This is a genomic window from Pseudoalteromonas tetraodonis, assembly GCF_002310835.1.
Classification (GTDB): Bacteria; Pseudomonadota; Gammaproteobacteria; order Enterobacterales; family Alteromonadaceae; genus Pseudoalteromonas; species Pseudoalteromonas tetraodonis.
In genome coordinates, this window is sequence record NZ_CP011041.1 from 1,408,015 (window position 1) to 1,465,685 (window position 57,671).

Sequence of the window (57,671 nt, forward strand, 5' to 3'; positions counted from 1 at the left end):
CGCAAGCCTGTGTTAGCTCTGGCAATACTGGGGCGCTATTTTTTATGGCGCATTACGTATTAAAAATGCTTCCAGGAGTGAAACGTCCCGCACTCATATCGGCTGTACCCACTGAACGAAAAAATCCTGTTTACTTACTCGATTTAGGTGCCAACGTACACTGTGATGCGCAAATGCTGTATCAGTTTGGCATTATGGGTTCGGTAGTGGCAGGACAAGCACTCGGGTGTGATAACCCAAAAGTCAGTTTATTAAATATTGGCGCCGAAGACATCAAAGGTCACGACGAAATTAAGCAAGCCGCGCAGTTAATGCAACAAAGCGAGCTGATTAATTATATTGGCTACAGCGAAGGTAGCGATATTTTTTCTGGCAAAGCCGATGTTATCGTCTGTGAAGGGTTTGTCGGTAACGTTGCACTTAAAACCTGCGAAGGTATTGCCAAACTTATCATGAAAAAGTTCACCCGTGCCCTCGAAAAACACGTTGTTTATAAGTGCATGGCGTTTATGTTGGCGCCAATCATAAAAAAACTCTATAAAAGAGTGAACCCCGACCAGTATAACGGCGCTTCTCTGGTAGGATTGCGCGGTATTGTTGTTAAAAGCCATGGAAATGCCTCAGCTAAAGCATTTCATGCCGCAATCGACGAAGCAGTGAAAGAAGTAGAACGTCAACTTCCGGATAAAATTGCTGCTATCTTCGAAAAAACACATTCTAAAGACACGGTGGCCAATCAGTAAATTGATGTGCCGTGTTATACATTATTTATTTTGTTTAATTAAAAGAGCAAACTATGGCACAAAAAATTGCACTTCTTTTTCCAGGTCAAGGCTCGCAAACTGTGGGTATGTTAAACGAGCTACTTGAAAGCTCAGACATAGTAAAAGCCACATTTGCAGAAGCATCAACCGCACTAGGATACGACCTAGCAGATCTCGTTCTTAACGGTCCAGAAGAAAAACTAAATCAAACTCACCGTACTCAACCTGCTTTATTAACAGCAAGCGTTGCTATTTACCGTCATTGGTTAGCAGCAAATCCAGATGCAGACGTTGTCATGGCAGGTCACAGCCTAGGCGAATACTCAGCACTAGTATGTAGCGATGTGATCAGCCTAAGTGAAGCCGTAAAACTGGTTGAAAACCGTGGTTTATACATGCAAGAAGCCGTCCCTGCGGGTGTGGGTTCTATGGCCGCTATTATTGGTTTAGGTGATGACGAAATTAAAGCGGCATGTGAAGCGTCTGCACAAGGTGAGGTTGTTTCACCGGTTAATTACAACTCGCCAGGCCAAGTGGTTATTGCCGGTCATAAAGATGCAGTAGATAGAGCATCAGTAGCTTGTAAAGAAGCCGGCGCAAAACGTGCGCTACCATTATCGGTCAGCGTACCGTCGCATTGTGAACTTATGAAACCTGCGGCTGAAAAATTAGCCGCCGATTTAGCGGCTTTAATATTTAATTCACCTAAGTGTGATGTAATTAATAATGTTGATGTAAAAGCTGAAGGTTCAGCCGATGCAATTAAAGACGCATTAGTACGTCAGTTATACAGCCCAGTTCGTTGGACTGAAACAGTGCAAGCATTAGTTGCACAAGGCGTAACGCAAAGTTATGAATTTGGCCCTGGTAAAGTATTAACAGGACTTGCAAAACGCATTGATAAAGCGATGGTGTGTGGCTCAGTTAACGACCTTGCATCAATCGATACAGCTAAATAAGAGTATATAATATGAGTAATTTATTTTCTTTAGATGGCAAAGTTGTCCTGATCACCGGCGCTAGCCGTGGTATTGGTAAAGCGATTGCAAACACCTTAGTGGCACAAGGCGCAAAGGTAGCGGGCACAGCGACAAGCGAGTCAGGTGCGGCTAAAATTAGCGAATACTTAGGTGATAACGGTAAGGGTTATGCGCTTAACGTCACCGATCCTGCGTCAATTGAGGCAACATTAGCGGCAATTAAAGCCGATTTAGGTGATATTGATGTTTTAGTGAATAATGCCGGTATTACGCGCGATAATTTATTAATGCGCATGAAAGAGAGTGAGTGGGACGATATTATCGACACCAACTTAAGCTCTATTTTCCGTTTATCTAAAGCGGTACTTCGCCCAATGATGAAGAAAAAGAACGGCCGTATTATCAATATTGGCTCAGTAGTGGGCACTATGGGTAACGCTGGCCAAGCGAACTACGCGGCCGCTAAAGCGGGTGTTATCGGTTTTTCTAAATCATTAGCGCGTGAAGTTGCTTCTCGTGGTATTACTGTTAACGTGGTTGCACCGGGATTCATCCAAACAGACATGACGGATGATTTGACAGATGAGCAAAAAGCAGCAACGCTTGCAAACGTACCTGCGGGTCGTTTAGGCCAGCCAGATGAGATTGCAGCAGCTGTGTGTTATTTAGCATCTGACGCCGCTGCGTACGTATCAGGTGAAACTTTGCATGTAAATGGTGCGATGTACATGGTTTAGCTTCGCAATGCGAAATAGTTAAACCACAAATTACCAATGAGTTTGCTAAAAAATATTGAATTTTTCGCAAACTTGCTTTAAACATACTTGAAATCGCTGTGAAAATAAGCGATAAAAGATAAAATAAACACTCAAGAGGTTTGACCAGCAAATTATTTATGGTCAAAAGATTGAATCAGAGAATTATCGGACGTAAACTACGCCGCAATCTGAAAATAACGCATTGGCGTTTTTAATAAAGGAAAGAAGAATGAGCGATATCCAAGAACGCGTAAAGAAAATTATCATCGAACAGCTAGGTGTTAAAGAAGAAGAAGTTAAAAACGAAGCTTCATTCGTTGATGACCTAGGTGCAGACTCTCTTGATACTGTTGAATTAGTAATGGCTCTTGAAGAAGAGTTCGACACTGAGATCCCAGATGAAGAAGCTGAAAAGATCACTACAGTACAATCTGCAATCGATTACGTTACAGCTCACGCTGAGTAATTAATCGCAAATTAAGGGCAGCATCCGCTGCCTTTAATCTTTATATCCAAACCACCTCAAAGTACATGATTCAATTCCAAACCCTCACCTATCATCAGCAATTAAGTTGTTATTGCTCAGCGTTGGTTATTGGTTTGAGACTCGCACTTTGAGGTAGCTTGGGTATGATCATCCCCAATACTAATAACATAACTAGCAACAGCGTTAACGCTGAAATAAACTGAGCTAAGTTAATTGGTATAATAATAATTCCTTATTGGAGGCAAACCGTGGCTAAACGTCGTGTCGTCGTAACTGGCTTAGGAATGTTGACGCCGCTAGGCAATGATGTGCAATCAACCTGGCAAGGCTTATTAGATGGTAAAAGTGGTATTCAAAATATTACCCACTTTGATACATCAAAATTTGGTACTCACTTCGCTGGTTTAATCAATGATTTTGATGCATCGGCTTATATGTCGCCAAAAGATGCTAAAAAAATGGATTTATTTATCCAGTATGGCATTGCAGCGGGTGTTCAAGCTTTTCAAGATTCAGGCCTCGAAGTAACAGAGCAAAACGCAACCCGTATTGGTGTAGCGGTAGGTTCAGGCATTGGTGGCTTAACCCTAATCGAAGAAAACCACATTAAATTACTAAACAGCGGTCCACGAAAGTTATCGCCGTTTTATGTACCGTCTACCATTATTAATATGATCTCGGGTCACTTATCAATAATGCACGGTTTGCGTGGTCCTAATATTTCAATTGTAACCGCATGTACCACAGGTCTGCATAATATTGGCCATGCAGCGCGAATGATTGCCTACGGCGATGCCGATGCAATGGTTGCTGGTGGCGCAGAAAAAGCGTGTACGCCAATTGGTATGGGTGGCTTTAATGCCGCACGTGCGCTTTCAACGCGTAACGACGATCCACAAGCAGCGTCGCGTCCGTGGGATAAAGACCGTGATGGCTTTGTGCTTTCTGATGGCGCTGGTGTGGTGGTTGTTGAAGAATACGAACACGCTAAAGCACGTGGTGCTAAAATTTATGCAGAACTTGTTGGCTTTGGCATGAGTGGCGATGCCTACCACATGACTTCACCACCAGAAGACGGCGCAGGTGCAGCGCTGGCTATGGAAAACGCATTAAACGATGCGCAAGTAAATGCAGAGCAAGTTGGCTACATTAACGCACATGGTACGTCTACTCACGCGGGTGACAAAGCCGAAACCTCAGCGGTTAAAACCATTTTTGGTGATTCAGCGAAAGATGTGATGGTAAGCTCATCTAAATCGATGATGGGTCATTTACTAGGTGCAGCGGGCTCTGTTGAGTCGATAGTGTCTATCTTATCGTTGACCGAGCAAAAAGTAACACCCACGATTAACCTAGACAACCCAGATGAAGGGTGTGATTTAGATTACGTTCCGCACACAGCGCGAGACGCCAAACTTGATTACGCTTTGTGTAACTCATTTGGTTTTGGTGGTACTAATGGCTCGTTACTGTTTAAAAAGGTATAATCTTTTTTAACAACGAACGACAATAAGAACCCAGTTGTTTAACTGGGTTTTTTTATGTGTAAAAAAATATGCAAACAATAATAACAGCAACTGAAACCAGTAGCGTAAGTACCCGCGATAGAGGCTTAAACTATGGCGATGGCTTTTTTACAACCGCAATTATTACTCATGGACAGGTTGAGCATTGGGTTTATCACAAAGCGCGTTTAATTGAATGCGCGCAGCGTTTAGGGTTTCCGGCGCTTGAGTTTAGCGCACTTGAGTCGCACATTACTCAGCAAATAGCATCACAGGTTCAAGCGGTTCTTAAAATAGTGGTAACACGAGGCGAGGGTGGGCGAGGCTATGCGCCGCCAAGCGAATGTAATTTAAACATTATTGTGAGTGTTTTACCTTATCCAGCGCATTATCACAGCTTACGCGAAACAGGAATTAGTTTAGCTATTAGCCCAATTAAACTGGCTTTACAGCCTCATTTAGCTGGGCTTAAAACCCTAAATAGGCTTGAGCAAGTACTGATCAAAAATGCCCTACAAACCGAGCAAAGTGATGATGCACTTGTACTTGACTACAACAACAATGTAATTGAAACCTCAGCGGCTAATATTTTTGCAATAAAAAATAATAAAGTAATTAGCCCCAGGCTTGATGAGTGCGGCATTAAAGGTGTTTTTCTGCAATCTTTATGTGATAAATTAGCAATTGAATTTAAAACTATCAGCGTTGATGAGCTTACCCAAGCAGACGCGGTATTTGTATGTAATAGTTTAATGAAAATTGTGCCGGTAAAAAGCATAGGCGAGCACTGTTTTGATATTGCTCACAGTAAGTCATTACTAACAGTAGCCAAGGAGGCTTAGTGTTAAAAGTTATAGTATCAGTATTATTGCTGGCTTTTTTTAGCTCAGTGATTGGCTATCAGCAATTACAGGCAACCATTCAAACGCCATTACAGATAGCCGATAACACCCAATTTGAAGTTAAAAAAGGCACCGGCTTTAATAAGTTGTGCCGTCAATGGCAGCAGCAACAGTGGGTAGAAGACTGTTGGCGTTTTCAAATATTAGCTAAGCTCGACCCAACCTTGACCGATTTAAAAGCAGGTTTGTACGAATTAAGCTCAGATAGCGTGCTTAATAACATCAAAAAAATTAACCAAGGTCAGCAAATTAGCTTTAGCTTTACCATTATTGAAGGCCAAGCACTTAGAGATGTTTTAAATACTCTGAGTACTTCTACACACTTACAAAACGATTTAAAACTTGAGCAACTTGGCGAGCAAATAATAGGTAAGCAAACCCATCTAGAAGGTTGGTTATTCCCCGATACCTATCATTACCATAGCAATGATACTGCCAGCAGTTTACTAAAACGTGCTGCGCAAAAAATGCAGCAAACGTTGGCTGATGCTTGGCAGCAACGGGCAAGTGATTTACCTTACGATACCGCCTATGAAGCACTGATCATGGCCTCTATTATCGAAAAAGAAACCGCGCTTGCCAGCGAGCGTCCGTTAATTGCATCGGCATTTATAAATAGATTAAATACCAATATGCGCTTACAAACTGATCCAACCGTAATATATGGGCTAGGCGAAGATTTTGACGGTGATATTAAACGTAAAGACTTGAGAAATTACACACCGTATAATACTTATCGTATTAACGGATTACCGCCCACGCCAATTGCTATGCCATCCAAAGAAGCGATTTTAGCCGCGGTAAACCCGCCTAAAAGCGAGTATGTTTACTTTGTAGCAAAAGGCGATGGCAGCCATCAGTTTTCAACCACATTAAAGCAACATAATGCGGCGGTTAACCGGTATATTTTAAATAAAAAGAATTAGTGTTTATGAAACCAAAATTTATAGTTATAGAAGGCCTAGAGGGCGCGGGTAAATCAACCGCTATTGCCCTGTGCCAAGACTTTTTAAACCATCATCATATTGATTTTATTAATGTCCGTGAACCCGGTGGCACACCACTGGCCGAATCGTTACGTACCTTAGTAAAAGCAGAGCATCAAGAAGAAATCGCCTTTGAAACTGAGCTACTTATTATGTACGCAGCTCGTTCACAGCTAATGCACAATGTAATAAACCCAGCATTGGAACAAGGGCAATGGGTATTGGCTGATCGTCACGATTTATCGTCACAGGCGTACCAAGGCGGTGGACGCGGAATTAGTGCAAACACGTTAGCGTCGTTATCCTCTATGGTGTTAAAAGGATTAAAACCCGATTTAACCATTTACCTTGATATTGACCCTGTTATTGGTCTTGAACGTGCAAAAGGGCGGGGTGAACTCGATAGAATTGAACAAGAAGCCATTGAGTTTTTTCAGCGCACCCGTATGCGTTACATTGAGCTTGCAAATGATGACGACAGCATTAAAACCGTTGATGCTAACCAAAGTATTGATAAAGTACACCGTGATATTACCAATGTACTGCGCACATTTTTTTCAGGATTAAAATAATATGGCATTGCCATGGCTTAACGATGTAGAGCAACGCTTAGCTCAAAGCTATAAAGCGCAGCGCTTTCATCACGCGCAGCTATTTTGCGGGCCTATTGGGGTAGGCAAGTTTGAGCTAAGCGATCAATTAGCTAACAGTTTGTTATGTCATAATACACAATCGCAGTTAAGTGCACCTAATAGCGTGTTAACGCCGTGTGGGCAGTGTAAAAGCTGCTCGTTAAACCTAGCTGGGACGCACCCAGATAAACGCGTTACTCAAGTAGAAGGGCAAAGCATAGGTGTAGACGACATACGCGGCATAAGCGATTTTATGCACCAGTCGGCGGCGCAAAATGGCAACAAAGTGGCGATTATTGAAAACTGCGAAAAAATGACAACGGCAGCAGCAAATGCATTATTAAAAACCTTAGAAGAGCCAAGTAACAGCCGGTTTTTAATTCTCACAACCAGCCAAGCGGCGCAATTACCAGCGACTATTTTAAGCCGCTGTGCTAAAACTGAGGTCAAAGTAACCAACAGCCAGCTAGCACAGCAGTGGCTAAGTTCTTTAGATGTGCCTAACTACCCATGGTTATCATTGTTTTACAGTCAACCCCTGCAAGTAAAGCAATGGCAACAGCAAAATCAGCTAGAAAGCATTGATACACTCTATAAATTTGCAACTGAGTTTAAACAAAGCCATAATTTCAATGCGTTAGTCGATATAATAAATAAACAGCCTGAGCTTGTTCGTATTTTTACCTTATTTTTAAGTGAGCAGCTAAAACAGCAGCTTTTAAACGGCATGAGTTTTGAAGCCTACCAAGTTGCACAGCAAGCCTTGAATGATTTTTTACAAAATAACATACAAATTCTTGGGCTAAACTTACCGCTTGCGGTATCACGACTAGCGTATACATTACGCAACCAATAAAAAGGATTAGATATGCAAGAGCTATTAGTTGATATAGATGACCTTGACGAACTATATCGCTGCTACATGCCTTTTTTAAAAAAAGGGGGGCTATTTGTACGCACCAATATGCGTTATGAGCCTGGGTATTCACTCGCTTTACGAGTAACCTTACCTGATGCCTTAGAAGACGATGTGGTCACCGGCAAAGTTACGTGGATCACTCCGCAAGGTGCACAAAGTTCAAACCCTCCGGGGATCGGCATCAGCTTTTTAGATGATAAAACAAACCTAAACGCGAAGATCGAAAAACTGCTGGGGACTATGTTAAACTCCGGCAATCCAACTTATACCATGTAGTAAAAACAGGCCTTATTTTGATTGTAGATTCTCATTGCCATTTAGACCGTCTTGATTTTGATAAACTCGATTTAAACCTAGACCAAGTACTTGATAACGCCCGTGCCAAAAAAGTAGAACACTTTTTATGTGTGAGTGTCACACTTGATCAGTTCCCTAATATGCTAGAGCAAATTAAGCATTACGACGACGTATCAGCGTCATGTGGTGTACATCCGCTTGATCAAAAAGACGCGCTCAACAAACAGCAATTAATTGATTTAGCCTCGCACCACAAAGTAGTGGCCATTGGCGAAACCGGGCTTGACTACTATTACGCAAAAGACACTCACGCAGTGCAGCAAGCAAGCTTTGTTGGCCATATTGAAGTAGCCAACGAATTACAAAAGCCACTTATTATTCATACCCGCGACGCACGTGCCGACACCATTAATTTAATGCGTGAACACAAAGCAGAAAACTGCGGTGGGGTATTACATTGCTTTACCGAAGATTGGGATATGGCTAAAAAAGCCATTGATATGGGTTTTTATATTTCTATTTCAGGTATTGTAACCTTCAAAAATGCGGTAGAACTTAAAGAAGTGGTAAAACAAATCCCACTTGATCGACTGCTTATTGAAACCGACTCGCCGTATTTAGCCCCAGTACCGTACCGTGGTAAAACTAATCAGCCAGCGTATGTGGAAGACGTTGCTTATTATATTAGTGAACTAAAAGGCATTAGCTTTAACGAATTGGCAAAGGCCACCACCGATAATTTTTATTCTTTATTTAAATTAGCAGCTAAAGGCTAACCACATGACGACTCTCTCGGTGCAACACCCGCTGTTACTTATGGGGCCTATGGTGCGCCGAGCAGAAAAAACCACAGTTTGTATTCATTTTGCTACCTCAAAGCAGGTAAACGGCCGTATAGAGCTAATGGGCTACGAATGCTATAGCGAACAAAACAGCGTTAGACTGGGTGAACATTTATTTTTACAGTTCATAGTTATTAAACCCATAAACAGTCAGTTCCCGCGCGACATATTACTACAATATCAGTTATTTTTTGATGACAGCCCCGTTGATTTATCAGCGTTTAGTTTTAATGATGGCGCGTTACCTGCGTTTGTGATCCCCAAAAGATTGACGCAAATATTGCATGGCTCGTGTCGCAATGCACATCATCCCGCAAAAGATAGCCTAGTTAGTTCAAGTCAGTGGCAAGCTACTCAACGCAGTAATAATCAGCAAGGTGCGCAGTTGCTATTGCTCTCGGGCGATCAGGTATATGCTGACGATGTAGCAGGGCCTATGTTATTAGCTATCCATCAACTCATTAAGCAATTAGGCATTTACAAAGAGCAACCGCTTGCGCTGGATTTACCCGACGATATTAGCCAACAGCTTTATGGCCGCCATCATTTACTCCCTACCACCTCATGGAAAAAGCGCTCTAAATTAGGCATAGGTTACTGGTTAAAAAAAGACGAGCCGCATTTTTCTAGCGTAAAAGCGTATAACCACCTTATTCATTTTGAAGAGTTTGTAGCACTGTATTTACTTAATTTTAGTAGTACCGCGTGGCAATATGTTGACTTATCAAAGCTAAATTACTCAGGCGATAACGAAAAAAGCCAAGCATTGTTTAGCACAGAAAAAGCCACACTCATTGATTACGCTAAAGGCTTAGCTGAGGTAGAGCGATTATGTGCCAATGTGTCTACCTTAATGATGTTTGACGATCACGATGTAACTGATGATTGGAACCTCACCGCCGGATGGGAGCAAGCCATTAATCAAAACCCCAGTAGCAAGCGTATTGTAAATAATGGCTTAGCAAGCTATTGGCTGTTTCAGGGAATGGGGAACGACGCACTACAAAAAACCGGTGCGCTACTTACTCCATTTACAACAAGTCTAGCTGGGGATAAGCAATGGCAATTCAAAGCATTTGATAAACATCTAAACGATTTTAACCATTGGCATTATGAGCTAACGACTATTCCTAAAGTGGTGGTGCTTGATACCCGAACACACCGCTGGCGTAACGAGCAGAACTTTAATGAACCCTCAGGCTTGTTAGATTGGGAGCGACTCACTGAGCTTGAAGAAAGCCTACTCAGCCATGACCAAGTCATTATTGTATCGCCCGCACCGGTGTTTGGGGTTAAATCAATAGAGGCGATTCAAGCGGTGTTTAACATGTGTGGGCAACCGCTTATGGTTGATGTAGAAAACTGGATGGCGCACGAAGGCTCAGCTAAAAAATTGCTCGACACATTTAGACGCACCGACACCCCAAATGAAACGCTGATTTTATCAGGCGACGTGCATTATTCGTTTTGTTTTTCAGTGCAAAAGCGTTTTGGCGATCACCCCAACAGAATTTGGCAGCTCACAGCTAGTGGCATTAAAAACGAGTTCCCGCGTAAGCTAATAAATGTGCTTGATAAGCTCGACTCCATTTTATATGGCCCTAAAAGTCCGCTTAACTTTTTTACCAAACGCTGGCACATGGAAGTCGACAAACACCAAACTAAAGGCAAAGGGCAAAAGTACCTAGTAAGTGATTCGGCTATTAGTTTGGTTTCCCTTAAAGGCGGTAATTTAGTCCGTTACCAGCTCATACACGGCGACGGCCACACCACCGAATTTGATTTAGAAGAGCAGTAAATTTGAACAGGCGATAGGTTTTAGGTGCTAGGTATCAGGTCGATATTATTGCCGACTTGTAGCAGCGACTTCATGTCGCGGCATTCTTTGATGTCGTGAGCGACGGGCGACGGGCGACGGGCGATGGGCGATGGGCGACGAGCGACGGGCGACGGGCTTCGAGTTGCGGGCTAAATAACTAAAAGAGCAGCGTCTCTTAACCCTCTTTGTGCATACTTTTCTTAAAGATCTTATTGAACTGAGAGAAGAGAATGAGGAGTAAATGAGAAGATAAAACAAGTGTTAGGGATTAGGCCCGCAGCCCGATAACTTTCGACTTTAACCTCTAAAAGCGCAGCGTCTCTTAGCTCTCTTTGTGCATACTTTTCTTAAAGATCTAATTGAACTAAGAGAAGGGAATGAGGAACAAATGAGAAGGCCAAAAAGATGTTAGGATACAGCTCGTGACTCGCTCCCCGCAGCCCGTTAACTTTCGACTTTAACCTCCAAAAGCGCAGCGTCTCTTAGCCCTCTTTGTGCATACTTTTCTTAAAGATCTAATTGAACTAAGAGAAGGGAATGAGGAACAAATGAGAAGGCCAAAAAGATGTTAGGATACAGCTCGTAACCCGCTCCCCGCAACCCGTTAACTTTCACTTCGCCGTTTTTTAATCCGTTTTGGTGCTGGCAACTTATTGGTTAATAAAGCTAAACATAACACCACGATAAACAACATCGAATTAGCCCCCGCCTGCAGCGAATAATCAACCGACGAATGCAGCATCATTGCCACAATAGCTGTAGCACAACCAAACGCCACACCCTGATAAAGGGCCGTTTTGCGCGTTCGCATAGTATTAATACATAACCATAAACAATAAACCACTAACAGCCCCAATAACGCCGTTGCAGGAATACCCAGCTCAACTGCAAATTGCACATAATCGTTGTGCGCATTGTCGTAATAACCAGAGTAGGGCTCAGACTGATACGCAGGAAACGCAGTATAAAAAGTACCGCCGCCCGAGCCTAATAACGGGTTATCTAAAATCAGCGGGATTGAGTCGCGTACAACTTCATCGCGAGTTTCCGATTGTAAACTGGTTTCGCTAATACGTTGTTTTACCTTTTCTACATCGAAAATGGCACCAATGATGATTAAATCGATAATGAAAAAGCTGACAATCAGCAATTTAAATGCTTTAGGCTTTTGCTTATAAACAAACAGCGCCAGTAAGCTCACTATAATTAAGGCGATAAAAAAAGCCGAATTACCCATGCGACTACGGGTTAAAATAAGTGCCACAATTATAATAATTAGCGATATACGCAAAATTATTTTAGAGCTTAATATAATCTCAGCCCAAGCACGTAAGGTTTGTTTTAAAGTAGGCTTGTAGCCGTTGTTAGTGCGTTTTAGTTCGCTAATTAAAACACCAATGCCTAAGCATAAACACAGCGCTAAATAGTTAGCTAAAAAGTTAGAATAGGTAAAAGTACCAATAGCTCTGTCGGTGTGTTTGTAGCCAAATAAAGGGCTAACAATATCGGGCGATAAGTTTAAGTAACTAGCATACAAAGCCTGAAAAACACCGGCGCAAATGACGGCGTAAATTAATTTTTTAATACGATTTACATTATTACAGTAATTAAATATTAACCAGCTCAACATTATTAAAAAACTGGTTTTTAATAACATTTGTTTTGTTTGAAAAGCATCAACACTTACGCCAAATAACTGGACCCCGCACACCAAAGCAACAATGCCTAAGGCAGTAAATAATGGCCAAGTATATCGAGGAGGGAAAAGTGCTTGGTGGTTATTTAAAACACTGTTTGCCAAGTGAGTAATAAAGGTAAAGCTAGTTAAAATACCAATAGCTAAAATTGCCCAAGGCCTGTAACTACCTAAAGGAAGGGGAAGCAAAAAAAGGATCAGACAAATAAGAAAAAATATAAAACGATTCAAAATAAACTCAAACAAAGTAAAAACGCAGCCAATTGGCTGCGTTTGAATATACTAATAGTAAAAACTAGTTACCGACTTCAGATATACCGTTATCACCGCCTGTACCACCAGAACCTGGAGGTGTTGGTAATGTTGGTAAGCTGCCTACTGGCGGAGCAGGCTGACCCGCACCAGGACCTGCAGCAGTTGCTTCAGAAGCGGTTGTTGCATCAACACCTGCGGTAATTGCTGCTAGGGTAATTGCATCAGTATCTAAACCAGCATCCGAAAGAGCAGCTAAAAAGTCAGAAATTAATGGATTGTCTGCACCAAAACGTGCCACAACAGCAGCAACCATTGCATCTATATCAGCAGCGCCACAAGCGCCATTAAGCAGTTTTTCGTCTAGCTTGATTTTTTCTTTATTTTTACAAATACGTTTAATCGCTTCTACTAAATCTTCGCGTAATTGCTCTGGCGTAGTATCTGCTGTTACGTTATTAAGAATATCAATAATGCTATTTATGCTCACTTCTTGAACCACAGCATTATTATCCGTTTGTGCATAGGTTGGCAAAGCAGTTAGAGCAGACGCACTAGCTACTAAGCCAGCTAAAATTAATTTTTTCATTTCTCGTCCCTTGGTTGAGTACTAATTGCAAAATTTTAGCGCATCGGTGCAAAAAGTAAACTCTTTATTTACGCCATTTTCATTAGATTTAATAATTTTTGATGGTGGCAGTATTAAATTACCTTGTACCCCATCACATCCTAGGTATTCAAGTATTTCTAAAGTCTCGGTTTTTTCAATTAAACAGGCTAAAACTTTAATACCAAAGCCATGACAAATATTATTAACTGTTTGAATATAAAATTGACTTTGCGGGTTAGTTACCAAATCTTGAATGTAACTACCATCAATTTTAACGTACTCAATATCAAGACCTTGTAAATACCTAAACGACGTTAAGCTAGTACCAAAGTGCTCAATACACACATTAATACCCAGCTCTTTAATTGCATCTATATGTAAAGACGCAACATGCACGTTATAAAGCAAACCAATTTCATGTAGTTCAAACACTAAGTTTGTTTTAATTACCGGTTTAGTGTGCGAGTAAAGGGTAAGCCATTGTATAAAGTCGGCTGAATACAATGATGCTTTACTAATATTCAACGCAAACACATCATTAGGGTAGTGCTCTTTTACATCTACAAAGCTACGTATAATTTTTTTATCGAGTTCTTCGGTTAAATTTAATTTTTCAGCCATCGCAAATAAGTGACCATTATTTACCTTTTCACCTTCATGAATAAAGTGTGCAAATACCTCAAAGTAACACTGAGAATCAGTTTTATTAGCTTGTTTAACAGGTTGCACCGAAAAACTCACTTCGCCAGCATTTATAATCGACTTAATTAAGGTACGCCATTGGTTAACACTAAATAATGACTCTTTATCGTTTTTATCAAACGTAGTGTCTTCACCTATAGTGCAACCAGTATCAAGTAGCGATAACACTTCACCTAAACTCGCTCCTTGCTCAACGCCAACAATCGCTAAATTAGCGTAACCGTTTATATGTAAGCTGTTTTCTTTTTGACTTAAATTATCAATGAGGTCTAAGCGGGCTTTATTTAAAAATAAAACGTCATATGGGGCCAGTAATACAAACGTACCCCCGTTAAGCCTAAATATGGTTGAATTTGGTAACTCATCGGCGACATGCTTAAGTATTTTAGCGGCATCAAGTACATGCTGATCACCATCTTGGTAGCTTACCACTTGGTTAATATTATTTAACGAGGGTAGGGTAAGCATCATCGCAGTAATTGGCGTATCGTCAGTAATATTATTTACAACAGAATTAAAGTGGTTTTCAAACGACTTACGGTTACCCAACCCCGTTAACGAATCTATGTATACTTCTTCAGTAAGCGCTTGTGTTTGTTTGGTCAGCGAATCAAACGTACTTTGTAAGTTTATAACCATGTTATTTATGGCTTGGGTTACAGTGCGAAGCTCCCGTGCTACTGGTATTTCTTTATTTAAGGTAAAGCGTTTTCGAGTAACTAAAGTGGCTTGATCTTCTACTGCTTTTAACGGCTTAAATACTGCGCGTAAAATTAAAAATGCAATAGCCAGTGATGCTGCTAATAGCAAAAATGAGCTATATAAGCTGCGGAGTGTGTGTTGCCATAAGGTAAGGTAAGATTGCCCAGTATGGCTGGTTACATCAAGTGTGCCTGCCATCATCCAACCATTGTTTATTTCAGAGTGCATAGTGGGCGCACTCAGTTCAACAGCACTAATAAACCAACCAGGAACAGATTCAACGCGTTTAGGGTTTTGTAACTCAAACACTATATTATTTTGCACATCAGTAAATTTAATTTGGCTGTAATAACCAGAGTCAAAAATAGCGGTTGCCATCGTTTCGGCAATTACTAGGCTATCGTCTTCTAAATAAGGAGATATAGAAAGCCCTAAACTGGTAGCGGTGTCTTGCGCATGGCTGGCCATTTGCGTTTGTAAATAATTACGGGTTGTATCCACATCGGTAATAACGCGTACACAAAATGAAATAACCGAAATTAATATGATCAAGCCATATACTTGAGTTTTTAAACTCAATCCATATTTAAATATTCGAGACATAACTACTAGTTCCTTTATTGTTACTGGCGGCGGAGGCAAGCTCACCTTGTTCAATTCGTTCAAGCATAGTGTTCCAAGCAGAAACGCCACGACTATTTTTAACCTTATTACCTAACCCTTTCGATTTGGCTAACCATAAACCTTGGCCATTAAAACTGTATATAGGTTTTAAATCGCCCCGATTGCTTGCAGGCACTAATTTTGTATTAAAGTTATCAAGCACCAACGGTATTTGGTTTGGTTGTTCAAAGTATATAAGCACCATGTGTGGTTGATTAACCGTACGCTGGCGTACATACATAAAGCGTATTTTATCTTCGGGGATACCTAAAGCGATTAAAGTAAAATATTTAGCAATAACATAATCTTCACAGTCACCCATGCCGACACCTAGGCTTTCTAGAGGGGTGGCCCAGTAATCTTTTTTTTGCCAAAGTTCGTCATCGGTTTTGTACTTTATATGCTTGTTAAAAAAATCATTAACTAAATGAATTTTTTGCCATTCGCTCTTATCGGCAGAGTCATCTATAAAACTCAGCCACGTTTTTATACGTTGGTGGCCTGCATCGCCGTAAAACTGTTTGGCACGGCTTATTATATCGCTATTTCGCAGATGCAAAAGCATGTCTTGTGCACAAGCAAAAAAAGACACTAATATAATGATGCAAATTCCAACGCGCACAAAGCCCATCCCTAAAATGTTAACAAAGCCATTATATTCCCATTGAAAGTAAATTGATAGATTACAAAAAAAGCAAAAATAACCCGTTAACATAAAATTAACCTAAAACAATCAAAAAGGCTGCTTTTTATATTGAGCGATTATTTGTGTTGTGTATAATACCCGCCCATCTGGTTAGTAGTATTTAAAACTCGCTACTCGCAGCGGTATTTTATAAATAGCTACGTTATAACCAAAAGTAACTATAAAAGGAATTGAAGTGAAAGTATTAAAAGCAGTCTTGCCTGTTGCAGGCTTGGGTACCCGTATGTTACCCGCTACCAAAGCAACACCAAAGGAAATGCTTCCACTAGTCGACAAACCTCTCATTCAATACGTTGTAAACGAAGCCGTAAAAGCCGGTATTAAAGAAATTGTACTGGTTACTCATGCTTCTAAAAACGCAATAGAAAATCATTTTGATACCAGTTTTGAGCTAGAAGCTACTTTAGAAGCGCGTGTAAAACGCAGCCTATTAGAAGAGGTGCGTTCAATAATCCCGCGTGATGTAAGCATTATATCGGTTCGTCAATCGGCGCCATTAGGTTTAGGCCATGCAATACTTGAAACACGTCCAATTATAGGCAACAACCCTTTTGCTATTTTATTGCCCGATGTAATTATCGATCAATATAAGTCAAATCTTAAGGTTGATAACCTAGCGCAAATGATCGCCCAATTTGAACGTACTCAACATAATCAAATTATGGTTGAACCTGTCCCTCATGAGGAAGTGCACAACTATGGTGTGGTTGATTTGGCAGGTAAAAATATTGCGCCTGGCGAAAATGCAACCATTACCAACATGGTTGAAAAGCCAAACAATGACGAAGCACCCAGTAATTTAGCCATAACAGGGCGCTATGTTGTATCACCCGCTATTTGGGATTTACTCGAGTTTACGCCTCCAGGGGCTGGCGGCGAAATACAATTAACGGATGCATTACTGCAGTTACGTCATCTTGAAACAATTGAAGCGTATCATTTAAAAGGTAAGTCACACGACTGCGGCTCAAAATTAGGTTACATGCTTGCAAACGTAGAATACGCAATGCAATCAAACCTAATGGGTGAAGAATTTACAAAGCGCGTTAAGCAATTAATGGCAAATGCATAAAGTTATGCAAAACCGGTTAGTAAAAAATTAAGGGAAATCATGGCTATTAAAGTATTAAGTATTTTTGGTACGCGACCTGAAGCAATAAAAATGGCGCCACTTGTTAAAGCACTAAATGCAGCAGAAGGTATTGACGCAAAAGTATGTGTTACTGCCCAGCATCGTGAAATGCTTGACCAAGTTTTAGAGTTGTTTGAAATTGTACCAGATTACGATTTAAATATTATGAAGCCGGGTCAAAGCTTATACGATGTAACAACAAATATTTTGTTAGGCTTAAAACCTATTCTTGAAGAGTTTAAACCAGATTTAGTCCTTGTTCATGGCGATACAAGTACGACTTTATCTGCAAGCTTAGCGGCGTTTTATCAGCAAATTCCAGTAGGGCACGTAGAAGCGGGTTTACGCACAGGTAACTTAAGTTCACCATGGCCGGAAGAGGGTAACCGTAAACTCACTGGCGCTATTACAAAGTTACACTTTGCACCAACGCAAACATCACAGCAAAACTTACTCAACGAAGCAGTAAATGCTGACGATATCGTAATTACTGGTAACACCGTTATTGATGCATTACTACAAGTGGTTGATAAGGTAAAAACTGATACCGCTTTAATTTCAACTCTAAAAGCTAAGTTTCCAGAGCTCGATGAAACTAAAAAACTTATTTTAGTAACAGGGCACCGCCGTGAGAGTTTTGGTGGCGGTTTTGAGCGAATTTGTGAGGCGTTAGTAGAAATTGCAACCGCGCATCCAGATACACAAATTTTATACCCAATGCATTTAAATCCTAATGTACGCGAACCGGTAAACCGCATATTAAAAAATGTTGATAATGTGCATTTAATCGAGCCGCAAGACTATCTCCCATTTGTGTACTTAATGAATCAAGCTCACATAATAGTAACCGACTCAGGTGGCGTACAAGAAGAAGCGCCAAGCCTTGGTAAGCCTGTACTTGTTATGCGTGACACCACAGAACGCCCAGAAGCGGTAGAAGCAGGTACAGTTAAACTAGTGGGTACAGATAAAGCTCGTATTGTGAGTGAAGTAAATAACTTACTAACAAATGCTCAAGAATATCAATCAATGAGCCGTGCACATAACCCTTATGGTGATGGTAAAGCGTGTGAGCGCATTGTGGCAAAAATTAAGCAACACTTTAAAGATTAAAATAAAGTTTAAAACTTTTTCAAGGATTTAGTAATGACAATTAAAACAGTTTCAGTTGTTGGTTTAGGCTATATAGGTTTACCAACTGCAGCGGTTATTGCATCGCGTGGTATGAAAGTAATTGGTTTAGACGTAAGCGAAAAAGCAGTTAATACCATTAATGCCGGTGAAATACACATAGTAGAGCCTGATCTCGACATAATAGTTCGTGGCGTAGTATCTACTGGTAATTTAAGAGCGACTACAACGCCAGAAAAAGCCGACGCGTTTATGGTAGCTGTACCTACACCATTTATTCACAGCGAAAGTGGTAACCACAGTGCCGACTTAAGCTATATTGAATCGGCTGCAAAAATGATTGCCCCAGTGCTTGAAAAAGGTAACTTAGTTATTTTAGAAAGCACCTCACCTGTAGGTGCAACGGAGCAGCTAGCTGCTTGGTTAAGTGAAGCGCGCCCTGACTTAACATTCCCACAAGATAAAGGTGATGCCGCCGACATTAACATTGCGCATTGCCCAGAACGTGTATTACCAGGTTATGTATTACAAGAGCTTGTATCAAACGACCGCGTTATAGGTGGTATGAGCAAAGCATGTAGCGAAAAAGCGGTTAAGTTATATGAAACTTTCGTGCGCGGCGAGTGTATTATTACTAATGCCCGTACCGCTGAAATGGCTAAGTTAACCGAAAACTCATTTCGCGATGTAAACATTGCCTTTGCCAATGAATTGTCGGTCATTTGTGACAAATTAAAAATTAATGTATGGGAGCTTATTAAGCTTGCTAACCGTCATCCGCGTGTAAATATTTTAAACCCAGGCCCAGGTGTTGGTGGCCATTGTATTGCGGTTGACCCTTGGTTTATTGTTGCAAGCTGCCCAGACGAAGCAAAAATAATTAAACAAGCGCGCTTAACTAACGACGCAAAACCATTTTACGTAATTGAAAAAGTAGCAAAAGCCGCTGATGAATTTAAACGTCCAGTAATTGCATGTTTAGGCCTTTCATTTAAAGCCGATATTGACGATCTTCGTGAAAGTCCGGCATTAAATATTGTTGAAGAATTAGCAGCAAAAAATATTGGTGAAATACTTGCGGTAGAGCCAAACATTTCAGAGCTACCAGCCAACCTTGCAGATAAAAATGTTAGCTTAGTATCGCTAGAAAGCGCACTAGAGCAAGCAAACGTCGTTGTAGTATTAGTTGATCATAAACAATTTAAAGCAGCAGATAAAACAGAGTTTGCTTCAAAGGTTGTTATTGATACTCGTGGGATCTTATAAGAGAAAATATTTATAGTTATAGGCTCATTTAGATCAATAAAGTCCTTATTTAGAGCACTGCGAGGTGCTCATTGAAGTTTCTAAAAGTTATCGGCGAATTTTTTAGCTCAATTAAATAATATTATAAAAATATTTGTAACAATTATTATGGTTGGCGTATTAAATCAATAGTTAAGCCGAACCTTATTATAAAAGGAATACTAATAATGTTCACAAGCAAAGCTTACACCTTAAGCCCGGTCATAGTGCAGAGTTTAATGTTAAGTGTAAGAGCTTTTTTACGAAAAAGGTTGAGGGAAAACAAAAGCTGCGAGCAATTTACTGATATTTTAATCAGTCATGATTATAGTGAAGTGCTCCTTAGAGGTTATTCACAGCATAAATTAGAACAAGTATTAACAGAAGCTAGTAAAAACACCCTGTATTACAAAAATTTTGGAACGAATATTAGTAGTTACCCTTTTATTGATAAAATAGAAGTAAATAGAAAGGAAGAACAATTTTTATCAAAAAATAGTAAAGGGATTTCTATAAAAGGCAGTACAAGTGGCACTACTGGTTCACCTTTGTCTGTACCTCAGAATATGAAATCTGTTATTGCAGAACAAGCATTTATAAATAGAATGATGCATTGGGCGGGTGCGAAAGCAAAAGATAAAAGAGCATGGATAAGAGGCGATATGATAGTACCTCTTACTCAAAAGAAAGGGCCGTTTTGGCGTTACTCTTATTTCGAAAATATGATTATGCTTTCATCGTTTCATATGGCAAATAAAAATTTACAGTCATACATAAATGCGATGGTTGATTTTGGTGTGCAAGTTATTCAGGCCTATCCTTCTTCTATAGTGACTCTAGCTAAATATTTAGAAGTGAATAATCAATATTACCCAGGAAACTTAAAGTCTATTATTACTTCATCTGAATCACTAACAAAAGAAGATAAGCTGCTTATTGAAACACGCTTTAAATGTACTGTCTTTGATTGGTATGGTTTATTTGAACGTGTAGCTGCTATTGCAAGCTGTGAGTATGGTAGATACCACATATTGACAGATTACTCCTATGTAGAGTTCCTTCCAGCAAATAAAACTGAAGATGAGCGGGAAAGAGCTGAAATAGTGGGCACTAACTTTAACAATTCTCTCTATCCATTAATACGATATAAAACAGGCGATCACGTTGTATTCTCAAATGAAACTTCTTGCCCTTGTGGACGAGTTCATCCAATAGTAGATTCAATAGAAGGGCGAATTGGGGACTATTTGATAGGTGAAGATGGACAAAAAGTATACATATTAAATCATATACCTAAAGGAGTTAATGGATTAATAGCTTTGCAGTTTGTTCAGGTCATTAAAGGTGAAATCACCATTCGAGTTGTTACAGACAACAATCTATTTGATGAAAAACAACGCCTAATTTTAATAAATAATGCAAAAGATAAACTTGGTGAGTCAATTACTTTTTCTATAGACGAAGTAAGTGCTATCCCAAGAACTAAAAACGGCAAAATACGACAAGCGATTTGTTCTCTACAATAAGGATAATTATGAGACTTACTTACCCTATCAAGCATAGACTTCTGGATCACATCCGTTTTTTTTATCACGTTTTGACGAATGAACGTATGAAAGAGCATTTTAGACGGTTTAAAACGACATTAAATAAAAAACCTAAATCTGTTATAAAAAATGAGTTAAAGCAACTTCGAGATTATTGGTCTTGTATACCAACACAGTATTATACCCATGATTTTTACTCGTTAGATTGCGATTTAACTATGGAAGAAATGAAAAAATATATACCTTCATACTACTTCTACAAAGTTATTTTCCCTCAATACGACAATGTAAAAGCTGTGATACCACTTATTGAAAATAAAATTACAATGAATCAGTTATTTAGTCGTATAGGCTTGCAACAGTCAAATATTGTAGTGGTCAAAAGAAACGAAAAGTTAACAAGCTTTAATAATAAAAATTTGACGACAGAGAGTATCGATGAATTATTCAAAAATCTTACCTGTAGTAAGTTGTTTATCAAGCCTGTTATGGGAAGAGGTGGTAAAGGGATAATTATCGCAAAACGTGTAAGTGAAAGTTATGAATATAACGAAGAAAAGATAACGTATAATTATTTGCAGGCCTTAAAAGGTGATTATGTAGTCGAATCTGCTATTGAGCAACATAGTTATTTAAATTCTATCTATCCTAATAGTGTAAATACGTTAAGAGCAATCACTGTTAGGAATAATAATGGTACGGTAGATTTTATCGCCGCTACCTTAAGAATGGGGGTTGGCGGTAATCAAGTAGATAACAGCTCTGCTGGTGGGTTATTAATCGGTATTGATTTAAATACAGGTATGGGTTTAAAGCCTTACGCGACATATGAGTACGGTATAGAAAAATTTGAGAAGCATCCAGATACTGGTTTTAGTTTTTTTGACTTACGAATACCTAATTGGGAGTGTACCAAAAACGAGATAATAAGCGCGGCAAAAAAATTGACGCAATTAAATCTTGTTGGTTGGGACATAGCAATAACGCAAAAAGAAATAGTTATAATTGAAGCAAATACACTTTTTGGTCTTGATCACACACAAGCAGGCATTGGTGGCATGAAAGATTTTTTTGTTAATAACGATCCAAAAAACTTAAAAAACATCCATAACTTCAAAGGATAAGTAGTATTTACTTTATACTAAATACATAGTTCGAGTTATTTAAAACTCTTTAACATAATAAAAACTGTTAATTTCATATTGTGCTTTTTGCGTTTTAATAAAAATTGCACTCCCAATTTGTGGGCTTGAGTATTAATAAATATTTTTAAAATAATTTATTTCTATGGCCTGCTGCTAAAGCTTAGGCAATCTCATAGATATTAAGTAAGTAAGTAAATAAAATATGTTGATAACTTCCAGGATTAAAATTTGATGTTTAAAAGGTTAACGGTTTTGATAAGCACAGGTTTACCTGGGTTAATCAGACTTCTAGTTTTTTTAGTAGTTGAGACAGAATACAACTTGATTGACTTTGGTCACTTCGCTAGTGATTTATCGTTAGTTCAATTGATTTCATTTTTTACAGCTATAAGCTGGGCTGCCTTGGTGATGACAACAGTAACGCAATCGGAGCAACCTGAAAGAGCTTTGTTTAAAGTTATGAATACTGGTGTTGTATATCTTTTGCTATTTTGCTTAATCCCTTTTGTGTTGTATAAATTGGATATAATAAAAGATTCTTTAGGGACAATCTGTTTTATTGTTGGATGGATGTTTTATCAAATATCAAGACACTACATCATTACAAAAAAAGAATTTACACGGATAATAATATTTGACTCATTAAATTTATTGTTATTTATTATTGTTTTATTTTTAGGTGTTACTCCACTAATAGCGCTAACTTTATCACATCTAACCTTTGTAGTTTTTAATTTACCTAAACTTAAACACTATAGTTTAAGCTTAGTGACAATTGAACAACAGCTAAATGGTCTTAAAAATGGCCTAAGTACATTTTTACTTGGATTAGGTGTTTATAGCCTCCCTGTGATTTTTGGGCTTGTTTTAGGTGCTGAATATTCAGTGCTAATGGGGTTATCCACATCTTTGCTAATTATGATTCAATTAGTTCCTCGCTCTATTAGTGCATATTTTCTTCCAACTATCTCTAAAACATTACTGTCTGATAAGACGTTTGCGTTAAAAATGCATCGACAACAAGTATTTTATACAATTATATCGACTGCTTTATTATCTGCGTTAGGGATTATTTTTGTATATTTTGTTTATAAATTAGCCATTTTTGAGGTTGTATTAATTGATGGAGCTTTGAGTTTAATTTTCCTCCTTTTGTTTAATATTGTCATTACAGTTTTGGCATTTCCCTTTAGTGATCTACTGATGTCACATGGCAATTTTAAAGTCAATTTAACAGGTAGCTTTATTTACTCACTGGTAGTTACTGCTGCGCTTATTTTATTTTTAATTTATGGAGACAATACTTTACATGCAACACTGCTAATGGTTGCATACTCGTTTTCTGGCTGTATGCGTTTTTTATATGTATTTCATAATGCTAGAAAGCTTCTATTCATAGGGAAAAGTGAGTTACTAAATGCTTGATATAAAAAACTTTAAAGCTAAAATTTTCCTTGTATTCTTAATAACACTTACATTATTACCTAATTTAATTAGGGATATGAAAGTACTTTTGGTTTTCTTTTTCTTAGCATTAGTATTAGCTTTCGAATTGATCCGGAAAGGCTTTCCAAAAAATAACTCTTTGATATATCTTTTTTTATTTTCTAGTCTGTGTTTGATCTATGCGCTCTTCTCTTGGTTTTTTGGAAACTGGACTTATTTATACGAATTTGATCACCGCTATGTATTTCGGCAGGCTTACTTTGCTGTGATGGCACCTATTTTTTTACTTGCTACTATCCAGATTTCAAAAGGCCTTGGTACAGACTTTTACAACTTTATAGCTAAAAACAGTATGAAATTGTTATTGGTTATATTTATGTTGGATATTATAACAGCCTTTCTTTTTGGCGATCCCCGCTTTTATTTTTATAACAATTACACATATCATCTTGATAAAGGATTTATTTGGCTTTTTGTCGCATTTTTAAGCTTTCATAGTATTTTTTGTACGAATAATGCCTCGGGTGTTACTTTGGTTGTTATATTAGGATTTGTTGCGCAAAATGTTGTTGGTTATGGAACTATGTTTACTGCAGCTACTGGACAAACTGTATTTGTTTTAATATTACTTAACTACTTCGTTTTACAGTTAACTAAAAAAGTTAAACTTTGCTATTTAATGAACTTATCCGCTTTAGTCGCAGTAATTCTTTTTGTTTTAATTACTCCGTTTTTTTCTGATCTATTTATAAATGATTTAAATACTTATTGGCGACTTGAATCTTGGTATAAAAATATTTCTGCAGTGGCGTCAAATTTAGGTTTTGGCAGTGGCTTTGGAGTTTCATACTTTCCAATAACTCATGATGTAGTAGATGAAGCATACAAGGCTTATAGTCCAGAAGCTACCGGTGGTGGATTGTTAGATCAACTTTTTGTTCGAGGTCAGCACTCATCTATCATTAATGTGTTGTTTCGAACTGGTGTTTTAGGCTTACTACTATTTCTTTGTTTTATTGGTAGTGCAATGTTTAACCTCAGGAAATATATGAATAGTAGGATAACATTTGCTGTACCTGTTGCAATATGCGCCGTGTTTAATGTTGCAACACATGTTGGATTAGAATCGCCACCTTTCATGATTAGCTTTTCGATAGCTTTCGGTTACCTAGTTAGCGTAAGTTGGAGTCGTAATAAGTATTTTTAACTAATTGTAAATAGATTTTTAAATGGTTGGGAGTTTAGTGTTTTTAGAATTAAAACTATTGGTCTATGTGCACAAGAAATATCTACTTGTTGTAAAAGGAAAATAAACGAAAAAACTATCAAAAATTTAAAGCTCCTAAACAAAGTGATTTATAAAGGGGGTTAAAAAATCGTTCTTAGATAAAAAAACAACGTTTGAGTAAATGAAATGATAGAAAAGAGAAATACCCATTTAGAGCCTTTATAGTTATTCAATTCCAAGAGCTTTGAAGGTTTAGGCAGTTAGGCCTGCTATTATTCACATAGTAAAAATATTATTTCATGTGAATAATCAATATTAATGTACAAAGGTAGTATGATGAATTTAATAAACTTTTATAATTTTGGGCATTGGGCACATAAAAAAAATATTCCACTAATACAACCGATAATTAAAATTATGATTTTTATCTTATTTAATTCTGTTGTGCCCAGCTCAGTAAGAATTGGTAAGCGTAGCCGTTTTATGTATGGTGGTATAGGCTGCGTAATACATAAAAAAGCCATAATTGGTGAGCGCGTATGTATAGGACAAGGGATCACAATAGGTAGAAAACTTAGAGAATCTTGCCCAGTGATTGGAAACGATGTTTATATAGGTGCAGGTTCTCGAATTTTAGGTGATATAACCATAGGTGATAACGTTATAATTGGTGCTAATTCAGTTGTTGTAAGTGATATCCCTTCAAATTCAATTGTAGCAGGGTCTCCTGGTAAAGTGTTAAAGAAAATTGATAAGTCAATCTGGGATGAGCTAGGTGAAATTTTATGACAGATAGCATACAAGTCATAACTAAAAAATTAATACGTGACGTAAGAAAATTAAATTACGCAGGACAGGATCCTTTTGATGGACTCAATAGTAAGTTTTTTAATTGTTTTCCTCGTTTTAAAAAAGGGTTGGTTGGTCTGGCGTGGATACAGTTACATAAGCGTTCTGCAATAAACTTAAGGTTCTTATTTGGTGTGCCCAAGAAGCGAAACCCAAAAGGCATTGGTTTATTTATTTTGGGGTTCCTGGAAGACTATAAAGCCACCAATGAGCAAAAGTACTTACATGAGGCCATAGAGCTAGCTGATTGGTTGTTAACTCAGCAAAGCGATAAAACTATTTGGCAGCATAGTTGTTGGGGCTATCATTTTGATTGGAATGCCCGTGCGTTTTTTGTACCTAAAGGTAAGCCGAATGTTATTACTACTATATATGTAGCACAGGCGTTATATGCACTAAGCGAAGTTACTAATGAAAGTAAATACTTAGACCCTGCAATTGATAGTGCCCACTTTATTGTAAAAACGTTATACAAAGAATGTGATGACAGGCAATTTTTTGGCTACATACCCGGTGAAACTGCCTTTGTACATAATGCTAGTCTTTGGGGCGCAGCGTGGGTTGCTAAAGTAGCCGTACTTACTAATAACCAACACTACAAACAGCTTGCTTTAAATGCTGCTAGACAGTCGGTAAGCGAGCAGGGGGCTGATGGCTCATGGGTATATGGAACTCGCCATCATCACCAGTTTATTGATGGCTTTCATACCGGTTATAACCTAGAAGCGTTGCGTTTACTGAGCGATGAGTTACAAACGGATGAGTTTGAGGATGCAATTGCAAAAGGCCTTATTTATTATAAAGCGCATTTGTTTGAGCAAGATGGTACCGCAAAATATTACAACAATAACCGTTACCCACTAGATATGCATAGTGTGTCGCAGGCTGTTTTTACGCTATTGAAAGTAGGTAAGACACCAGATGACTTTGCGATGGCCGAAAAAGTAATAAACCGCGCTATTCAAACCTTGTATATGCCTAAAAAGCAGCGTTTTATTTATCAAAAAAACAAGTACTTCACTAATAAGGTTAATTACATACGTTGGACGCAAGCATGGGTTTATTATTCGTTTGCTTATTTTAATCATTACAAAATAAATAGTACTACTAGCAAAAATGTTGAACAACTTTAAAAGCGGACATTAAAATGAAACGTATTGAATTTTTAAAAGCACCAATGGATATTGCCACCATGCAAGAGACGGTGTCTTTTATTGAAAGTAGAATTGAGCAAAAGCAGTTTTTACAGCATGTTGTGGTTAATGTAGCTAAAATAGTAAATATGCAAAAAGACCCTGTTTTAGCTGAGTCGGTTAAAGCGTGTGAAGTAATTAATATTGATGGTATGGGCGTTGTTTTTGGCGCACGCTTTTTAGGACACAATGTACCAGAGCGAGTAGCTGGGGTTGACCTTTTTCATGAACTGTTATCAATGAGCGCCAAGCGCGACTTCCCTGTGTTTTTACTTGGTGCCACCGAAGAGGTGGTTAGCAAAACAGTAAGCAAAGTTAAAGCGCAGAACCCAAATTTAAACATAGCAGGTTATAACGATGGCTACTTTTGGGATGATGAAGAGGCCGTTGTCACTAAAATACGCGAGTCGGGCGCTAAGTTATTATTTGTTGCGATTACCTCGCCTAAAAAAGAAAACTTCATAAATAAGTGGCAAGACAAACTCGGTGTAGACTTTGTTATGGGAGTAGGCGGTACGTTCGATGTTGTAGCAGGTAAAGTAAAGCGTGCACCCCTGTGGATGCAAAAGGCCGGTTTAGAGTGGCTATATAGGGTAATTCAAGAACCAGGTCGAATGTGGAAACGTTACTTAATTACAAATTCTAAATTTGCATACCTTTTGATAAAAGATAAGTTTAACGGTTGATATTGAGAAGCCTATTTAAAGGTACTTATCCCCTCACACAATTCTACTATACCTCTTCAGAGATTAACGACAAAAAGATAAGATTAACGTGAAATCGTTGATCTTTTCTTTTAAATGTGAGTATTAACTAAAAATTAACATTTTGCAGTCCTTTATGGTGTTTTTTTTGTTTTTTTAAATTTTTTTTTATTAAAACGAACTGTAAGTCATTGATATAAAGTTTTTACTCTTTTTTAGGTACAATAAATTAGTACTTTCGTAGTGTTTTTTGTTCCTTTTGATTTTATTTGTGTATATAATGTTCACCAATTATTCGATGAATTAACTTTCATTAAACAAATGACTTAAATTTGGTGCCATCATGCACTTTTTCATTTTCGAGGGATAAAATGACTAACTCACTATTAAAATTTAAAAAATTGAGTGCAGTGATCGCACTTACGCTAGCCAGTTCTACAACACTGGCTGCAGATTTAGGCGTTGCCAATGATTTTTCTGCATTTGTTTTTAATGATTTTAAATCGAATTTTGGCCGAGCTGATGGCGCTATTGCAGCAGGTGAAATTGATCTTAAAGGTTACAGCGTAGGTTACACCCGCCCATACAGCCCAGAAGAATATTACCTAATTAGTGAATCTACCATTGCCTTTAAATATGGTCGCCAATATGTAGGTAGCATGATCGCTGGTGGCGGTACTGATATTCACTGGGGTGTACGTTGGGGTATGGAGTGGGGTTCTAAAATCCTTTCTAATCAAAATGAATCGGCCATGCCATTTAACTTTGATGAACAAGAAGAGTATTACAAAAATTTAAGCGCCGAGTTAAACCAGTTAAGCCAAACAGGTACAGTTTACCGTAAATGGGGTGGCCTTTACTTACAAGGTGATGGCAGTTCTGATAGACAAGTATTTAATTTAGATGCTCGTGATTTTGCCAAAGCGCACACATTTAAAGTGTGGGGTATACCTGCTGATGCCACAGTAATTTTTAATATTACAGGTGATGACAATGTAGTTGTAAAAGGCAAGAGTTTTGCCCGTTTACGCCACCATGCAAGTAAAACAGTATTTAACTTTACTAATGCTCAAAAGCTAGACATTAAGGGCAACCGCTGGGAAGGCGTTGTATTAGCACCATATGCCGATATTAGAGGTGTATATGGTACAGCTAAAATGCCTATTATCGGCCAAAGCTTTTACGGTTCAATGGCGCTATTAGGTGGTGAATTTGATGGTGATTTACCATCAGTGGCACAGCCAATTTCCCCATTTGCAATCGAGCAAAAGTGGCACTGGAATTCAAGTGATTTCATGCCTGATTATAACCAAGTTATGGCGACTCCTGTTGTTGTTCAATTAAATGATGATAACGGTGATAGCGTTATTGATAACAACGATGTGGCAGATGTGGTTGTTGTTTCTTACAAAGGAAAAGACTTATCTAATGGTATTTTAAGAGCGTTAAGCGGAATTGATGGCACTGAACTTTGGAGTTATGATGCTGGCCAGGTTGTTGATGCTAGGCATACTCCTGCTGCTGCTGATTTAGATGGAGATGGCCTGGTCGAGATAATAGTTTCTAATAAATTGGATGATTTTATAACTATTGTTGACAATAAAGGCGTTACTAAAAAGCAAATGTTAAAAGCAAGTTCAAAATGGGAAGGTACTGGGAATATTGCAATTGCGGATATTGATAGTGATGGTATTCCTGAGTTTATGCTAGGAGACAGTGTATATAATTATAACTCTGGTGTTATATTTACCTACGGTTGGTCTGCTTCTCCAATTGCGTTTGACTCTAATAACGATGGTGTCCAAGAGGTTTTTGGTAAAGGCGAGTTAATTGATAAAGACGGAACAGTATTGTGGTCTTATTTGGGTGATGATTTAAGCTGGTTCTCATCCATAGCTGATATTGATAATGATAGCCAGCCCGAGGTCATTCTTTCTATACCTTCAACTTCTGGCAAAAGTAGTATTGTTGTGCTAGAGCAAAATGGTAATGTTAAATGGCAAGTAAACAATCCGGCTAACCCTGGAGGCGGTGCTCAAGCTATTTCAAATTTCTTAGGCGCTGATGATTTGGGTATAGTTTACTCTGGTTTTAGCTCGATAGATATGTACAGCCCAGCTGGTGATATCGTTTGGACAGTAACTAACGATGACAAATGGAGCGGGAAAATGGGCGTTAGCGCGTACGACTTTAATGGCGATGGCATTGATGAAGTAATAGTACAAGATCACTTTAAAGTAAGAGTACTAAATGGCCTTAATGGTGAGGTACTATCGACTGTTGCAAACTCTACTGCAACACTTTGGGAGTACCCAATTGTTGTTGATCTTGAGGGTGATAATAATGCAGAGCTGATTGTGGTTTCAAACAATTCTGATAGCAATTATATTATAAATAATGGTGTTACTGTATATGGTACTGCCGATACCAGTAAGCCTTGGAAAAATGCTACCCGCATTTGGAACCAGCACTCTTACCACCAAACTAATATTAATCAAGATGGAACTGTACCAACTGTGGAGTCACCAAGCTGGTTAAATAACAATACTTACCGCTCTAGTACACTTAAATAAAAGCTATTTATAGCAAATAAAAAGCCAATTAAGTTTTAATTGGCTTTTTATTATTAAATAGTTGTTTAAAATAATTGGCAATTAATAATCACGTTGAATTTGAGGTTTTTTTGTCGAACTTACAGCAAGACCCCGCTATTAGAAGTTTACTAGAGCGAATGCCTAAAAACATTCAATCTACCTTTACTGATGAACAGTTAGCGCATCTAAAAATAGCCATTGGTGCTAGGCAGTGGGGTAACCATGCCGTTGATTGTAGAGGCGTAGTTAAGTTTTTTAAATACCGTTATTACTATGTTTTTTTAGCAGGACGTAATAGGCGTGAATTAAGTGCAAAAGAGCAAAAAGTAGCAAGGTTTACTCAAGCATTAATTTTAAGTACCGCAACTACTTTTTTTATTTTATTTACATTGCTGGTTTTATATTTGATTAAATCTGCATTGGGAATTGATGTTTTTGAAGGATATTCGTTTGGTGTTTGGAGTTGGTTTAAGGGCTTATTTAATTAAACTTAAATAAAATGTGAGTATTTATTTTAATACTTACTAACAAAGCAAGAGTTAGCTAAAAGATATAAACATTAATTTTAGTACTTTTGTCGGAATCAGCAATTGAACAAAATTGGCTAATACTATATTATCCCCATGGATTTTGTGGGGCGTCACTCACACTGAATTAGCTATAAGGAATTAAGCAAAATGACATCTCCAAGGACTTTTAAACCTTCAGGTTCCTCTGATGCCAATTTTTACCGATTATTTGATATATTTGCGTTGTTTTTAGCTTTTCAGTGCGCAGCCCTAATTTATGATTTTAAACTCACTCCTATTTATGCCGCTTCTGCATTAGCTGTTGCACTTAGCTACTTGTACAGTGCTGAGCTTTTTTCTACCTACCGTTCTTGGCGTGCTGGTAAATTTAGAACCATGGTAATGTGTGCATGGGGTAGTGTTTTAATTGCCTTTGCGTTTTTACTGGTTGTGTCTTTTTTATTTAAGTTTACTGAGTCGCTTTCTCGCGTGGGAATCGCGATTTGGTTTATGCTTAGTGTGGCGTATTTATATATTTGGCGTTTGGGTGCTTATTTATACAAACGCAATCGCCGTAAACTAGGTTTGTCGCAGCGGTGTGTTGCCATTATTGGTGCTACAGAGTCTGCTGCTTATTTACATGCAGAAATTGTAAAACACGACGAGCTAGGTTTTAACTTTAAAGGCTTTTACGATGACAGAAGCCCTGAACGTTTGTTTGAGCAACTTGAACAGCAAGGTGTTGAGGGCGGTATACAAAGTGCAGTAGATGCAGCACGTAATGGCGAAATAGATATACTTTATATTGCACTCCCTATGAAAGCGCAAAAACGCATAGCTGATATTTTATTACAGCTTGGTGATACCACAGTAGATGTGCACATAGTGCCCGATTTTTTACTCTCAAACTTAATACATGCCCGTATTGAGCATGTGGGCGATGTAGATACTTTAAGCGTTTTTGAAGCGCCGTGTATTGGTGCTCACGAATTTATAAAACGAACAGAAGATATAGTTGTTTCGGCTATTATTGTTATTTTAATCACCCCATTATTATTGACTATTGCTGCCGCAATAAAGCTAACATCTAAGGGGCCTATTATATTTAAGCAAGATCGCTATGGCTTAGATGGCCGCAAAATAAAAGTGTGGAAGTTTCGCTCGATGACCGTGACCGAGAATAGTGATGTAGTGACTCAGGCAACCAAAAACGATGCCCGCATTACTCCACTAGGTGGTTTTTTACGCCGTACTAGCCTTGACGAACTGCCGCAATTTATAAATGTTTTAAAAGGCGATATGTCGATTGTTGGGCCAAGGCCCCATGCTGTTGCTCATAACGAAGAGTACCGAAAAAAAGTAGAATTTTACATGTTTAGGCATAAAACCAAACCGGGAATTACCGGTTGGGCACAAATTAATGGCTGGCGCGGCGAAACCGATACTTTGGATAAAATGGCTAAGCGAGTTGAATACGACCTACATTACATTAAACATTGGTCTTTATGGTTTGATGTTAAAATAATTTTTATGACAATTTTTAAGGGATTTAAAAGTGAAAATGCGTACTAATACAATTACCACTTTACTTGTTGCGTTAGGCTTAAGTGCACCTGCATTGGCAGTAGAATTACAACCAGGCAGTGTAATGACTAAAGACGGCGCTGAGATTACACCTACGCTACAGTTAGGTGTGAGCAGCAACGACAACTTTTTTATGACGCCGTCTGCCACTCAGTCACGTTTAATATGGAATATAGCGCCGAGTTTAAATGCATTGATTGAAGATGGCCCAGACAGTTATAAATTTGATATTGCATCAAGCACGTCGTTTCATAATAAAGACACAACCGATAACTTTACTCAAGTAAATGTAGGCGCAGGTGTGCATAAAGAGTTTACTAGTCAACACCGTTTAGATGTTACTGGTGATGCCGACTGGTTGTACGAGCCACGTGGTGGCGGATTAACTGAAGGCCAGGGCAGCGCTCTAGATGAGCTTGTAAATTATCAGCAACAAAACCTAACTGCTCGCTACGAATACGGCGCACAAAGCTCTAAAGCAATGGTTGCTTTAACTGCGGGTTACTATAACAAAAATTACCAAAATTTTACGGCTATATCTCAATTTCGTAATTACGATAAACCTATGTTAGGTGTTATTGGTTATTATAATACCCAAGCAGGCACGCGCGCATTTTTAGAAGTAAAGCAAGAAAACTACCAATACGATGTGATTGATTCAAACGGTATTACCCGTGACTCAGACGACGTAAAAGTATTATTAGGTATGGAATGGGAAGCCACAGCCGTTACTACTGGTTCATTTAAAGTCGGTTACCAAAATAAAGATTTTGAGTCAAGCCTGCGCGATAACTTTAGTGGTTTAAGCTGGGAAGCCGCAGCTGTTTGGAAGCCGTTGACCTATTCAACTTTACAATTAGTTACCAGTCGTGCCGCTAAAGACCCTTTATTAGAAGGCGATTACATTCGCGAGAGTGTTTACGGTGCAACGTGGCAGCATGATTGGAGCGAGTATTTAAGCTCGGTAGTCAGTGCTAATTATGTTGATCAACAGTACTCTGGTAATTTTAATCGTAAAGATAAAGTTAAAAATGCCCGCCTAGGCTTAAATTATTTAGCCAGTAACTTTGGTATGGTAACCGGCTATGTTGATTTTATTGATCGTAATTCAACTCAAGCGGACATTGAATTTGACCGCGTGATTGTGGGCCTAAACTTTACATTTGCATTAAAGGGAAATGAATGAAGGTTAAAATTTTAACTGGCTTAATATTGTTACTGAGCTTTTGTAGTTTTGCGAACGATTCGCAAAACTACATTTTAGGTGCAGGTGATAAAATAGAAATTAAAGTATTTGGCCAGCCTGATTTAGATGTAACCTCACTGCTTGGCAATAGTGGTGAGATTAACTACCCATTTTTAGGTAAGGTGAAACTTGTGGGTTTAAGTGTTTCGCAAGTTGAGCAAACAATAAGCGAAGGCCTGCAGCCAGATTATTTAGTTAACCCTAATGTGTATGCGCAAGTTATAGAATACCGGCCTTTTTATATACATGGTGAAGTTAAAGAGCCAGGCGCATACCCCTATCAACCCGCTATGACAGTAAATCAAGCAATAGCATTAGCCGGTGGGTTAACTGAGCGCGCCTCAGTTGACAAAATATTTATTTTTAAAGAGCAAACCAAACAGCAGCAACAAAAAGGTAGTTTAAACAGCCAAATTGCAGCGGGTGACACCATAAAAATAGAGCAGCGCTTGTTTTAAGCAGTTTAAGGCAGTAATAATAAAATGAATACACACTCTGAAAAACCTAGCAACAACGAGGAAGTTATTGATTTAGGTGCTTATCTTAATGTTATTAAGCAAAGCAAATGGAAGATTTTAGGTTTTGCTATTGTAGTTACATTACTCACTATAATGGTTGCTTTAACGTTAGTGCCTAAGTATGTGGCTACAGCCACTTTATTGATTGAGTCGGAGCAAACCAAAGCGGTGAGTTTTGATGAAATTTATGGTTTAGATTCTACTAAAAAAGAGTATTATTTAACTCAGTTTGAAGTGATTAAGTCAAATAGCATTGCCCGTGAGGTAATTACTAAACTTAACTTAAAAGATCATACCGACTTTATTGCTAGGCCTTCACTCACTGGTGAGCTTAAAGCTATTGTTAAGCAGCTTTTACCCTTTTTAAATAAAAAAGAAGGCTCTGTTCTTAGTGAAGAAGAGCAAGCAGAACGTGAAATGCTGGGCTTATTAGCTGCATTTAAGTCTCGTTTGAGTGTATCCCCAATAATTAAAACTCAGTTGGTTCGCGTTAGCTTTGAGTCGAGCGATCCTAAGTTGGCTGCGTTAGTCGCTAATACTGTGGGTGAGGTTTACATAGAAAGCCAAATGCGCGCAAAAATGGGCATTACCCAGCAGGCATCGAGCTGGTTAAACACGCGTTTATCTGAATTACGTATACAACTAGATAGCTCTGAGGTACGTTTACAAGCCTATCGAGAAGAGCAAAAGCTGGTTGATATAGAAGGTATAGCAGGGCTGGTTACCCAAGAGCTTGAGCAAACTTCCAAACAATTAGTTGATGCTCGCGCGACTAAAAATAACCTAGAAAGCATTAACCGTGTAATTAACGAATATGGTAACGAAAACATAGAGCTACTTGGCAGTATGCCAGAGATTACTTCACACCGTGTAGTACAAGATGTTAAACGCGAAGTAGTATTGGTTGAGAGAAAGGTAAGTGAGCTTGGTGAGGTTTATGGCCCTAAACATCCTAAAATGATTTCAGCAAAGGCTGAGCTTGTTACAGTTAAAACTAACCTAAATAAGCAAATTAAAGGTTTAATTACCGGTATAGAAAAAGAGCTCAACAGAACCACACGTACAGTAAATGCGCTTGAACGCGATTTAGCTAAAATTCGTGATGAGTATCAAGATATTACCCGCAAAGAAACCCAATATAACCAACTAAAGCGTGAAGTAGAAACAAACCGTAATATTTTTAATACCTTTTTATCTCGCTCTAAAGAAACTGAAGTGACCAGTGACTTTAGTTCAGCTGCTGCTCGCTTTACTGACCGTGCTTATGCACCAAACCAACCTAGCAAGCCTAACAAAAAGTTAATTGTTATTTTAGCTTTTGTGGCAAGTTTTGGTTTTGCAGTGGTAATGACCTTTGTTTTTGATGCCTTAAATGACACAGTTAAAAACAAAAACGATGTAGAAAATAAACTTGCGCAGCGTATGCTTGGTTTGTTGCCTCACGTTGCAGTTCCTAAAAAGAGCTATTTTCCTATTCATGCTTATTTAGAAGATACTTATCGCCGCTTTGCTGAGTCGGTACGTACATTCCGCACTAGTTTATTGTTAACTCATCTTGACCGAGCGCATCAGGTTATAGCGGTTACCTCTACCTCCCCAGGAGAGGGTAAAACCACCACCTCTGCCAATTTAGCGATGTCGTTGGCACAAATGGGCAAGGTATTACTGATAGATGCCGATTTACGTAAACCAACGTTAGCTAAACGTTTTGATATACCTGTATTTCACCCAGGTTTAAGTAATTTAATGATAGGTACTGAGCAACTAGCTGAGTGTGTACATGTTGATACACAATCGGGTGTCACTATTATGCCAAGCGGGCAAATACCGTCGAATCCACTTGAGCTTTTATCAAACCCACGTTTTGCTGAGTTACTTGGCGAGTTAAAAGCGCAGTACGATCACATTATTGTTGATACACCGCCTACACAGGCAGTAAGTGATGCATTAGTAATTGCGCAAAGTGTTGACTCGGTTGTTTATGTTGTTAAGTCAGACATAACCCGTATTAAACCAATTACAGCTGGCCTTGAGCGTTTATTTGAAGTAAAAGCCCATGTTGCTGGTGTGGTACTTAACAAGGTAGATATGAGTAAGTCTAAAGATGAGCATAGTCATGGTTACTATGATTATTACGATTACTCTCAGCAACCTGAAAAGCCACAAGCGTAACGAAGTTAATTTATGATTGATATTCATACGCATATTTTGCCGGGTATTGATGATGGCGCTAAAGATTTAACTGAATCTTTAGCGCTTTTAAAATTGGCTGAAAACGACGGCATTACTCATATGGTGGCAACGCCACATATACATATGGGTCGCTTTAACAATGCGACTGCTCAAATCAAAAACGATTTAGAGAGTTTAAAGCTAGAGGCACATAAAGAGGGTATTAATGTTAAATTAGCGGCTGCTGCTGAGGTGCGTTTAGACGTAGAACTTATGGCAATGGTGATGGCTAATAAGCTGCCTTTTATTGGTAAAATAGCAGACAAAAATGTGTTGTTATTAGAGTTACCGCATTCACACATGCCACAAGGTTACGATAAGTTTATACAGTGGCTCGCTAAACAAAACACACGCGTTATTATTCCGCACCCTGAGCGTAATCGCGATATTCAGTCAAACCTTTATTATATTCAGCACTTAAAGCAGTTAGGCTGCGACTTTCAATTAACTGCATCGAGTATTGAAGGCGAGTGGGGCGAAAGCGCTCAAGCTATAGCGTTACAAATGCTAAAAGATGGTTTAGTGAACTATGTTGCCTCTGATGCCCATTCAGTAAAGCGCCGACCGCCTATTTTAAGCCAAGCTAAAAATACAGTAGCGCAGTTAATAGGTGAAGAGCAGGCAACAGCGCTTTTTGTAACTAACCCGCTGCAATTAACCGAGAGCTTATTTAATGACTAAATTAAACATGGTCAAGGTAGTGCCTGCTGTTATTTTAGCTCTAATAGTGCTTGTAATTGCATATAGCAGCATGCAAAGTATGCGCGCTAATGCATGGTACTTTCATGCACTTAATATTGTGCAAGAGTCGGATGGTGCTTTATCTGGTTCATCGCTTCAAGCTGCAGAAAATGCGATTACGTTAGCTACGAATATGGATCCCGAGCATCCTCATTATTGGCATTTTTTAGCCCATATCAAATTACTAAGCCTCAGTGGTATAGATAGCACATCAAGTGAGCAATCAGATAAAGTAAAGCAAACATATCAACAAGCTGAGCAGGCGTTATTAAAGTCAGTTGAGCTTAGACAAACTTGGGCACAAACTTGGATGAGCTTAGCGCAAGTTGTAAGTTATCAAGAGGGACCAACAGAGCGGGTATACAATTATATTCAGCAAGCCAAAAAAGTAGGCCCATATAAGTTAGATATTCATTTAGGCATTATTCAAATTGCGTTAATGCACTGGAGTGAACTACCACCTACCTACAAAGCCCTTTATGTGAATGAGCTTAAATTAGCTTCTAAATATGGTTATAAATTTTATGATGTGTTTAGTATGGCTGAGCAAATGAATCGTTTGCCAATAGTGTGTTTATCGCTGCAATTTGGTTCTCATTATGAGGCTATCAGAGGCAGCTGGATGTTTAATAAATACTGTGGTTAAAACACGAGCCACGAGCTTCGAGTAACGGGCCTTGAACCTCGCAGCTCGTCTACTCTGAACTTTAACCTTTTTTGAACCACAGAGAGCACCGAGGCGCTTCGTGCTGCACAGAGAAAAAGCTTCAATTTTGGAAATCTAATAACTAAGAACAGTTCTTTAATCTTTGTCTTTAATTACTTTCTCTGTGTTCTCCTATCCTCTGTGGTAAATAAATTTTTAAGAGCTTATTGTAATGCCCAGGTCCGGTTGTCCGATCCCCGCAACCAGTTAACTTTCTCCTAAAACCTTTATTTTTGAACCACAGAGAACACCGAGGCGCTTCGCGCTGCACTGAGAAAAAGCTTCAATTTTGGAAATCTAATAACTAACAACAGTTCTTTAATCTTTTTCTTTAATTACTTTCTCTGTGTTCTCCTATCCTCTGTGGTAAATAAATTTTTAAGAGCTTATTGTAATGCCCAGGTTCGGTTGTCCGATCCCCGCAACCAGTTAACTATCTCCTAAAACCTTTATTTTTGAACCACAGAGAGCACCGAGGCGCTTCGCGCTGCACTGAGAAAAAGCTTCAATTTTGGAAATCGAATAACTAACAACAGTTCTTTAATCTTTGTCTTTAATCACTTTCTCTGTTTTCTCCTATCCTCTGTGGTAAATAAATTTTTAAGAGCTTATTGTAATGCCCAGGTCCGGTTGTCCGATCCCCGGAACCAGTTAACTTTCTCCTAAAACCTTTATTTTTGAACCACAGAGAACACCGAGGCGCTTCGCGCTGCACAGAGAAAAAGCTTCAATTTTGGAAATCTAATAACTAACAACAGTTCTTTAATCTTTGTCTTTAATTACTTTCTCTGTGTGCTCCTATCCTCTGTGGTAAATAAATCACTAAGTTCTTATTGTAATAATAGGGCTGGGTGAGTGATTAAGCTCGTAACCCGACTCCCGAGGCCCGTTAACTTTTGCCTAGACAAAAAAAGACCCAGAGCTAAAAGAACTCTGGGTTATAGAGGGGCTCGTATTTGAGCCCTGCGCTAACTAAAGACACTTTCAGATTCTTAGGGAGAAGAAGAAAGTTATTTAAGTATAGTCAAAAGTGCTAAAAATACACATTTTTGTTCGTTTTTTATACTACTGTAATTACAGCAAGTTACATTTGTTATACACACCTTTATTAGAATTTACGCCCAGTTTATTAACTGCGTATTTTGTACTAAATCTCGTGGTAAAGAGTTTTTAACTTTATTTTTTTGCCATTTCCCTAAGCCAATAGGGCAACCACATAAAGTTAGGATTACCTCGCCGCTGGATTTGGTTACCTCTTCTAGGCGTATATCTTTACCATTAAAGTAATCGTTAGCCTGTTCATTGGTTAATGCCAGTACATTACTTTTACACTGCTTACCAAATACGGTGGCAAATTCGTGCGTTAGGCGTACGCCATTTTTATGAATAACGCCTACTTGTATCCCTAATCGCGCATATTTAATTTTGTTTTGTATCGCTTCAAACTCATCAGGAAACAGCCAAAGCTCTTTGTCGCGTTGTTTTAACGTACCTGGCAGGCTTGTTAAACCAAATTGCTTTTTGAGAGAGCTCATAAACTCATCTTGCTGTTTACTGTCAAATTGGTTAAACGGGAACGCGCCTTTTTTAACTTTTAATGTTTGGTTTTCGCAGCTGCTGTGCTTTTTAAATTTGGCAATAAAAAAGCCTTCGCTGTCAAAGGTTTGCGGCCAAACATGTAAGTAGCCCTCTGCGGTGGTGGCTTTATCAGCTCCAGGGAATAAATCGCTTAATGACTCAGGGCTTATATATTCGCCAAACTCATCTAATAATGCGCTGCATACTTGCTGGTTTTCGAGTGGGGTTAACGTACAGGTTGAATACACTAATGTGCCACCTGGTTTAAGTGCATAAAACGCACTTTTAATCAGATCTTTTTGTACTTGGGCAATGGTAATATTTGACTCGATTGACCAATTTTTTAGCGCGTCGCTATCTTTACGTACTGTGCCTTCGCCAGAGCAGGGCGCATCAAGTAAAATGCTGTCGAAGCACTCAAACATGTAGTTGCCAAATACCACACCATCAAAATGCGATAGCGCACAGTTACCTACACCCATACGCTTTAGCGTGGCACTGAGTACTTTTAAACGTGATGACGAAAGCTCATTTGCAACTAGCACGCCTTGATTGTTCATTAGTGCAGCCAGTTGTGAGGTTTTAGAGCCCGGTGCCGAGGCCATATCGAGCACTGTGTTACTGGTTTTAAGGCTTTGCTTTAGTGCCATTGGCGGCAACATTGAGCTTGCCTCTTGAACGTAAATAGCCCCGCTTAAGTGTAAATCGGTATTGCCCAGCGCTAGGTTTTGCTCTTCATCGTTTGGGCGCTCTAACCAAAAACCTTCGTCGCACCAAGGAATAGCGGTAAGTTGCCAGTTTTTTTTAGCCGCTTGTTGCTTAAACTCTTCAACACTCATTTTTAATGTATTAACGCGAACAGATTTACGCAGTGGACGACGACATGCACTTAAAAAGTCATCTAAGTTTAGGTGCTCGGGTAAATAGGTTTTTACGTCGTTAATAAATGGCTCAGGGATGTAAGTGTTTGCGTCCACGTTTTGGCTCATACAGTCAAAATAAAGCATGATAATAGCATTTTTAACGATTTTTTTCAGTGTTAAAAACGAAATAGTAACCCTTAAAAGGTGTCGACATCTTGTTGGGTAAAACAGCTTAAATACATTTTTTATTATACTTTCGGCTAATAATGTCGACAATATGGTGGTTTTTCACTCGATTTAAGTGGTTCTAGGGTTGACAGGTATAAATAATAAGCACATAGTTAGACCATAAATTGTCGACAATATAAAAATACTTTATGACACAGCACTTGTTAAATGAAACATCTATCACAACCGCTTCCGATAAAGTGTTTGTAGATATGCGCCGCGAAATTGTAGAGGGCAGCATTGCACAAGGCAGTAAAATATCTGAGCCGGAACTAGCAAAGCGTTATGGTGTGAGTCGTGCAACGCTTAGAGAGGCATTAAACCGTTTAGAAAGTTGTTATTTAGTTGAGCGTAAAGCCAATATAGGTTGCCGTGTTGTGGCATTAACCGCAGAGCGTTTAATTGAGGTGTATCAAGTGCGCAGTGCTCTTGAGGGACTTGCATGTAGGTTAGCTGCCGACAATATGGAACCAGATGAAGTGCAAGGCTTGAAACAATTACTTAATCAGCATTTGCAAACTCAGCGTGTTAAAGAAGGTGAGTCGTACTATCAAGAAGCAGGCGACTTAGATTTTCATTACAGAATAATCAAAGGCAGTAAAAACGCGCACTTAATTCATTTGTTATGCCACGATCTGTACCAGTTAATAAGAATGTACCGTGTACAAATGGGTATGGTAGGGCCGCGGGTATCGAAAGCATTTGACGAACACTTAGCCATTATTAACGCCATTGAAAATCATGATGGTGAGTTGGCCGAAATGCTAATGAAGCGCCATATCAGTGCATCACAGGCAAATATACAAACAAAATTTGATAGATATCAATCAGTACAAGCCACTCAAAATGAAATGGCTAACTAGATTCTGTTGATCTTTGCGGATTAAACCCTGAAAGGTCAATAGACCCTAATACATATGTCACATTATTAAAAAATACTAAGTTGCCAATGAGCAGCCCCGTTCAAAGTTAGGAGAAGGTAATGTCAGCAGGATTAAAATTTAAACAGGCAATTGCAAATAACCACCCGTTACAAGTGGTAGGTACTATTAACGCGTACACCGCGATGATGGCTGAAAAAATGGGCCATCAGGCTATTTATTTATCGGGTGCGGGTGTGGCTAATGCCTCATTTGGTATGCCAGATTTAGGGATGACCAGCCTTGATAACGTGCTTGAAGATATTCGCCGTATTACCGGTGCTAGCGATTTACCTTTGTTAGTGGATGCCGACACAGGTTGGGGTGGGGCGTTTAATATTGCCCGTACCGTTAAAGAAATGACTAAAGCGGGGGCAGCAGGCTTTCATATTGAAGACCAAGTGGCGCAAAAGCGTTGTGGCCATCGCCCTAATAAAGAAATAGTTACCCAAGCTGAAATGGTAGACCGAATTAAAGCTGCGGTTGATGCTAAAACCGATAGCGATTTTTACATTATGGCGCGTACCGATGCGTTTCAAAAAGAAGGCTTAAATGCGGCGATAGACCGTGCAGCAGCTTGTGTTGAAGCCGGTGCCGATGCGATTTTTGCAGAAGCGGTTCATGATCTTGCTGATTATCAAGCATTTACTAAGGCGATTAATGTGCCTATTTTGGCCAATATTACTGAGTTTGGCCAAACCCCAATTTACACCAAAGAGCAACTAAGCGATGTGGGCGTAGAAATGGTGCTTTACCCATTAAGTGCATTTAGAGCAATGAACAAAGCCGCACTCAATGTGTATTCGGCTATTTTGAATGAAGGGTCGCAACAAAGCCAAATTGAAAACATGCAAACGCGTGCAGAGCTTTACGACTTTTTAGATTATCACTCGTACGAAAACACGCTCGATAACCTTTTTTCAGCAAAATCTGACAAATAATAATAAATTCAACAGGAGACACATCATGGTAGATAAAGCATTAGGTGGCGCAGGTTTACGTGGCCAAGTAGCAGGACAAACCGCATTATGTACAGTAGGGCAAACAGGTTCTGGTTTAACTTACTGTGGTTACGACATTAGCGAACTGGCTGAAAAAGCACAGTTTGAGGAAGTGTCGTTTTTACTTTCTCGCGGTGAGTTACCAACATCAAGCGAACTGGCAGAGTACAAAGCTAAACTTAAAAGTTTACGCGGTTTACCAGAGGCGCTAAAAACAGTGCTTGAGAATATTCCAAAAGAGGCACATCCAATGGATGTAATGCGCACAGGGTGTTCTATGCTAGGTAACCTTGAAATGGAAAATGACTTTAGCGAAGCAAACGATGCGATTGATCGCATGGTGGCAATTTTCCCAAGTATTATTTGTTACTGGTATCGTTTTACTCATGACGGTGTTCGCATCGAAACACAAACTGATGATGATTCAGTAGGTGCACACTTTTTAACGCTATTACACGATAAAGCGCCAAGTGAATTATTTGCACAAGTAATGAATGTATCACTAATTTTGTACGCAGAGCATGAGTTTAATGCCTCTACCTTTACCGGTCGCGTGTGTGCATCAACGCTTTCTGATATTCACTCATGTGTAACTGGCGCAATTGGTACCTTACGTGGCCCACTGCATGGTGGTGCCAACGAAGCCGCCATGGATATGATTGAAGGCTTTACCAGCGCCGATCAAGCTGAAGATGCACTGATGGGGATGCTAGAGCGAAAAGATAAAATTATGGGCTTTGGCCACGCAATTTACCGCGAGTCAGATCCACGTAATGTTATTATTAAAAAATGGTCTGAAAAATTAGCCGCAGAAGTGGGTGATGATGTGCTTTACCCAGTATCAGTTCGCTGTGAAGAAGTTATGTGGCGTGAGAAGAAGTTATTCTGTAATGCTGACTTTTTCCATGCATCGGCGTATCACTTTATGGGTATTCCTACCAAGTTATTTACGCCTATCTTCGTAATGAGCCGCGTAACTGGTTGGACAGCGCATGTAAAAGAGCAACGTGCAAATAACCGTATTATTCGCCCAAGTGCTGATTACACCGGGCCAGATGCGCGTAGCTATACGCCAATTGAATCAAGAGGCTAATTAGTTAGCGTTTAAGGTGAGCCTAGCTCACCTTTTATTGTTTATAGCGCTGATGATTACTCATTATAGCGCTTTAGCGTACTCTCCTCTGTCACCAAATTAGCGAATTTATTATGACCATTATTAATAACACCCAATACCGTAAGCCTTTACCAGGCTCAAATGTTGATTACTACGATACCCAAGCCGCCGTCGATGCCATTAAGCCAGGCGCATACGCTACACTACCTTACAGTTCGCGTGTATTTGCCGAAAACTTAGTGCGTCGCTGTGAGCCCGAAATGCTAACCGATGCGATTAGCCAAATAATTGAACGTAAACAAGACTTAGATTTTCCGTGGTATCCGGCACGCGTTGTATGTCATGACATTTTAGGCCAAACCGCACTGGTTGATTTAGCGGGCCTGCGTGATGCTATTGCTGCAAAAGGCGGCGATCCTGCAAAAGTAAATCCGGTTGTACCGACTCAACTGATTGTGGATCATTCATTAGCTGTTGAGCACGCAGGTTTTGATCCCGATGCATTTGAAAAAAACCGCGCCATTGAAGATAGACGCAACGATGACCGTTTTCATTTTATAAACTGGACCAAAACAGCGTTTAAAAATATTGATGTGATCCCACCGGGTAATGGCATCATGCATCAAATTAACCTTGAAAAAATGTCGCCGGTGATTCAAAACCGCGATGGCATTGCGTTCCCAGATACCTTAGTAGGTACCGACAGCCATACCCCACATGTTGATGCTTTAGGTGTTATTGCTGTTGGCGTAGGTGGCCTTGAAGCCGAAAGCGTAATGCTTGGGCGCGCATCATATATTCGTTTACCAGATATAGTGGGCGTAGAGCTTACCGGTAAACGCCAGCCTGGCATAACTGCAACCGATATTGTACTGGCGATTACCGAATTTTTACGTGAGCAACGTGTGGTATCGACTTACCTTGAGTTTTACGGTGAAGGGGCTGATGCACTAACCCTGGGTGATAGAGCGACCATTTCGAACATGACCCCAGAATTTGGCGCAACCGCTGCTATGTTCTACATTGACGATAAAACTATTGATTACTTGCGCTTAACAGGCCGTGATGAAGAGCAAATTGCCCTGGTAGAAAACTACGCTAAAACAGCGGGTTTATGGAGTGATAGCTTAAAAACCGCTCAATACGATCGCGTACTCAAGTTTGATTTATCAAGCGTAGGGCGCAACATTGCAGGGCCTTCAAATCCGCATCGTCGTGTATCTACCAGCGATTTAGCAGCGCAAGGTATTTCGGGTGTTGTTGAAAATGAAGAAGGCTTAATGCCAGATGGCGCCTGTATTATCGCCGCTATTACCAGCTGTACTAATACCAGTAACCCGCGCAATGTAATTGCTGCAGGTTTATTGGCGCGAAATGCAAACGCTAAAGGCTTAATGCGTAAACCGTGGGTTAAAACCTCATTGGCGCCGGGTTCAAAAGCGGTGCAGTCGTACCTTGAAGATGCAAACTTACTCACTGAACTAGAGCAACTCGGTTTTGGTATTGTGGGTTTTGCCTGTACTACCTGTAACGGCATGAGTGGTGCGTTGGACCCTAAAATTCAACAAGAAGTGATTGATCGCGACCTATATGCAACGGCTGTGCTTTCGGGTAACCGTAACTTTGATGGCCGAATTCATCCGTATGCTAAGCAAGCGTTTTTAGCGTCACCACCTTTAGTAGTTGCTTATGCAATTGCGGGTACCATTCGTTTTGATATAGAAAAAGATATACTCGGTAAAGATCAACAAGGTAACGATGTAACCTTAAAAGATTTATGGCCATCTGATGAAGAAATAGATGCGGTTATCAAACAAAGCGTAAAACCAGAGCAGTTTAGAAAAGTATACGAGCCAATGTTTAACTTAACCGTTGATTACGGCGAAGATAACGACCCTCTATACGATTGGCGCCCAGAAAGTACGTATATTCGCCGCCCACCTTATTGGGAAGGAGCTTTGGCAGGTGAGCGCAGTATGACAGGTATGCGCGCGTTAGCAGTACTTGGCGATAACATTACAACCGATCACTTATCACCTTCTAATGCGATTATGGCCAGCAGCGCAGCAGGTGAATACTTAACTAAAATGAACGTACCAGAAGAAGACTTTAACTCGTACGCAACGCACCGAGGCGATCACTTAACCGCACAACGAGCTACATTTGCAAACCCTAAACTATTGAACGAAATGGTATTAGATGAAAACGGAGAAGTGAAGCAAGGATCGTACGCACGTATAGAGCCAGAGGGTGAAAATACGCGTATGTGGGAAGCAATCGAAACCTACATGCAGCGTAAACAGCCACTCATTATTGTGGCAGGCGCTGATTACGGCCAAGGCTCTTCGCGCGATTGGGCAGCAAAAGGCGTTAGGCTTGCTGGTGTTCAGGTTATTGCAGCCGAAGGGTTTGAACGTATTCACCGTACTAATTTAATTGGTATGGGCGTATTGCCGCTTGAATTTAAACCAGGCACAACGCGTAAAACACTTAACCTAGATGGTAGCGAAAGCTACGACGTGAAGGGCGAACCAACACCAGGCGCAACCCTAGAGCTTGTTATTACGCGTAAAAATGGCGAGGTATTAAACGTACCGATGAAATGTCGACTAGATACGCAAGAAGAGCTCTCTATTTATGCGGCAGGCGGTGTGTTACAACGCTTTGCGCAAGACTTTTTAGAAGCCACGCAAGCATCATAAGGACACACGTTTATGTTTAAACCACAAATTAAAGTGCCTGCGACCTATATGCGTGGTGGCACGAGTAAAGGGGTTTTTTTTAATTTAACCGATTTACCCGCACCTGCCCAAGTGGCAGGTGCGGCGCGCGATAGCTTATTATTACGCGTTATTGGTAGCCCAGATGCATACGGTAAACAAACCGACGGCATGGGCGGAGCAACCTCAAGTACCAGTAAAACGGTTATTTTGAGTAAGAGTGAACAGCCCGATCACGATGTTGATTATTTATTTGGTCAAGTCGCCATTGATAAAGCGTTTGTTGATTGGAGTGGTAACTGCGGAAACTTAACCTCTGCCGTGGGCGCGTTTGCCATCAGCAATGGTTTAGTTGATAAATCTCGCGTACCGGATAATGGCATTGCTATTGTGCGCGTATGGCAGGCGAACATTAAAAAAAGTATTTTAGTGCATGTACCCATGACTAACGCTCAAGTTCAAGAAACCGGTGACTTTGAGTTAGATGGTGTGACGTTTCCTGCCGCTGAAGTAAAGCTTGAATTTATTGACCCTGCTGATGGTGATGGTGCGCTATTTCCAACAGGCAATGTGGTTGATGATTTAGAAGTACCAGGTGTGGGGACATTAAAAGCAACTATGATCAACGCAGGTATCCCGACTATTTTTGTAAATGCCCGCGATATTGGTTATACCGGTACTGAGCTACAAGATGATATAAACGCTGATGAAGCCGCACTCACTAAGCTTGAAACCATTCGTGCCTATGGCGCGGTAAAAATGGGACTAATTAGTACTATTAATGAAGCGCAAATACGCCAACACACACCTAAAGTGGCGTTTGTGGCTGCACCGCTTAATTACAAATCATCAAGTGGTAAGCAGGTTAATGCAAGCGATATAGATTTGTTAGTACGTGCAATGTCAATGGGTAAGTTACACCATGCGATGATGGGCACAGCCGCTGTCGCTATTGGCACAGCAGCCGCAATTGACGGAACATTAGTTAATTTGGCCGCTGGTGGCGGTGCTATTAACGAGGTTAACTTTGGTCACCCATCGGGCACACTTAAAGTAGGTGCCGAGGCGGTTGTTACAAATGGCCAATGGCAAGTGACTAAAGCGAGTATGAGCCGCAGCGCACGTGTATTAATGGAAGGCTGGGTAAGAGCGCCATTTGATTATGACTAACTAGCATCCAAAATACGTACTATAGTAAAATAATAAGCCGCGAACTTAACTTAGTTTGCGGTTTTTTTATTTAGCAATTCAGTAGGTTGTAAAATGTACTTTGTTGAGGGGTGCTCAATAAACAGCAACATTTTTTCTGTTATGTCGGCAAATATTCACTTATATTAAAATGAACACTAGCCCGTGTATTTTTTCAATACAGTTTGTACGGAGTACATTAATGGATTTATCAAGGCTAAATGCAGAAAGGTTAATACAAAACTTACAAACCGGTGTGGTGGTGCATTCACCAGACACAGGAATTTTGTATGCAAATCCTGCGGCTTTAAATATTTTACGTTTAACAAAAGAGCAAGCGTTAGGGCGCGATTCGTTTGATAGTAAATGGAAATTACTGGATGAATTTCGTCAACCACTGCAGAATTCTCAGTATCCTGTTAGTGTTGTTATTAAAACCCAAAAACCATTGATGAATCTTGAAATAGGTATATGTGATAGCTCAAGCGACGAAATTACATGGGTGCTATGTAACGCTTATCCAGAGTTTGACAAGCAGAACAACATTGCTGAAATAGTCGTCACTTTTATCGATATTACTCATCAAAAACAAGCTATTCCATTTAAAGAAATTGTTGAATTAGCCAGCGACGTTATTTTAGTTACCGAGGCAAGCCCTATTACTAATGATGGCCCTAAAATTGTTTATGCAAACCAATCATTTACTAAAGTAACGGGTTATCATTTAGATGAAGTTAGAGGTAAAACGCCGCGCATTTTACAAGGCGCTAAAACTCAACAAGCCACACGCGATAAAATTAGGCATGCGCTAGAAAATAAACAGCAAGTATCTGAGCAAATACTAAATTATAAAAAATCAAGTGAGCCTTATTGGATTGATATGAATATTTTTCCATTAAAAAATGCGTTAGGTGAGGTGGCTTACTATGCAGCGATTGAGCGCGATATTACAAAAATGAAGCAGTATCAAGCACAACTAAAAGATTTAACCATTAAAGATCCGCTTACTAATTTGCTCAACCGAAGAGGGTTTATGGAAACAGCTAAACTTGCACTTGATGAGTGTATTAAAGACAGCCAGCACTTAACCCTTACGATGATAGATATAGATCACTTTAAGCGCATTAACGATCAATTTGGCCACGAAGGCGGAGATAGTGTGTTGCAAAGCATAGCTGCTACGTTTAAATCATTTTGTGACAGTGATGATATTATAGCGCGTTTAGGAGGAGAAGAGTTTTGCATTGTTTCGCCTACCAAATGTGTCAGTACCGTTGTTAAAACCTTAGCAAAGTTGCAAGATCATTTAAAAGATAACCCAGTGCAGTTATCAAGTGGCGGGCAGGTGAGTTATACAATAAGCAGTGGTGTATCAAGTTTGACTTCTGAGTCGTGTTCGCTGCAGGGATTATTAAGAAATGCCGATACAGCACTTTATAATGCAAAAACAACCGGACGGAACCAAACGGTGGTGTTTAACCAAAGCCTTAGACTATGAGTAGATATAACTGAAAACAGGCACGCTCAAATTTAGCTGCCTATGGCTTAATCGAGGTTATAACACTGCTGTTTTTTATTTTTTATAAAGCGCTCAAATTCATTATTTGCACGCATATTCGCTATTTCTGCGTTGATATCATCTAAGATAAATTGCCAATTTGGCGTACTTTTACTGATTTCATAATACAGGGCTTTGTATTCTATGCTTGGCGTTAATGCAACTAGCGCGCTAAGCATCCTCTTTTTTTCTCTAGCTGATAATAGTGATTTATAAATACTGGCTTTTAGCACTTCTAAGTCGGCAACAATAAGCTCAACCCGACCATTTAAAAGCAAATGAATAAGCTGATACTCACTGTTAGCAACGATGGTTTTTATTTCGCCTTGTTCAATAAGTTCATCTAATTCTTTACTATTTTTATATGAACGTACCACCCCCATAACCCTGTTTTTTACAGACTCAATACTGCCATCGTAATTTATGCTGTGATCTTTAAGTGCTACAAATGATAAGTCACCACCAGGAATGGGCTCAGATAACGCCAATAACTGATTACGTGTTTTGGTTAAAATGTTTTCTGACATTACATCGTCACTAATAAAATACTCAGGAAATAAAATATCAGCTTTACCTAATTCAGCTTCACGAACGGCACGCGCCCAAGGGTAAAACTCTATATGTACACCATAGCCGCGTTTTACTAACATGCTTACTGTAAGTTGATATAGCCAGCCCTTATTGCATAAGTGATCGTCTATATAAGGGGGCCAATTAAGTGTAACTAAGCGAAGAACTGTATCGGCTTTTAAATTATAGCCATAGCCGCTTTTGTATTTCTCTCCGAGAAGTGTGATATTTTTATTGTCGACCGTATAGGTTACTGGCGCAGGTTGTGCGTAAGTGAAAAATGATAGTACTAAGGCAGCGATTAAAAATATTCTCATAAGGATAATGCATTTTTATCTTTAATTTTAAGTTTAGTGCGTTATTTGGAATAAACAACTTAAATAGTGAGGTTCTTCTAGTATACAAACAATTAAATATAGCCTTAAAAAGCGATAGCTATTAACATGCAAAGGTAAGTAATTTCACTTTAATACGACATAACAACAAAAAGTCTTTTTACTAGAGGGAATTTTTATGGCTAACAAGCCAATAAGTGAAGACAATCCATTTGCTAATTTATCTGATGTGCAGTGTGAGCAGATCCAAAATTGGTACCAAAAGCATATTTCTTCAACTTTACATTCTTTACTTAAAGGCAGTAAGTCTGGGCAAGTTATTGAGAGTAAGTTAGAAAGTACTTTAAATAAAGCGCTCTCTCAGAGCAAACAGCTTACTACTTATGCTATTGAGGGTAATTCGAGTATTAAATTAAAAAATGCCAGTGTTATGGCTGAGCTTAATGATACCCGTGATTTGTTTTATGGCGCGCAAGTTAAAATAAATAAACTAGAGCAAAAAATAACAACCAGTGCTCAAGAAATACAATTATTAGAGACAGAAAAAAGCGAATTGCAGCTAGAAGTACGTAGCTTAAAGCAACGTTTAAATCACGTACTTTCAAGGCTAGAATCGCAAGGTGTCTCATTCCAAAAAAGCCATTATGTAGGACGTATATTAGTTCAGGCTTTGCGAGCAAGTTTTGAAAATTGGCAGCAAACTCCACAAGGAGAGCCCTTTAAAAATCATGATTTTTACAAGCTTTTCCCGCGTGTTTTGTACTCAAGCTTATTAAAGGAAATAGAAAAACTGCTAGGGGAGCACGATTATAATCAAATCGAGCGTTCACTTAGTGATTTTGTGTTTAAGCAAAAGGGCTCGCCTGTAGAAAATTGGCCAGATGAAGACCCGATTTACGAGACGCGGTTAATTAACCAAAAGCAGTCAGAGCTGTTAATAAAATTACATAGCCAACACCTGCAACGAAAAAACTTTACGTCCTATTTAGAAAAACGCCTTTCTAGTACTGGCTTTACCCATAAACACAGTAATTTATTGATGACTTTAGTTGAGTTTGCGACGCACGATGAAAATAGCAAATTTTCTAGTTATTGCCATTAAGTTATTAGTAATGTTATTAGTATTAAAGCAGCACCACTAAATATCATGTTGTTGTAGGCCAAGTATTTTTAATTTGGTTGCTAGGGTATTTTGTGCAAGTGTTTTTTTTACTATTTTATAAAGTGTGTTTACATTAAGTTGGTGTGTAGCGCGAATTAATAATTGGTGTTTATAGGTTTGCGCGACGCGTTCAGAGATAAGCAGCTTTTTTTTACTTTCTGGGTATTTATTGAGGTATTGATTTAAGTAAGAACGGGTAACAATCGCCATATCGCTGCGTTTTTTTAATACTAATTCAATACTTTTTTTATGACTGCTCAGTAACGTCATTTTATATTCGTTTTCAAGTATTGAGGGATTGTTTTCAAAGTTTGCTAACTGATAGTGATAGCCTAAAATCCCAATTAGGGTTTTATCGTCTAAGTTATCAAACCAAGCTTGTGACTTTGCAAATTGCTTTAAAGCAATAAATACTTCGCTGTCTGTTGCTATCACAGGGGAGTTACTGATTATATGGTTGCCTTGTAGCCACCCCCAGTTTGGATCTTCAAAAAATACCGCATCGAACAAACCTTGCTGATAATCTTTAAAGCGCCGAATAGGTGTGGTGAGCACAAGCTCAAAATGATAGTCAGATTGTATTTTATTAAGTTCAGCAATTAGCTCTACGGTGAGACCTGAAGCACGGCCGTCAACAATCTCTATGTAGGGAGGAAATTCATAGCCACCCACTTTGACCAGAGTTTTAGCTTGAACTTGCCCAGCAAAAATAAATAGCAATAGTAATGTAATGAGTGCGGCAGACTTCACAGGTAAATCCTTTCCTAGAATACTTTCTGATATTTCATCTTATAAGATAGCCTACTTGTTAACATAGTATTAATTTTCAAGCAATAAATTCTGACTTTGCAACGTGATTATATGGATGTTACCTGATATTTATTAAGGAAGTTTAGATCGTGAGCGTTTTTTTGGAGCTTTTTGATGTTGGCGTTGCTTGATGGCGGGTGTTTCACCAATGTCGGGTGTTTCCCCAATGTCGGGTGGCGCGGCTTCGCCACTTAACCAACCTACGTTCTTAATAATTAACGTAGGTTGGATAAGCCAGAGGCGCCATCCGACGATGTTGGATAATTCAAAGGCGTTATCCTAAGGTATTGAATAACCCAGAGGTATTAGTCGTTTATTATAAGGAGATTTTATGTGAGATATCGTAGAAATTATCAACCGGGAGGAACGTATTTTTTTACGGTTAATTTGCAGGATCGTAAAGAGTCATTATTGGTTGAGCATATTGATTTATTGCGTGGGGCTGTGCGCTGGGTAAAAATGCATAAACCATTTTATATTGATGCGTGGGTGGTGTTGCCTGATCATATGCATGCAGTGTTAACTTTACCCGAAGGTGATAGCGATTATTCTGGTCGTTGGCGCGAAATTAAAAAACGTTTTTCTAAAGGCTTGCCTAAAAACGAACATGTATCACTCGCACGCGTTAATAAAAATGAACGAGGGATTTGGCAACGCCGTTTTTGGGAGCATACCATTGTTGATGAACGTGATTATTGGCACCATGTAAATTATGTTCATTTTAATCCGCTTAAACATGGTTTGGTTGAACGGGTGGTTGATTGGCCTTATTCAAGCTTTCATAAAGCGGTCGCATCAGGAATGTACAGCCGTAATTGGTGTGGGGAATAATTAATACATTTTATGTCGGGTGTTTCACATACGTTACCAATAATGAACGTAGGTCGGATAAGCCGGAAGCGTCATCCGACGATGTTGGTATTGGTCATTACCTGTGCATGCTTTGCTTTATGTTGGATGGTGTTTAGTGTTGGAATGTTACCTAATTTATGGTGTTTTACCAATGTCGGGTGGCGCGGCTTCGCCACTTAACCGACCTACGTTCTTTTTTTATTGGTACGACTGAGTGGATTTGGAGCATTGACCCTTGGAGCGGGTGATTAAGAGTAGGTAGTGCTTTTTCTTGGGGTGTTTTTTTGAATTGGTACGACTGAGTGGATTTGGAGCATTGACCCTTGGAGCGGGTGATTAAGAGTAGGTAGTGCTTTTTCTTGGGGTGTTTTTTTGAATTGGTACGACTGAGTGGATTCGAACCACCGACCCCTACCATGTCAAGGTAGTGCTCTAACCAACTGAGCTACAGTCGTACAATATGAAATTCTTAAACTTTGTTTGGTACGACTGAGTGGATTCGAACCACCGACTTCTGGACCGGGTGATCAAGAGTAGGTAGTGCTTTTTCCTTCAACGTACTTTAATTAAATCTTTAAAAATTTGGTACGACTGAGTGGATTCGAACCACCGACTTCTGGACCGGGTGATCAAGAGTAGGTAGTGCTTTTTCTTTCAACGTACTTTAATTAAATCTTTAAAAATTTGGTACGACTGAGTGGATTCGAACCACCGACCCCTACCATGTCAAGGTAGTGCTCTAACCAACTGAGCTACAGTCGTACTATGAGTTTACGTACTATTTAATTCATCCATGAAGCTTCATCCTGTCGGCGTCCTGCCTCCACCTCGTTCGGCTGCGAAGCTTCGCTTCGGTCCAATCTCGCCCAACTGAGCTACAGTCGTACTGCATGTATTTAAGAATTGTTAATTGCTTAACAACGGTCGCTAATATATAGCGTGATGAGTGGTGAATCAAGCATGTTTATGGTTTTTAAGTTTATTTGCCGTTTTTTTATTCATATTGGACTGATTTCGCACGTTTTATAAAATTTTTGCCACCAGATAACATGCTCTTTTGCTGACGCTTTTAGCTGAGAGAGTAAGTTGTTAGAATTTGGGTCAAGTAGGGCATTTACCGCTTCACTACTCACTGCTTGATTAAACCATAGCTGCATATAAAGCGGCTGCAATGTTTCTAAATACCCGCTCAGCTGTGCTTGATAAGGCTGTATTTGTTTTAAATAATATTTATTAAATATATTACTGACAATTTTAGCCTGCTGCTTGTTTTTCCCTTTAGGGCAAATATCTTCTACTACTAATGAATTTACAAACTGGGTTGCTGTATGATTTAAGCTAATTTGTTCTCGCGCAGCTTGAATAAGCTGTTGGTCAAATTTGTATCTGTTGAGCGGTTCAAGCGCTGACAAAATATCATCGCTGTTTATTGCCATACTCCCTTTAGTTTCTATTTGGTGTTTAATGGTCGTTAGCTTTTTAAGCGCCTCAACCGTGTCACTAAACCCAGCCGGTTGAGTGCTGAGTTCTTGGCCAGTAAGCTGCCAAGTGCTGCTCAGTTCAGGTTCACTATATAAAACATTATTAAAATAATGAGCGAGTTGAGTTTGTTTTTGGGTTTTTGCCGCTGCAATTTTACTGTGAACGTTGCTTTGTTTATCTAAGGTGTTTAAACAGTTTTGCGCGCTTTGAATAAAATCTATTTGGTACTTCAATTGGCTAGCAGCGGTGGCTGTTTTGCCTAATTGATTATTATGCTCGCTTATCAGAACGTTAAGTTTACATTGGCTAATACCAGCTAGTTCAGTTATGCCAATTTTAATGGCAGGTTGCAACGCTTCAACTGGCTCTATTAAGGCTAATTGTTGCAGTGGCTTTGTGTGTGGCTCAGGCGTTTGTAAGGTATTACTCAAGCGAGACAAATAGGTTTTATTTGCCTCACTGGGCTGCTCTGAGCAGCCCAAAAGCACCATACAACATGCCGCCAATAACCAATTAAGCGGCAGTTTGGTATAGATTGATTGTTTAAGTGAGAATAAATGGTTCACGTTTAAATCGCCTATGAACGGTCAGCATCAGTAGTATAGCTGCAACTGATAGGCCAACGATAATGCCTATCCAAAAACCATGCGGGCCCATTGCTGGCACTATCATGTCTGTTCTTGCTAATACGTAGCCTAAACTAAAGCCGATTAACCAATAAGAAATAAAAGTGATATACGAAATCGGCGCTGTGTGTTTTAAACCACGTAAAATACCGTTTGCAGCTACCTGTAATGCATCAGGAAGTTGGTAAATACAGGCTAAAATCATAATTGATGAAGCAAGCGCAAGTACCGCAGGGCTATCGCTATATAATTGGCTGATCACGTCACGCCCTATAAATGTAATAAAAGCGATAAACAACGCGACCATAGCCGCCATAATATAACTTGTCGATACCGCTACTTTTAATTGATCTAAATGATTTTGCCCAAATAAATTACCAATTCGTATGCTAATGGCAATTGAGAGGCTCAGAGGCATCATAAATAATAGTGCAGTCACACTGGCTGCAATTTGATGGCCAGACACAGCCACCGCACCCAAATGCGCAATAAACAGGGGAATACAGGCAAACAAGGTCACTTCAAAAAAAGTAGCGAGTGAAATAGGAATACCGAGTTTGGTAATAATACCAATGGTTTTAAAATTGGGTTTTTCAAAGCCAGTTAATAAGCCTTTGGCATCTATTTTTTTACTCAGCTGGCAATAAGTAACTTGCGCAATAGCCATTACAGTAAATACCAGTGCGGTGGCAATACCACAGCCAGCGCCCCCAAATGCGGGTAGACCAAATAAGCCCTTAATAAAAATATAATTGAGTGGGATATTTACCGCAAGTCCGAGTAGGCTGATATAAAACGCAGGCTTGGTCATCCCCATGCCTTCGGTCATATTTCTATACACGGTAAAAATTAAAAAACCAAATACACCCCATTTAACAAAATGAATGTAATCAAAAGCAAGTCCCGCAATCGCCGGGCTAGTATCAAGCTGTAAAATAACGGTGTTGGCAAGCTGGGCAGCACAAAAACCTGCAATACTCAAAAGGAGCGTTAAATAAAGCGCTTGCTGAAAATAATGGCTAATGCCGTTGCGGTCTTTAGCACCCGCAAATTGAGCAATGACTCCCGTTAGGGCTAATAGAATACCTTGTATTGCTAATAAAATTGGGTTCCATATTCCTGTAGCAATTGAGAGGGCAGCGAGATCGGTTGGACTCACTTGTCCGGCCATAATGGTATCAACCACTGACATTAATACTAAGGTCACTTGTGCTAAAAAAACGGGAAAGGCGAGGGAAAGTAAACGTTTAGCTTCCCAACTACAAAAAGTCATAAAAAACAGCTATTCAGAAAAACATGGGCGCATTGTAATCTATTGTGATTACTCTATCTATGTAGACAATCAGCGAATCTATTAAATTGCTGCATAAGCTTACTTTTGTTGCGAATAAAAGTGCTATTAAGTGAATTATTTTAGCGATTGATACGTTAAACTAGCACTTTGTTAGAAAGAGAAGCGATTTTTATGTTTACCGGTATTATTCAAACTCAAGCAACAGTAGTCTCTAGAACCCATACGCAGGGAGTATTACGTTTAGTCGTTTCTGTTAATGAACAATACGTAAAGCATTTAGACTTAGGTGCTAGCATCGCTATAAATGGTTGCTGCTTAACGGTAGTTAAAGTAGAGCTTAGTAATCAAGATGTGGTGGCTCAAGTGCATTTTGATGTTATTGACGAAACTCTGCAGCTTACTAACCTTGGACAACTGGAATTGGGTAGTTTAGTCAATTACGAGCGTTCTGTGTCGTTTGGTACTGAGCTGGGTGGGCACATAGTCTCTGGCCATATTCATTGTACTGCCAAAATAGTGCAAATAGTTAAACTAGAAAATAACTACAAAATGCAGCTTAGCCTTCCAAAAAAATGGCAAAAATATGTTTTATATAAAGGGTTTGTATCTATTAATGGCGCCAGTTTAACGGTTGGCAATATTGATGAGCATGGCTTTTGGTTACACTTAATACCAGAAACACTCGATATTACTAATTTAGGTGCAGCTGTTGTAGGTGATGAATTTAATATAGAAGTTGATCAGCAAACATACACTATTATAAACACCGTCGAAAACTACATGCGCCAACATAGCTAAAATATTTGTTCGTCATCGCTGTCCACGTGTAACTCTAACTTATTACGTGCATAGTCTATATGCATATTTAAATGAATTAGATTACAGCAAGCACTGCATTCTTCATAGTAGTCTTGGTCGCCCATACTGGCATCAAGGTCTAAATGAATATGGTGTCCACAATGTGGGCAGGCGATACGTTGTGATAAAAAGTCTTTCATAACACCCCCTTAAAAATTAAGTTATTTTACCTAGATAGTACATAATGGCTTGACACTAAGTAGCTTAAACTCTGACTAAATGATTTACTTATATTGAGCTCTCAACAGTGACTTATTACAAGTAAATTTAATCAATTAGCGTTAAAAATAACGCTTGAATAGATTTATTTTGTAGAGTTCAAGTATAAGTATAGTGCTTATATTTTGTTTACTCATTTATTTAAGTTTAGTAGTTTTTCAACGTGTTCTTTAGCCTGATTTAAGTAATGGCCTGCATAAATATTGGCGTGGTTTAAAATAGGGTAAAGCTGATAAATAAGCTTACGATGTTGGTAGTTCTGAGAGAGTGGATAATGATGAT

50 protein-coding genes and 2 tRNA genes (2 of these 52 only partly in view) are annotated in these 57,671 nt (G+C 39.2%); 39 read left to right on the forward strand and 13 right to left on the reverse strand.

Translation table 11 applies throughout. From position 1 onward, the window contains the following. The 12 genes from plsX to PTET_RS06605 all read left to right on the forward strand — a co-directional run. Nucleotides 1-743: the 3' portion of a phosphate acyltransferase PlsX gene (plsX, locus tag PTET_RS06550; RefSeq protein WP_013464695.1), read on the forward strand. 298 nt of this gene lie to the left of the window's left edge; only the last 743 of its 1,041 coding nucleotides appear in the window; the start codon falls outside the window, past its left edge; the stop codon is at nucleotides 741-743. 53 nt (nucleotides 744-796) lie between these two features. Continuing rightward, nucleotides 797-1,723 carry an ACP S-malonyltransferase gene (gene fabD, locus PTET_RS06555; RefSeq protein ID WP_033102705.1) on the forward strand — a complete coding sequence of 309 codons (927 nt, stop codon included), beginning with the start codon at nucleotides 797-799 and terminating at the stop codon, nucleotides 1,721-1,723. 11 nt (nucleotides 1,724-1,734) lie between these two features. Beyond that, entirely contained in the window at nucleotides 1,735-2,481 is a 747-nt protein-coding gene (gene fabG, locus PTET_RS06560; RefSeq protein WP_096038369.1) for a 3-oxoacyl-ACP reductase FabG, read from the forward strand. Between the two features lie 250 nt (nucleotides 2,482-2,731). Continuing rightward, entirely contained in the window at nucleotides 2,732-2,968 is a 237-nt protein-coding gene (gene acpP, locus PTET_RS06565; protein ID WP_008109873.1) for an acyl carrier protein, read from the forward strand. A 269-nt stretch (nucleotides 2,969-3,237) separates the two neighbouring features. Continuing rightward, nucleotides 3,238-4,476, forward strand: coding sequence for a beta-ketoacyl-ACP synthase II (fabF, locus tag PTET_RS06570; RefSeq protein WP_008109876.1), 1,239 nt, complete (start codon nucleotides 3,238-3,240; stop codon nucleotides 4,474-4,476). Between the two features lie 68 nt (nucleotides 4,477-4,544). Then, nucleotides 4,545-5,336 (forward strand): aminodeoxychorismate lyase, encoded by a 792-nt coding sequence (gene pabC / locus PTET_RS06575; protein ID WP_096038370.1) that lies wholly within the window; start codon nucleotides 4,545-4,547, stop codon nucleotides 5,334-5,336. After that, the gene (mltG, locus tag PTET_RS06580) at nucleotides 5,336-6,322 is read left to right on the forward strand and encodes an endolytic transglycosylase MltG (RefSeq protein ID WP_016899837.1); all 987 of its coding nucleotides are present in this window, start codon (nucleotides 5,336-5,338) and stop codon (nucleotides 6,320-6,322) included. Before pabC ends, mltG begins: the two co-directional genes overlap by 1 nt. A gap of 5 nt (nucleotides 6,323-6,327) precedes the next feature. Continuing rightward, the gene (tmk, locus tag PTET_RS06585; protein WP_013464700.1) at nucleotides 6,328-6,954 is read left to right on the forward strand and encodes a dTMP kinase; all 627 of its coding nucleotides are present in this window, start codon (nucleotides 6,328-6,330) and stop codon (nucleotides 6,952-6,954) included. Nucleotide 6,955: 1 nt separating this feature from the next. Then, on the forward strand, nucleotides 6,956-7,870 hold the full coding sequence (locus tag PTET_RS06590; protein ID WP_096038371.1) for a DNA polymerase III subunit: 915 nt from the start codon (nucleotides 6,956-6,958) through the stop codon (nucleotides 7,868-7,870). A gap of 12 nt (nucleotides 7,871-7,882) precedes the next feature. Next, a complete protein-coding gene (locus PTET_RS06595; RefSeq protein WP_008109887.1) occupies nucleotides 7,883-8,209 on the forward strand; it encodes a PilZ domain-containing protein in 327 nt (108 codons plus the stop codon). A gap of 17 nt (nucleotides 8,210-8,226) precedes the next feature. Continuing rightward, on the forward strand, nucleotides 8,227-9,006 hold the full coding sequence (locus tag PTET_RS06600) for a TatD family hydrolase (protein ID WP_013464702.1): 780 nt from the start codon (nucleotides 8,227-8,229) through the stop codon (nucleotides 9,004-9,006). Between the two features lie 4 nt (nucleotides 9,007-9,010). Then, the gene (locus PTET_RS06605; protein ID WP_096038372.1) at nucleotides 9,011-10,870 is read left to right on the forward strand and encodes an alkaline phosphatase D family protein; all 1,860 of its coding nucleotides are present in this window, start codon (nucleotides 9,011-9,013) and stop codon (nucleotides 10,868-10,870) included. A gap of 625 nt (nucleotides 10,871-11,495) precedes the next feature. On the opposite strand, the gene PTET_RS06610 is transcribed toward PTET_RS06605, so the two are convergent. From PTET_RS06610 to PTET_RS06625, 4 genes are all read right to left on the reverse strand, one after another. Then, entirely contained in the window at nucleotides 11,496-12,818 is a 1,323-nt protein-coding gene (locus PTET_RS06610) for an O-antigen ligase family protein (protein ID WP_174818645.1), read from the reverse strand. Between the two features lie 64 nt (nucleotides 12,819-12,882). Next, complete coding sequence (locus PTET_RS06615; RefSeq protein WP_013464705.1) at nucleotides 12,883-13,428, reverse strand: hypothetical protein; 546 nt, start codon at nucleotides 13,426-13,428, stop codon at nucleotides 12,883-12,885. 21 nt (nucleotides 13,429-13,449) lie between these two features. After that, entirely contained in the window at nucleotides 13,450-15,456 is a 2,007-nt protein-coding gene (locus tag PTET_RS06620; protein WP_096038374.1) for a bifunctional diguanylate cyclase/phosphodiesterase, read from the reverse strand. Continuing rightward, nucleotides 15,440-16,138, reverse strand: a complete 699-nt coding sequence (locus PTET_RS06625) for a transglutaminase-like cysteine peptidase (RefSeq protein WP_096038908.1) — start codon at nucleotides 16,136-16,138, stop codon at nucleotides 15,440-15,442. The genes PTET_RS06620 and PTET_RS06625 overlap by 17 nt, the downstream gene beginning before the upstream one ends. 259 nt (nucleotides 16,139-16,397) lie before the next feature. On the opposite strand from PTET_RS06625, the gene galU reads away from it, so the two are divergent. From galU to PTET_RS06715, 18 genes are all read left to right on the forward strand, one after another. Further along, complete coding sequence (galU, locus tag PTET_RS06630) at nucleotides 16,398-17,294, forward strand: UTP--glucose-1-phosphate uridylyltransferase GalU (RefSeq protein WP_096038375.1); 897 nt, start codon at nucleotides 16,398-16,400, stop codon at nucleotides 17,292-17,294. Between the two features lie 39 nt (nucleotides 17,295-17,333). Continuing rightward, nucleotides 17,334-18,467 carry a non-hydrolyzing UDP-N-acetylglucosamine 2-epimerase gene (gene wecB, locus PTET_RS06635; protein ID WP_096038376.1) on the forward strand — a complete coding sequence of 378 codons (1,134 nt, stop codon included), beginning with the start codon at nucleotides 17,334-17,336 and terminating at the stop codon, nucleotides 18,465-18,467. Nucleotides 18,468-18,500: 33 nt separating this feature from the next. Beyond that, a complete protein-coding gene (gene wecC, locus PTET_RS06640; protein ID WP_064662867.1) occupies nucleotides 18,501-19,751 on the forward strand; it encodes a UDP-N-acetyl-D-mannosamine dehydrogenase in 1,251 nt (416 codons plus the stop codon). A 206-nt stretch (nucleotides 19,752-19,957) separates the two neighbouring features. Continuing rightward, nucleotides 19,958-21,295: a phenylacetate--CoA ligase family protein gene (locus tag PTET_RS06645; protein ID WP_096038377.1), complete on the forward strand. Its 1,338-nt coding sequence runs from the start codon at nucleotides 19,958-19,960 to the stop codon at nucleotides 21,293-21,295. A gap of 86 nt (nucleotides 21,296-21,381) precedes the next feature. Then, nucleotides 21,382-22,440: a sugar-transfer associated ATP-grasp domain-containing protein gene (locus PTET_RS06650; RefSeq protein ID WP_208619163.1), complete on the forward strand. Its 1,059-nt coding sequence runs from the start codon at nucleotides 21,382-21,384 to the stop codon at nucleotides 22,438-22,440. Nucleotides 22,441-22,713: 273 nt separating this feature from the next. Continuing rightward, nucleotides 22,714-23,886 (forward strand): hypothetical protein, encoded by a 1,173-nt coding sequence (locus PTET_RS06655; protein ID WP_147154745.1) that lies wholly within the window; start codon nucleotides 22,714-22,716, stop codon nucleotides 23,884-23,886. Beyond that, on the forward strand, nucleotides 23,879-25,114 hold the full coding sequence (locus PTET_RS06660; protein WP_096038380.1) for an O-antigen ligase family protein: 1,236 nt from the start codon (nucleotides 23,879-23,881) through the stop codon (nucleotides 25,112-25,114). The genes PTET_RS06655 and PTET_RS06660 overlap by 8 nt, the downstream gene beginning before the upstream one ends. Nucleotides 25,115-25,468: 354 nt before the next feature. Next, the gene (locus PTET_RS06665; RefSeq protein WP_208619165.1) at nucleotides 25,469-25,924 is read left to right on the forward strand and encodes a serine O-acetyltransferase; all 456 of its coding nucleotides are present in this window, start codon (nucleotides 25,469-25,471) and stop codon (nucleotides 25,922-25,924) included. Then, nucleotides 25,921-27,117: an aspartate-semialdehyde dehydrogenase gene (locus tag PTET_RS06670; RefSeq protein WP_096038382.1), complete on the forward strand. Its 1,197-nt coding sequence runs from the start codon at nucleotides 25,921-25,923 to the stop codon at nucleotides 27,115-27,117. Before PTET_RS06665 ends, PTET_RS06670 begins: the two co-directional genes overlap by 4 nt. A gap of 14 nt (nucleotides 27,118-27,131) precedes the next feature. Continuing rightward, on the forward strand, nucleotides 27,132-27,863 hold the full coding sequence (locus PTET_RS06675) for a WecB/TagA/CpsF family glycosyltransferase (RefSeq protein ID WP_096038383.1): 732 nt from the start codon (nucleotides 27,132-27,134) through the stop codon (nucleotides 27,861-27,863). A 389-nt stretch (nucleotides 27,864-28,252) separates the two neighbouring features. Next, nucleotides 28,253-30,454 (forward strand): choice-of-anchor A family protein, encoded by a 2,202-nt coding sequence (locus tag PTET_RS06680; protein WP_096038384.1) that lies wholly within the window; start codon nucleotides 28,253-28,255, stop codon nucleotides 30,452-30,454. A 110-nt stretch (nucleotides 30,455-30,564) separates the two neighbouring features. Continuing rightward, on the forward strand, nucleotides 30,565-30,963 hold the full coding sequence (locus tag PTET_RS06685) for a 3-phosphoshikimate 1-carboxyvinyltransferase (RefSeq protein ID WP_096038909.1): 399 nt from the start codon (nucleotides 30,565-30,567) through the stop codon (nucleotides 30,961-30,963). Nucleotides 30,964-31,152: 189 nt separating this feature from the next. Then, nucleotides 31,153-32,556 carry an undecaprenyl-phosphate glucose phosphotransferase gene (locus PTET_RS06690; protein ID WP_096038385.1) on the forward strand — a complete coding sequence of 468 codons (1,404 nt, stop codon included), beginning with the start codon at nucleotides 31,153-31,155 and terminating at the stop codon, nucleotides 32,554-32,556. Then, nucleotides 32,540-33,754: an outer membrane beta-barrel protein gene (locus PTET_RS06695; RefSeq protein WP_096038386.1), complete on the forward strand. Its 1,215-nt coding sequence runs from the start codon at nucleotides 32,540-32,542 to the stop codon at nucleotides 33,752-33,754. Before PTET_RS06690 ends, PTET_RS06695 begins: the two co-directional genes overlap by 17 nt. Beyond that, complete coding sequence (locus PTET_RS06700; RefSeq protein WP_013464725.1) at nucleotides 33,751-34,272, forward strand: polysaccharide biosynthesis/export family protein; 522 nt, start codon at nucleotides 33,751-33,753, stop codon at nucleotides 34,270-34,272. Before PTET_RS06695 ends, PTET_RS06700 begins: the two co-directional genes overlap by 4 nt. Nucleotides 34,273-34,296: 24 nt before the next feature. After that, nucleotides 34,297-36,504 (forward strand): GumC family protein, encoded by a 2,208-nt coding sequence (locus PTET_RS06705; protein ID WP_096038387.1) that lies wholly within the window; start codon nucleotides 34,297-34,299, stop codon nucleotides 36,502-36,504. 12 nt (nucleotides 36,505-36,516) lie between these two features. Continuing rightward, nucleotides 36,517-37,245: a tyrosine-protein phosphatase gene (locus PTET_RS06710; RefSeq protein WP_024601428.1), complete on the forward strand. Its 729-nt coding sequence runs from the start codon at nucleotides 36,517-36,519 to the stop codon at nucleotides 37,243-37,245. Then, nucleotides 37,238-37,951, forward strand: coding sequence for a VpsP family polysaccharide biosynthesis protein (locus tag PTET_RS06715; RefSeq protein ID WP_024601429.1), 714 nt, complete (start codon nucleotides 37,238-37,240; stop codon nucleotides 37,949-37,951). The genes PTET_RS06710 and PTET_RS06715 overlap by 8 nt, the downstream gene beginning before the upstream one ends. A gap of 1,175 nt (nucleotides 37,952-39,126) precedes the next feature. Here PTET_RS06715 and rsmF read toward each other — a convergent pair. Continuing rightward, nucleotides 39,127-40,566, reverse strand: a complete 1,440-nt coding sequence (gene rsmF / locus PTET_RS06720; protein ID WP_096038910.1) for a 16S rRNA (cytosine(1407)-C(5))-methyltransferase RsmF — start codon at nucleotides 40,564-40,566, stop codon at nucleotides 39,127-39,129. 263 nt (nucleotides 40,567-40,829) lie between these two features. On the opposite strand from rsmF, the gene PTET_RS06725 reads away from it, so the two are divergent. The 6 genes from PTET_RS06725 (at nucleotide 40,830) to PTET_RS06750 (ending at nucleotide 49,121) form a co-directional block, all read left to right on the forward strand. Further along, nucleotides 40,830-41,543, forward strand: a complete 714-nt coding sequence (locus PTET_RS06725; RefSeq protein ID WP_024601689.1) for a GntR family transcriptional regulator — start codon at nucleotides 40,830-40,832, stop codon at nucleotides 41,541-41,543. Nucleotides 41,544-41,662: 119 nt separating this feature from the next. Continuing rightward, on the forward strand, nucleotides 41,663-42,541 hold the full coding sequence (prpB, locus tag PTET_RS06730; protein WP_013464731.1) for a methylisocitrate lyase: 879 nt from the start codon (nucleotides 41,663-41,665) through the stop codon (nucleotides 42,539-42,541). A 25-nt stretch (nucleotides 42,542-42,566) separates the two neighbouring features. Continuing rightward, nucleotides 42,567-43,694 (forward strand): bifunctional 2-methylcitrate synthase/citrate synthase, encoded by a 1,128-nt coding sequence (prpC, locus tag PTET_RS06735; RefSeq protein WP_024601688.1) that lies wholly within the window; start codon nucleotides 42,567-42,569, stop codon nucleotides 43,692-43,694. 113 nt (nucleotides 43,695-43,807) lie between these two features. Then, nucleotides 43,808-46,417 (forward strand): Fe/S-dependent 2-methylisocitrate dehydratase AcnD, encoded by a 2,610-nt coding sequence (gene acnD, locus PTET_RS06740; protein ID WP_096038388.1) that lies wholly within the window; start codon nucleotides 43,808-43,810, stop codon nucleotides 46,415-46,417. A 12-nt stretch (nucleotides 46,418-46,429) separates the two neighbouring features. Then, entirely contained in the window at nucleotides 46,430-47,605 is a 1,176-nt protein-coding gene (prpF, locus tag PTET_RS06745) for a 2-methylaconitate cis-trans isomerase PrpF (protein ID WP_096038389.1), read from the forward strand. A gap of 220 nt (nucleotides 47,606-47,825) precedes the next feature. Next, the gene (locus PTET_RS06750; protein ID WP_096038390.1) at nucleotides 47,826-49,121 is read left to right on the forward strand and encodes a sensor domain-containing diguanylate cyclase; all 1,296 of its coding nucleotides are present in this window, start codon (nucleotides 47,826-47,828) and stop codon (nucleotides 49,119-49,121) included. A gap of 47 nt (nucleotides 49,122-49,168) precedes the next feature. Here PTET_RS06750 and PTET_RS06755 read toward each other — a convergent pair whose 3' ends face one another. After that, a complete protein-coding gene (locus PTET_RS06755; protein ID WP_096038391.1) occupies nucleotides 49,169-50,068 on the reverse strand; it encodes a substrate-binding periplasmic protein in 900 nt (299 codons plus the stop codon). 196 nt (nucleotides 50,069-50,264) lie between these two features. Here PTET_RS06755 and PTET_RS06760 point away from each other — a divergent pair, with 196 nt between their 5' ends. Beyond that, on the forward strand, nucleotides 50,265-51,188 hold the full coding sequence (locus PTET_RS06760; RefSeq protein ID WP_090492846.1) for a V-type ATP synthase subunit I domain-containing protein: 924 nt from the start codon (nucleotides 50,265-50,267) through the stop codon (nucleotides 51,186-51,188). Between the two features lie 36 nt (nucleotides 51,189-51,224). On the opposite strand, the gene PTET_RS06765 is transcribed toward PTET_RS06760, so the two are convergent. Next, entirely contained in the window at nucleotides 51,225-51,998 is a 774-nt protein-coding gene (locus PTET_RS06765; protein ID WP_090492844.1) for a type 2 periplasmic-binding domain-containing protein, read from the reverse strand. Between the two features lie 393 nt (nucleotides 51,999-52,391). Here PTET_RS06765 and PTET_RS06770 point away from each other — a divergent pair, with 393 nt between their 5' ends. Beyond that, nucleotides 52,392-52,889, forward strand: coding sequence for an REP-associated tyrosine transposase (locus PTET_RS06770; protein ID WP_024601683.1), 498 nt, complete (start codon nucleotides 52,392-52,394; stop codon nucleotides 52,887-52,889). 399 nt (nucleotides 52,890-53,288) lie between these two features. Here PTET_RS06770 and PTET_RS06775 read toward each other — a convergent pair. From PTET_RS06775 to PTET_RS06790, 4 genes are all read right to left on the reverse strand, one after another. Then, nucleotides 53,289-53,365 (reverse strand) — tRNA-Val (locus PTET_RS06775). A gap of 230 nt (nucleotides 53,366-53,595) precedes the next feature. Further along, nucleotides 53,596-53,672 (reverse strand) — tRNA-Val (locus PTET_RS06780). A 236-nt stretch (nucleotides 53,673-53,908) separates the two neighbouring features. Continuing rightward, nucleotides 53,909-54,958, reverse strand: coding sequence for a DUF3080 family protein (locus tag PTET_RS06785; RefSeq protein ID WP_090492842.1), 1,050 nt, complete (start codon nucleotides 54,956-54,958; stop codon nucleotides 53,909-53,911). Next, the gene (locus tag PTET_RS06790) at nucleotides 54,936-56,291 is read right to left on the reverse strand and encodes an MATE family efflux transporter (RefSeq protein ID WP_013464741.1); all 1,356 of its coding nucleotides are present in this window, start codon (nucleotides 56,289-56,291) and stop codon (nucleotides 54,936-54,938) included. Before PTET_RS06790 ends, PTET_RS06785 begins: the two co-directional genes overlap by 23 nt. Before the next feature lie 192 nt (nucleotides 56,292-56,483). Between PTET_RS06790 and PTET_RS06795 the strand changes: the two genes are divergently transcribed. Continuing rightward, a complete protein-coding gene (locus PTET_RS06795) occupies nucleotides 56,484-57,110 on the forward strand; it encodes a riboflavin synthase (protein ID WP_028835882.1) in 627 nt (208 codons plus the stop codon). Here the strand turns inward: PTET_RS06795 and PTET_RS06800 are convergent. Continuing rightward, entirely contained in the window at nucleotides 57,107-57,310 is a 204-nt protein-coding gene (locus PTET_RS06800) for a CPXCG motif-containing cysteine-rich protein (RefSeq protein WP_008464077.1), read from the reverse strand. The genes PTET_RS06795 and PTET_RS06800 overlap by 4 nt on opposite strands. 212 nt (nucleotides 57,311-57,522) lie before the next feature. Further along, nucleotides 57,523-57,671: the 3' end of a fructosamine kinase family protein gene (locus tag PTET_RS06805; protein WP_036982909.1), read on the reverse strand. 721 nt of this gene lie beyond the right edge of the window; the window shows 149 of its 870 coding nt (coding positions 722-870); its start codon lies beyond the right edge, outside the window; it ends in the stop codon at nucleotides 57,523-57,525.

Excerpts from the sequence above, each read along its gene's own strand:
- fabD (WP_033102705.1), top strand. The coding sequence starts at position 797 with ATGGCACAAAAAATTGCACTTCTTTTTCCAGGTCAAGGCTCGCAAACT.
- fabG (WP_096038369.1), top strand. The coding sequence starts at position 1,735 with ATGAGTAATTTATTTTCTTTAGATGGCAAAGTTGTCCTGATCACCGGC.
- acpP (WP_008109873.1), top strand. The coding sequence starts at position 2,732 with ATGAGCGATATCCAAGAACGCGTAAAGAAAATTATCATCGAACAGCTA.
- pabC (WP_096038370.1), top strand. The coding sequence starts at position 4,545 with ATGCAAACAATAATAACAGCAACTGAAACCAGTAGCGTAAGTACCCGC.
- tmk (WP_013464700.1), top strand. The coding sequence starts at position 6,328 with ATGAAACCAAAATTTATAGTTATAGAAGGCCTAGAGGGCGCGGGTAAA.
- PTET_RS06590 (WP_096038371.1), top strand. The coding sequence starts at position 6,956 with ATGGCATTGCCATGGCTTAACGATGTAGAGCAACGCTTAGCTCAAAGC.
- PTET_RS06595 (WP_008109887.1), top strand. The coding sequence starts at position 7,883 with ATGCAAGAGCTATTAGTTGATATAGATGACCTTGACGAACTATATCGC.
- PTET_RS06605 (WP_096038372.1), top strand. The coding sequence starts at position 9,011 with ATGACGACTCTCTCGGTGCAACACCCGCTGTTACTTATGGGGCCTATG.
- PTET_RS06615 (WP_013464705.1), bottom strand. The coding sequence starts at position 13,428 with ATGAAAAAATTAATTTTAGCTGGCTTAGTAGCTAGTGCGTCTGCTCTA.
- PTET_RS06620 (WP_096038374.1), bottom strand. The coding sequence starts at position 15,456 with ATGTCTCGAATATTTAAATATGGATTGAGTTTAAAAACTCAAGTATAT.
- wecB (WP_096038376.1), top strand. The coding sequence starts at position 17,334 with ATGGCTATTAAAGTATTAAGTATTTTTGGTACGCGACCTGAAGCAATA.
- wecC (WP_064662867.1), top strand. The coding sequence starts at position 18,501 with ATGACAATTAAAACAGTTTCAGTTGTTGGTTTAGGCTATATAGGTTTA.
- PTET_RS06645 (WP_096038377.1), top strand. The coding sequence starts at position 19,958 with ATGTTCACAAGCAAAGCTTACACCTTAAGCCCGGTCATAGTGCAGAGT.
- PTET_RS06650 (WP_208619163.1), top strand. The coding sequence starts at position 21,382 with ATGAAAGAGCATTTTAGACGGTTTAAAACGACATTAAATAAAAAACCT.
- PTET_RS06660 (WP_096038380.1), top strand. The coding sequence starts at position 23,879 with ATGCTTGATATAAAAAACTTTAAAGCTAAAATTTTCCTTGTATTCTTA.
- PTET_RS06665 (WP_208619165.1), top strand. The coding sequence starts at position 25,469 with ATGATGAATTTAATAAACTTTTATAATTTTGGGCATTGGGCACATAAA.
- PTET_RS06670 (WP_096038382.1), top strand. The coding sequence starts at position 25,921 with ATGACAGATAGCATACAAGTCATAACTAAAAAATTAATACGTGACGTA.
- PTET_RS06675 (WP_096038383.1), top strand. The coding sequence starts at position 27,132 with ATGAAACGTATTGAATTTTTAAAAGCACCAATGGATATTGCCACCATG.
- PTET_RS06680 (WP_096038384.1), top strand. The coding sequence starts at position 28,253 with ATGACTAACTCACTATTAAAATTTAAAAAATTGAGTGCAGTGATCGCA.
- PTET_RS06690 (WP_096038385.1), top strand. The coding sequence starts at position 31,153 with ATGACATCTCCAAGGACTTTTAAACCTTCAGGTTCCTCTGATGCCAAT.
- PTET_RS06700 (WP_013464725.1), top strand. The coding sequence starts at position 33,751 with ATGAAGGTTAAAATTTTAACTGGCTTAATATTGTTACTGAGCTTTTGT.
- PTET_RS06705 (WP_096038387.1), top strand. The coding sequence starts at position 34,297 with ATGAATACACACTCTGAAAAACCTAGCAACAACGAGGAAGTTATTGAT.
- PTET_RS06710 (WP_024601428.1), top strand. The coding sequence starts at position 36,517 with ATGATTGATATTCATACGCATATTTTGCCGGGTATTGATGATGGCGCT.
- PTET_RS06715 (WP_024601429.1), top strand. The coding sequence starts at position 37,238 with ATGACTAAATTAAACATGGTCAAGGTAGTGCCTGCTGTTATTTTAGCT.
- PTET_RS06725 (WP_024601689.1), top strand. The coding sequence starts at position 40,830 with ATGACACAGCACTTGTTAAATGAAACATCTATCACAACCGCTTCCGAT.
- prpB (WP_013464731.1), top strand. The coding sequence starts at position 41,663 with ATGTCAGCAGGATTAAAATTTAAACAGGCAATTGCAAATAACCACCCG.
- prpC (WP_024601688.1), top strand. The coding sequence starts at position 42,567 with ATGGTAGATAAAGCATTAGGTGGCGCAGGTTTACGTGGCCAAGTAGCA.
- acnD (WP_096038388.1), top strand. The coding sequence starts at position 43,808 with ATGACCATTATTAATAACACCCAATACCGTAAGCCTTTACCAGGCTCA.
- prpF (WP_096038389.1), top strand. The coding sequence starts at position 46,430 with ATGTTTAAACCACAAATTAAAGTGCCTGCGACCTATATGCGTGGTGGC.
- PTET_RS06750 (WP_096038390.1), top strand. The coding sequence starts at position 47,826 with ATGGATTTATCAAGGCTAAATGCAGAAAGGTTAATACAAAACTTACAA.
- PTET_RS06755 (WP_096038391.1), bottom strand. The coding sequence starts at position 50,068 with ATGAGAATATTTTTAATCGCTGCCTTAGTACTATCATTTTTCACTTAC.
- PTET_RS06760 (WP_090492846.1), top strand. The coding sequence starts at position 50,265 with ATGGCTAACAAGCCAATAAGTGAAGACAATCCATTTGCTAATTTATCT.
- PTET_RS06790 (WP_013464741.1), bottom strand. The coding sequence starts at position 56,291 with ATGACTTTTTGTAGTTGGGAAGCTAAACGTTTACTTTCCCTCGCCTTT.
- PTET_RS06795 (WP_028835882.1), top strand. The coding sequence starts at position 56,484 with ATGTTTACCGGTATTATTCAAACTCAAGCAACAGTAGTCTCTAGAACC.
- PTET_RS06800 (WP_008464077.1), bottom strand. The coding sequence starts at position 57,310 with ATGAAAGACTTTTTATCACAACGTATCGCCTGCCCACATTGTGGACAC.